This is a genomic window from Stenotrophomonas sp. MH181796, from assembly GCF_009659995.1.
Taxonomy (GTDB): domain Bacteria; phylum Pseudomonadota; class Gammaproteobacteria; order Xanthomonadales; family Xanthomonadaceae; genus Stenotrophomonas; species Stenotrophomonas riyadhensis.
Map to the genome: position 1 here is coordinate 227,488 of NZ_RAHU01000006.1, position 56,932 is coordinate 284,419.

Annotated in this window: 51 protein-coding genes, 1 other RNA gene and 1 riboswitch (2 of these 53 running past the window's edge); of the genes, 32 read left to right on the forward strand and 20 right to left on the reverse strand. The window is 66.8% G+C overall.

Annotated features, from left to right (window positions below; all coding sequences use genetic code 11):
* From gspD to pncB, 4 genes are all read left to right on the forward strand, one after another.
* Positions 1-1,390, forward strand: partial view of a type II secretion system secretin GspD gene (gene gspD, locus D5301_RS16190; protein WP_153856269.1) — the 3' portion only. 812 nt of this gene lie to the left of the window's left edge; 1,390 of the gene's 2,202 nt are visible here — the last part of the coding sequence; its start codon lies off the left edge, out of view; its stop codon occupies positions 1,388-1,390.
* 597 nt (positions 1,391-1,987) lie between these two features.
* Entirely contained in the window at positions 1,988-2,839 is an 852-nt protein-coding gene (locus D5301_RS16195; RefSeq protein ID WP_153856270.1) for a glycosyltransferase, read from the forward strand.
* Entirely contained in the window at positions 2,836-3,675 is an 840-nt protein-coding gene (locus tag D5301_RS16200) for a glycosyltransferase family 2 protein (RefSeq protein ID WP_110711015.1), read from the forward strand. Before D5301_RS16195 ends, D5301_RS16200 begins: the two co-directional genes overlap by 4 nt.
* 106 nt (positions 3,676-3,781) lie before the next feature.
* Positions 3,782-4,963, forward strand: coding sequence for a nicotinate phosphoribosyltransferase (gene pncB / locus D5301_RS16205; protein ID WP_110711016.1), 1,182 nt, complete (start codon positions 3,782-3,784; stop codon positions 4,961-4,963).
* Between the two features lie 16 nt (positions 4,964-4,979).
* Here the strand turns inward: pncB and D5301_RS16210 are convergent, their stop codons facing one another.
* The gene (locus D5301_RS16210) at positions 4,980-5,345 is read right to left on the reverse strand and encodes a hypothetical protein (protein WP_014645902.1); all 366 of its coding nucleotides are present in this window, start codon (positions 5,343-5,345) and stop codon (positions 4,980-4,982) included.
* A gap of 459 nt (positions 5,346-5,804) precedes the next feature.
* Between D5301_RS16210 and D5301_RS16215 the strand changes: the two genes are divergently transcribed.
* From D5301_RS16215 to D5301_RS16250, 8 genes are all read left to right on the forward strand, one after another.
* Entirely contained in the window at positions 5,805-6,344 is a 540-nt protein-coding gene (locus D5301_RS16215) for a fimbrial protein (protein ID WP_094000459.1), read from the forward strand.
* An 85-nt stretch (positions 6,345-6,429) separates the two neighbouring features.
* Positions 6,430-7,158: a fimbria/pilus periplasmic chaperone gene (locus tag D5301_RS16220; protein WP_153856271.1), complete on the forward strand. Its 729-nt coding sequence runs from the start codon at positions 6,430-6,432 to the stop codon at positions 7,156-7,158.
* Between the two features lie 92 nt (positions 7,159-7,250).
* A complete protein-coding gene (locus D5301_RS16225) occupies positions 7,251-9,815 on the forward strand; it encodes a fimbria/pilus outer membrane usher protein (RefSeq protein WP_153856367.1) in 2,565 nt (854 codons plus the stop codon).
* The gene (locus tag D5301_RS16230; RefSeq protein WP_153856272.1) at positions 9,806-10,843 is read left to right on the forward strand and encodes a fimbrial protein; all 1,038 of its coding nucleotides are present in this window, start codon (positions 9,806-9,808) and stop codon (positions 10,841-10,843) included. Before D5301_RS16225 ends, D5301_RS16230 begins: the two co-directional genes overlap by 10 nt.
* 266 nt (positions 10,844-11,109) lie before the next feature.
* Positions 11,110-12,294 (forward strand): UDP-N-acetylglucosamine 2-epimerase (non-hydrolyzing), encoded by a 1,185-nt coding sequence (wecB, locus tag D5301_RS16235; protein ID WP_153856273.1) that lies wholly within the window; start codon positions 11,110-11,112, stop codon positions 12,292-12,294.
* On the forward strand, positions 12,291-14,492 hold the full coding sequence (locus D5301_RS16240; protein WP_153856274.1) for a hypothetical protein: 2,202 nt from the start codon (positions 12,291-12,293) through the stop codon (positions 14,490-14,492). The genes wecB and D5301_RS16240 overlap by 4 nt, the downstream gene beginning before the upstream one ends.
* Positions 14,493-14,498: 6 nt before the next feature.
* On the forward strand, positions 14,499-16,646 hold the full coding sequence (locus D5301_RS16245) for a glycosyl transferase family protein (RefSeq protein ID WP_324187338.1): 2,148 nt from the start codon (positions 14,499-14,501) through the stop codon (positions 16,644-16,646).
* Complete coding sequence (locus D5301_RS16250) at positions 16,643-19,477, forward strand: hypothetical protein (protein ID WP_153856275.1); 2,835 nt, start codon at positions 16,643-16,645, stop codon at positions 19,475-19,477. Before D5301_RS16245 ends, D5301_RS16250 begins: the two co-directional genes overlap by 4 nt.
* On the opposite strand, the gene D5301_RS16255 is transcribed toward D5301_RS16250, so the two are convergent.
* The 3 genes from D5301_RS16255 to ettA all read right to left on the reverse strand — a co-directional run bounded on the left by D5301_RS16255 (position 19,471) and on the right by ettA (position 23,640).
* Complete coding sequence (locus D5301_RS16255) at positions 19,471-20,436, reverse strand: DUF4434 domain-containing protein (RefSeq protein ID WP_110711024.1); 966 nt, start codon at positions 20,434-20,436, stop codon at positions 19,471-19,473. The genes D5301_RS16250 and D5301_RS16255 overlap by 7 nt on opposite strands.
* Before the next feature lie 122 nt (positions 20,437-20,558).
* The gene (locus D5301_RS16260; RefSeq protein WP_005408048.1) at positions 20,559-21,875 is read right to left on the reverse strand and encodes an NCS2 family permease; all 1,317 of its coding nucleotides are present in this window, start codon (positions 21,873-21,875) and stop codon (positions 20,559-20,561) included.
* Between the two features lie 100 nt (positions 21,876-21,975).
* Complete coding sequence (ettA, locus tag D5301_RS16265; protein WP_014035954.1) at positions 21,976-23,640, reverse strand: energy-dependent translational throttle protein EttA; 1,665 nt, start codon at positions 23,638-23,640, stop codon at positions 21,976-21,978.
* Between the two features lie 253 nt (positions 23,641-23,893).
* Between ettA and D5301_RS16270 the strand changes: the two genes are divergently transcribed.
* The 6 genes from D5301_RS16270 to ribD all read left to right on the forward strand — a co-directional run bounded on the left by D5301_RS16270 (position 23,894) and on the right by ribD (position 28,718).
* Entirely contained in the window at positions 23,894-24,367 is a 474-nt protein-coding gene (locus tag D5301_RS16270; protein ID WP_110711025.1) for an RcnB family protein, read from the forward strand.
* Positions 24,368-24,555: 188 nt separating this feature from the next.
* Positions 24,556-25,809 (forward strand): serine hydroxymethyltransferase, encoded by a 1,254-nt coding sequence (glyA, locus tag D5301_RS16275; protein ID WP_010481990.1) that lies wholly within the window; start codon positions 24,556-24,558, stop codon positions 25,807-25,809.
* 124 nt (positions 25,810-25,933) lie between these two features.
* Complete coding sequence (locus D5301_RS16280; RefSeq protein ID WP_153856276.1) at positions 25,934-26,353, forward strand: hypothetical protein; 420 nt, start codon at positions 25,934-25,936, stop codon at positions 26,351-26,353.
* Between the two features lie 27 nt (positions 26,354-26,380).
* The gene (locus D5301_RS16285; protein ID WP_153856277.1) at positions 26,381-26,830 is read left to right on the forward strand and encodes a hypothetical protein; all 450 of its coding nucleotides are present in this window, start codon (positions 26,381-26,383) and stop codon (positions 26,828-26,830) included.
* A gap of 149 nt (positions 26,831-26,979) precedes the next feature.
* Positions 26,980-27,501, forward strand: a complete 522-nt coding sequence (nrdR, locus tag D5301_RS16290; protein ID WP_004143350.1) for a transcriptional regulator NrdR — start codon at positions 26,980-26,982, stop codon at positions 27,499-27,501.
* Positions 27,502-27,632: 131 nt separating this feature from the next.
* Positions 27,633-28,718, forward strand: a complete 1,086-nt coding sequence (gene ribD, locus D5301_RS16295; protein ID WP_153856278.1) for a bifunctional diaminohydroxyphosphoribosylaminopyrimidine deaminase/5-amino-6-(5-phosphoribosylamino)uracil reductase RibD — start codon at positions 27,633-27,635, stop codon at positions 28,716-28,718.
* A 35-nt stretch (positions 28,719-28,753) separates the two neighbouring features.
* Here ribD and D5301_RS16300 read toward each other — a convergent pair whose 3' ends face one another.
* The 9 genes from D5301_RS16300 to D5301_RS16340 all read right to left on the reverse strand — a co-directional run bounded on the left by D5301_RS16300 (position 28,754) and on the right by D5301_RS16340 (position 35,033).
* Positions 28,754-29,188 carry a hypothetical protein gene (locus tag D5301_RS16300; protein WP_228756432.1) on the reverse strand — a complete coding sequence of 145 codons (435 nt, stop codon included), beginning with the start codon at positions 29,186-29,188 and terminating at the stop codon, positions 28,754-28,756.
* 55 nt (positions 29,189-29,243) lie between these two features.
* On the reverse strand, positions 29,244-30,155 hold the full coding sequence (locus D5301_RS16305) for a hypothetical protein (RefSeq protein ID WP_110711028.1): 912 nt from the start codon (positions 30,153-30,155) through the stop codon (positions 29,244-29,246).
* Between the two features lie 128 nt (positions 30,156-30,283).
* Positions 30,284-31,168, reverse strand: coding sequence for a hypothetical protein (locus D5301_RS16310; RefSeq protein ID WP_153856279.1), 885 nt, complete (start codon positions 31,166-31,168; stop codon positions 30,284-30,286).
* Positions 31,169-31,316: 148 nt separating this feature from the next.
* A complete protein-coding gene (locus D5301_RS16315) occupies positions 31,317-32,078 on the reverse strand; it encodes an Imm52 family immunity protein (protein ID WP_153856280.1) in 762 nt (253 codons plus the stop codon).
* Positions 32,075-32,833: a Tox-REase-5 domain-containing protein gene (locus D5301_RS16320; RefSeq protein ID WP_153856281.1), complete on the reverse strand. Its 759-nt coding sequence runs from the start codon at positions 32,831-32,833 to the stop codon at positions 32,075-32,077. Before D5301_RS16320 ends, D5301_RS16315 begins: the two co-directional genes overlap by 4 nt.
* Positions 32,834-32,845: 12 nt before the next feature.
* On the reverse strand, positions 32,846-33,193 hold the full coding sequence (locus tag D5301_RS16325) for a hypothetical protein (protein ID WP_153856282.1): 348 nt from the start codon (positions 33,191-33,193) through the stop codon (positions 32,846-32,848).
* Positions 33,174-33,680, reverse strand: a complete 507-nt coding sequence (locus D5301_RS16330; protein WP_153856283.1) for a DUF4123 domain-containing protein — start codon at positions 33,678-33,680, stop codon at positions 33,174-33,176. Before D5301_RS16330 ends, D5301_RS16325 begins: the two co-directional genes overlap by 20 nt.
* A complete protein-coding gene (locus tag D5301_RS16335) occupies positions 33,677-34,156 on the reverse strand; it encodes a PAAR domain-containing protein (RefSeq protein WP_324187339.1) in 480 nt (159 codons plus the stop codon). The genes D5301_RS16330 and D5301_RS16335 overlap by 4 nt, the downstream gene beginning before the upstream one ends.
* Before the next feature lie 256 nt (positions 34,157-34,412).
* Entirely contained in the window at positions 34,413-35,033 is a 621-nt protein-coding gene (locus D5301_RS16340) for a hypothetical protein (protein WP_110711034.1), read from the reverse strand.
* A 307-nt stretch (positions 35,034-35,340) separates the two neighbouring features.
* A riboswitch (FMN riboswitch) is annotated at positions 35,341-35,486 on the forward strand.
* A 74-nt stretch (positions 35,487-35,560) separates the two neighbouring features.
* Here D5301_RS16340 and D5301_RS16345 point away from each other — a divergent pair.
* The 5 genes from D5301_RS16345 (at position 35,561) to thiL (ending at position 39,470) form a co-directional block, all read left to right on the forward strand.
* Positions 35,561-36,163: a riboflavin synthase gene (locus D5301_RS16345; protein WP_040008930.1), complete on the forward strand. Its 603-nt coding sequence runs from the start codon at positions 35,561-35,563 to the stop codon at positions 36,161-36,163.
* Positions 36,160-37,260, forward strand: a complete 1,101-nt coding sequence (ribB, locus tag D5301_RS16350) for a 3,4-dihydroxy-2-butanone-4-phosphate synthase (RefSeq protein WP_110711035.1) — start codon at positions 36,160-36,162, stop codon at positions 37,258-37,260. The genes D5301_RS16345 and ribB overlap by 4 nt, the downstream gene beginning before the upstream one ends.
* A gap of 183 nt (positions 37,261-37,443) precedes the next feature.
* The gene (gene ribH, locus D5301_RS16355; protein WP_005408061.1) at positions 37,444-37,911 is read left to right on the forward strand and encodes a 6,7-dimethyl-8-ribityllumazine synthase; all 468 of its coding nucleotides are present in this window, start codon (positions 37,444-37,446) and stop codon (positions 37,909-37,911) included.
* The gene (nusB, locus tag D5301_RS16360) at positions 37,908-38,387 is read left to right on the forward strand and encodes a transcription antitermination factor NusB (RefSeq protein ID WP_005408062.1); all 480 of its coding nucleotides are present in this window, start codon (positions 37,908-37,910) and stop codon (positions 38,385-38,387) included. Before ribH ends, nusB begins: the two co-directional genes overlap by 4 nt.
* A 120-nt stretch (positions 38,388-38,507) precedes the next feature.
* Entirely contained in the window at positions 38,508-39,470 is a 963-nt protein-coding gene (gene thiL / locus D5301_RS16365; RefSeq protein ID WP_153856284.1) for a thiamine-phosphate kinase, read from the forward strand.
* 831 nt (positions 39,471-40,301) lie between these two features.
* Here the strand turns inward: thiL and D5301_RS16370 are convergent.
* Positions 40,302-40,712, reverse strand: coding sequence for a hypothetical protein (locus D5301_RS16370; RefSeq protein WP_153856285.1), 411 nt, complete (start codon positions 40,710-40,712; stop codon positions 40,302-40,304).
* 548 nt (positions 40,713-41,260) lie between these two features.
* Between D5301_RS16370 and D5301_RS16375 the strand changes: the two genes are divergently transcribed.
* The gene (locus D5301_RS16375; protein WP_153856286.1) at positions 41,261-43,228 is read left to right on the forward strand and encodes an acyltransferase family protein; all 1,968 of its coding nucleotides are present in this window, start codon (positions 41,261-41,263) and stop codon (positions 43,226-43,228) included.
* Positions 43,229-43,328: 100 nt separating this feature from the next.
* On the opposite strand, the gene D5301_RS16380 is transcribed toward D5301_RS16375, so the two are convergent.
* The 4 genes from D5301_RS16380 to D5301_RS16395 all read right to left on the reverse strand — a co-directional run bounded on the left by D5301_RS16380 (position 43,329) and on the right by D5301_RS16395 (position 47,545).
* Positions 43,329-44,714, reverse strand: coding sequence for an FAD-linked oxidase C-terminal domain-containing protein (locus D5301_RS16380; protein ID WP_110711039.1), 1,386 nt, complete (start codon positions 44,712-44,714; stop codon positions 43,329-43,331).
* Positions 44,711-45,355, reverse strand: a complete 645-nt coding sequence (locus D5301_RS16385) for a metal-dependent hydrolase (RefSeq protein ID WP_153856287.1) — start codon at positions 45,353-45,355, stop codon at positions 44,711-44,713. The genes D5301_RS16380 and D5301_RS16385 overlap by 4 nt, the downstream gene beginning before the upstream one ends.
* A 110-nt stretch (positions 45,356-45,465) precedes the next feature.
* Positions 45,466-45,834, reverse strand: a complete 369-nt coding sequence (locus D5301_RS16390) for a YraN family protein (protein WP_324187340.1) — start codon at positions 45,832-45,834, stop codon at positions 45,466-45,468.
* Entirely contained in the window at positions 45,824-47,545 is a 1,722-nt protein-coding gene (locus D5301_RS16395; RefSeq protein ID WP_153856289.1) for a penicillin-binding protein activator, read from the reverse strand. The genes D5301_RS16390 and D5301_RS16395 overlap by 11 nt, the downstream gene beginning before the upstream one ends.
* An 81-nt stretch (positions 47,546-47,626) precedes the next feature.
* Here D5301_RS16395 and rsmI point away from each other — a divergent pair, with 81 nt between their 5' ends.
* On the forward strand, positions 47,627-48,445 hold the full coding sequence (rsmI, locus tag D5301_RS16400; RefSeq protein ID WP_005408070.1) for a 16S rRNA (cytidine(1402)-2'-O)-methyltransferase: 819 nt from the start codon (positions 47,627-47,629) through the stop codon (positions 48,443-48,445).
* Positions 48,446-48,603: 158 nt separating this feature from the next.
* Positions 48,604-48,955, forward strand: an RNA gene (gene rnpB / locus D5301_RS16405) — RNase P RNA component class A.
* A gap of 114 nt (positions 48,956-49,069) precedes the next feature.
* Here the strand turns inward: rnpB and D5301_RS16410 are convergent.
* Together D5301_RS16410 and D5301_RS16415 are read right to left on the reverse strand one after the other, a co-directional pair.
* Entirely contained in the window at positions 49,070-49,549 is a 480-nt protein-coding gene (locus tag D5301_RS16410; protein WP_153856290.1) for a DM13 domain-containing protein, read from the reverse strand.
* Positions 49,550-49,865: 316 nt separating this feature from the next.
* Positions 49,866-50,642 carry an NRDE family protein gene (locus D5301_RS16415; RefSeq protein ID WP_110711044.1) on the reverse strand — a complete coding sequence of 259 codons (777 nt, stop codon included), beginning with the start codon at positions 50,640-50,642 and terminating at the stop codon, positions 49,866-49,868.
* A gap of 323 nt (positions 50,643-50,965) precedes the next feature.
* Between D5301_RS16415 and mraZ the strand changes: the two genes are divergently transcribed.
* The 6 genes in view from mraZ to murF are tightly spaced (at most 14 nt apart) and all read left to right on the forward strand, a layout consistent with a single transcriptional unit that may run on beyond the window.
* Positions 50,966-51,412 carry a division/cell wall cluster transcriptional repressor MraZ gene (gene mraZ / locus D5301_RS16420; RefSeq protein ID WP_004143635.1) on the forward strand — a complete coding sequence of 149 codons (447 nt, stop codon included), beginning with the start codon at positions 50,966-50,968 and terminating at the stop codon, positions 51,410-51,412.
* 14 nt (positions 51,413-51,426) lie between these two features.
* Positions 51,427-52,395: a 16S rRNA (cytosine(1402)-N(4))-methyltransferase RsmH gene (rsmH, locus tag D5301_RS16425; RefSeq protein ID WP_049425020.1), complete on the forward strand. Its 969-nt coding sequence runs from the start codon at positions 51,427-51,429 to the stop codon at positions 52,393-52,395.
* Entirely contained in the window at positions 52,392-52,655 is a 264-nt protein-coding gene (gene ftsL / locus D5301_RS16430) for a cell division protein FtsL (protein ID WP_005412242.1), read from the forward strand. The genes rsmH and ftsL overlap by 4 nt, the downstream gene beginning before the upstream one ends.
* Positions 52,652-54,496 (forward strand): penicillin-binding protein 2, encoded by a 1,845-nt coding sequence (locus D5301_RS16435; protein WP_153856291.1) that lies wholly within the window; start codon positions 52,652-52,654, stop codon positions 54,494-54,496. Before ftsL ends, D5301_RS16435 begins: the two co-directional genes overlap by 4 nt.
* A complete protein-coding gene (locus D5301_RS16440; RefSeq protein ID WP_153856292.1) occupies positions 54,493-56,001 on the forward strand; it encodes a UDP-N-acetylmuramoyl-L-alanyl-D-glutamate--2,6-diaminopimelate ligase in 1,509 nt (502 codons plus the stop codon). Before D5301_RS16435 ends, D5301_RS16440 begins: the two co-directional genes overlap by 4 nt.
* Positions 55,998-56,932, forward strand: the 5' portion of a protein-coding gene (gene murF, locus D5301_RS16445; protein ID WP_153856293.1) for a UDP-N-acetylmuramoyl-tripeptide--D-alanyl-D-alanine ligase. The gene runs 460 nt beyond the window's last position; only the first 935 of its 1,395 coding nucleotides appear in the window; the start codon lies at positions 55,998-56,000; the stop codon falls past the right edge of the window. The genes D5301_RS16440 and murF overlap by 4 nt, the downstream gene beginning before the upstream one ends.

Sequence of the window (56,932 nt, forward strand, 5' to 3'; positions counted from 1 at the left end):
GTTCGGCGAGGAGAGCAAGACGCCCAGCGCCGGCATGTTCCGCTTCCTGCCGTTGGAAAATGCCAACGCGGTGCTGGTGATCACCCCGCAGGTGCGTTACCTGGACCAGATCCAGCAGTGGCTGGACCGTATTGATACGGCCGGTGGCAGTGCGCGCCTGTTCTCCTACGAGCTGCGCTACATCAAGGCACGTGACCTGGCCGAGCGCCTCAGCGAAGCGTTCGCCAGCAGTGGCAACCGCGGCGGCTCCAGCCCTGCATCGCTGGCACCGGGCGCGATGCCGTCGCAGCTGGGCAGCGACGGTGATCGTGGCATGGACAGCAACAACAGCAGCAATTTCGGTTCGACGTCGGGCAGTGGTTCCAGTGGCACCGGCAACGGCAGCATGAACCTGCCGCAGCGCCAGTCCGGCAATGTCAGCGTCAGCCTGGAAGTGGAAGGCGATCGCGTGGGCGTGTCGGCGGTGGAGGAAACCAACACCCTGCTGGTGCGTTCGACCCCGCAGGCCTGGCGTTCGATCCGCGAAGTGATCGAGAAGCTGGACGTGATGCCGCTGCAGGTGCATATCGAAGCGCAGGTGGCCGAGGTCGCACTGGAGGGGGACCTGAAGTACGGCGTGAACTGGTTCTTCGACAACGCGGTGGCCGGGCGGGCGCTGACCGGCGCATTGAGTGGCGTGACCCTGCCGGCGGCTGCCGGCGGCTCCTGGAGCAGCTTCGCCGGTGCCGCAACCGCCGGCGAAGGGCTGGGCTGGGCGTTCACCGGCCACAATGGCGCAGCGGTGGTAAGCGCGCTGGACAAGGTCACCGATGTACGCCTGCTGCAGACCCCCTCGGTGTTCGTGCGCAACAACGCCGAGGCCACGCTCAACGTAGGCGACAAGGTGCCGATCAACACCACCACGGTGAACACCGGTATCGGCGCCGGCACCTACAGCTCGGTGCAGTACATCGACACCGGCGTGATCCTGAAGGTGCGGCCGCGCGTGACCCGTGATGGCACCGTGTTCCTCGACATCGTGCAGGAAGTGAGCAGTGCCTCCAACGTGCCGGACAATTGCAATCCGACGGAGCGCAACTGCAACCCGCGTATTTCCACCAAGAAGCTGTCGACCGAAGCGGCGGTGCAGAGCGGGGACACCATCATGCTGGCCGGCCTGATCACCGACACGGCCACCGATGGCAGCAGCGGTATTCCTGGCCTGAGCCGGATTCCCGTGGTAGGTGCTCTGTTCGGGCAGAAGAGCCGCACCAGCCGTCGTTCGGAGGTGATCGTGCTGCTGACCCCGAGCATCGTGCGCAACGGGCAGGAAGCACGCACCCTGACCGACGAGTACAGCCAGCGCTTCCGCGCGATGGAACCGCTGAACCAGCCGCGCGCAAAGAAGTAAGGGGTTTACGGCCGGGCTGCGCCCGGCACCCGCAGAGGCTGGAGCAACAGCAACAGCAACAGCAACAGCGGGTTTCTGGGGGATGGCGGGGCGGTGTGGGTTGGCAGGACACGCCGTAAACCCGTCCCTGGGGGCTCGATGGCGCCATCCATGGCGCCAACGGTCCTGCCAACCCACACCGCCCCGCCTCTGACAGATTCCGTGTGCTGTTGGTAGGTGTCGACTTTGGTCGACACGCTGGATCCACACCATGCGTGGAAGACGCTCCATCGAAATCGAATATTTCGATATCTGTGAGATCTGAGCCGAGCATGGCTCGGCTCTACAGAAAGCAATGCCCGGCAGATCGCAGGCAACTGTCGAAGGCGGGGTGGGTCCGGTTGCGGGGGTGTCCGCGGCATGGATGCCGCGGCCAAGCCCCCATGGACGGGTTTACGGCGTCCCCCGCAACCGGACCCACCCCGCCATCCCCCAGGAACCCAGCTTTTGCTCCGGCTGTTGCTTCGGCTCTGGCTCTGGCCTCTGCGGGCGCCGGGTGCAACCCGGCCGATACCCTCCCAGTGCTAGGCTGTGGCTACCGACAACCACGGAGGCGGGATGGGGGCGATCGTGTTGTTGCCGCTGTGCGTGGACGATGCTGCACTGGATCGTTGCCTGGCTGCGCTGGATGCCGGCACCGCGCCGGGAACCGCGGTCTGGTTGGCCGACGACGCGCAGACCGGGCCGCGTGCGCAGGCGGTGGTGGAACACTGGTTGGCACATACGCCATTGCAGGCCGAGTACACCCGGCGCGCACGGCCGCTGGGCGAAGTCGCCCACCTCGATGAAATGCTGCGCGCCTGCGATGGCCTCGACGTGGCGGTGCTGGCACCGGACAGCATGCCGGCACCGGGCTGGCTGCAGCAGCTGCAGGATGCCTTTGCCCGCGACGCGGCCATCGCAACCGCAACCCCCTGGTGCAACGCCGGTGAAACCTCCGCCTGGCCGCGCTTGGGCGAAATCAATCCCGAGCCTGAAGATCCGGACCTGCTGGCGCACACCTGCGCGAGCTTGCCAACGCTGCACCCGGAGCTGCCGTCGGCGGTCACCCACGCGGTGCTGGTGCGTGGCAACGCGCGCCGTCGTGCCGGTGGCCTGGACGTGGACAGCTATGCCGGCTGGAACGCGGCGCTGGTCGACCTCAGCCTGCGCATGGCCGGATTGGGTTGGCGCAACGTGCTGTGCGAGACCGCTTTCGTCAGCCGGGCAGGGGAGGCGGTCAGCCGTGACGGCGATCTCGAAGCGCTGGCCGCGCGTTGGCCGGGCTGGGTGCCTCGGTTGGCGGACTTCCTGATGCACGACCCGCTGCACGGGCTGCGCGCCGACCTGCAGCAGCGCATGCGGCAGGCGATAATGCCGAAGGAACAGGGCGACCTGTTCGTCCCGTCCGCGCCGGAGCCACCCGTTTGAATGTTGCCATTGCCGCCATCGTCGTCACCTACCAGAGTGGCAGCACCATCGACGCCTGCCTCTCGCGCCTGCGCCAGGCGCAGGACGTGGCCGAGATCCGGGTGATCGACAATGGCTCGATGGATGGCACGCTGGACATCGTGCAGCGGCATGCCAGCCACGACCCCCGCGTGCGCTTCGTCGGCAATCCGGACAATCCCGGCTTTGCCGCCGCCAACAACCAGGGCGTGGCCGATTCGCACAGCCCGTGGCTGGCCTTCATCAACCCGGATCTGATGGTCGAGCCGGATACGTTGGCTGAACTGCGCCGCCGTGCCGAAGCCTTGGGCGACTGCCTGCTGGGTGTTGAGCAGCTGGACGAGCATGGCCATGCCGACGAGGCGGTACGCCGTCGTGATCCGGATTTCCTGTTGATGCTGCGTTCGCCCGGGAAGGGTTCGAAGCTGGCGGTGCCGCGTGAGCCGCACCAGGCGCTGCAGCGGGTGCCGGCCCTGTCCGGTGCGCTGCTGATGATGCCGCGCGCACTGTTCGAGCGCATCGGCGGCTGGGACGCGGGCTACCGCCTGCACGCCGAGGACCTGGACCTGTGCCGCCGCGCACGCGAGGCCGGCGCGGTGGTGGCGATCGCCAACGACCTGCATGTCACCCACGTGCGCGGTGTCTCCAGCCGTTCGCGGCCGTTCTTCGTTGAATGGCACAAGCACAAGGGCCTGTGGCGCTATTTCCAGAAGTTCGAGGCCAGGCAGCGCTCGCTGCCGGTGCGCGTGGCGGTGTGGGGCGCGATCTGGGCGCATGCCCTGATGCTGGTGCCGAGGCTGCTGCGCAGGTCGTTGTAGAGCCGAGCCCACGCTCGGCTCAGGCAACATCCAGCCGAGCGTGGGCTCGGCTCTACGGAAGGCGGGCGCGCCCACGGTTCACTCCGCCGGGCGCATAATCCGCCCCATGCCTATCATCCAGTCCCTGCTCGACACCGATCTGTACAAGTTCACCATGATGCAGGCGGTGCTCCACCAGCACCCCGGCGCCCAGGTGCAGTACCGGTTCAAGTGCCGCACCCCCGGCATCGACCTGGCCCGCTACATCGACCAGATCGACGAAGAGATCGACCACCTGTGCAGCCTGCGCTTCAGTGATGCGGAGCTGGATTACATGCGTGGCCTGCGCTTCGTGAAGCCGGACTTCGCCGATTTCCTCGGCCTGTTCCACCTCGACCGCAAGTACATCCAGCTGCGCGCCTCGAAGACCGTGCCCGGCGAGATCGAACTGGACATCACCGGTCCGTGGCTGCACACCATCCTGTTCGAAGTGCCGCTGCTGGCGATCATCAACGAAGTCTGGTTCCGCAACACCACCACGGCCGATTTCGCCGAGGGCGAGCGCCGCCTGCAGGCCAAGGCCGCGCTGCTGCGCGATACCCCCGGCTTCGAGCAATGCCGCATCGCCGACTATGGCAGCCGTCGACGCTACTCGCGTGACTGGCACGCCCGCCTGCTGCCGCTGCTGCGCGATGCGCTCGGCCCGCAGCTGGTCGGTACCAGCAACGTGCACTTCGCCCGCCTGTACGGCATGACCCCGCACGGCACCATGGCCCATGAGTACCTGCAGGCGTTCCAGGCACTGGGCCCGCGCCTGCGTGATTCGCAGGTGGCGGCACTGGAGTCGTGGGCGCGCGAGTATCGCGGCGATCTGGGCATCGCGCTGTCCGACGTGGTCGGCCTGGATGCGTTCCTGCGCGACTTCGACATGTACTTCTGCAAGCTGTTCGACGGCGTGCGCCATGATTCCGGCGATCCGTTCGACTGGGGTGACCGCATGCTTGCGCACTTCCAGCAGCGCCGCGTCGATCCGCGCAGCAAGGTGCTGGTGTTCAGCGACGGGCTCGACATCGCCAAGGTGATGCGCCTGTACGACTACTTCAGGGGGCGCTGCCAGGTCGCGTTCGGCGTCGGCACCCACCTGACCAATGATCTGGGCCCGACGCCGCTCAACATCGTCATCAAGATGGTCCGCTGCAACGGCCAGCCGGTGGCCAAGCTCAGCGATTCGCCGGGCAAGAGCATGTGCGACGATCCCGGCTATCTGGCCTATCTGCGCCAGGTGTTCGAGTTGCCGCAGCCGGAGTAATACCGGCCGGCAGGGCTTACAGGTAGTCGACCACGACCAGGTAAGCACCCTGCAGCGGCTGCTGCTTCGAAGCCTGCACGCTGTAGCGCTCGGAGAAGGCGATATCGCCGGCGCGCATCGCGCTGGCCGACACCGACAGCTTCTGGCCCTGACGCTTGCCATCGCGCAGCGTCGCGGCCTGGCCATCGGCCAGTGCCGTCACGGCCACCGTCGAGCCCTTGGCCGACGGCGGGCAGGCCGCCAGGCTCAGCTCACCCTGGGACAGGTTCGTCGTGCAGCCCGGCTCGGCGATACGGCCGCTGAAACGGATGCTGCCGCTGCTGGCCTGGGCCAGTGCACTGACGGACATCAGGGCCACACACAGCAGAATGGAATTCCTCATGACACGTTCTCTGGTTCGGTGTGTCCTAGTTAGCGACAGGTTCGATCCGTCTTTAATAGGACAAATCCGAATCTGCTAGGGCCATCACCAAGAAAGAGTGATGCGCATCAAATAAGGCGATTTCCACCTGAAAAAGGCCTGTTTTCGCGCATGCCGAACGCGCCGCTCAACCCGTCATCCAGGGCCGTTCGCGACCTGATCGCGTCGCCGTCAAATCCTCCATGCCCGTCGGGATCCCATTCTGCCTACCACGTCACATTTAATGCGTCAATGAATTGGCGTTCAGAAAAATAATGAGACTTTCATCACAGTTGCGCCTATACTTGCGTCACGGATTCAGGGGAAGGTATGTCCGAGTCCGGCCACAGGTGAGACGCAAGGATGGGTCTTGATAGCCCGGCAGTGCTCCTTGCTTCCTCCTCTACTTCTCATCTCTTCAGTAGGGTTAGGTAAAAGCGAATGCACAAGATCAATCTCATTGCCGCTCTGATGCTGGCCGCCGCTCCGCTGGCCGCCAACGCCGCCGACGGCACCATCACCTTCAATGGCAAGGTCACCGACAAGACCTGCACCATCTCGACCCCGGGCGGCAAGGACTTCGCCGTCAACCTGCCGACCGTGTCCAAGAACACTCTGGCCACCGCCGGTGCCGTTGCGGGCCGTACCCCGTTCGCCATCAACCTGACCAAGTGCAGCGCCGGCAACGTCGCGACCTACTTCGAGCCGGGTTCGACCGTCGACTTCAACAGCGGCCGCCTGGTCAACCAGTCCTCGGCCAACGCTGCCACCAACGTGCAGCTGCAGCTGCTGGGTTCGAACAACCAGTTCCTGCCGATCAAGGCTGCCGGCGCTGGCCTGGCCCAGACCAACTCGCAGTGGGTCACCGTCGGCACCGACGGCTCGGCCGATCTGAACTACTACGCTGAGTACTACGCCACTGCCGCCGCCACCCCGGGCGACGTCACCAGCAGCGTCAAGTACACGATCATCTACAACTGATCGTAGCCGTACCCGCACTGGCCGGCGTACGCGCCGGCCAGTGCTCCGCGGCCTCTGGCCACACCCCTCGAGCGTAGTACTTCCGATGAAAGCAATCTTTCCCCGGGCGCTGCTGCTGGCAGCGTTCACGCTGCCCTTCTGCCAGAACGCTCTGGCCGGCGTGGTGGTCAACGGCACGCGAGTGATCTATCCGGCGCAGGCGCGCGAAGTCACCGTGCAGGTCGACAACGTGGGCGAATCGCCGGCGCTGGTGCAGGCCTGGATCGACAGCGGCGACGCCAACCAGACCGCTGATACCAGCGATGCCCCGTTCGTACTGACGCCGCCCATCGCGCGCGTCGAGCCGGGCCGCAGCCAGGCGTTGCGCCTGATCTTCTCCGGCGCGCAGCTGCCGACCGACCGCGAGTCGGTGTTCTGGCTGAACGTGCTGGACGTGCCGCCGTCGCCCGACAACGCCGACAGCGGTGACCAGAATTACCTGCAGGTCGCGTTCCGTTCGCGGCTGAAGCTTTTCTACCGGCCGCAGGGCCTGAAGGGCGTCGCCAACGACGCGCCGGCAGCGCTGCGCTGGACCCGCACTGGCGACCGCCTGCGGGTGGAAAACCCGAGCCCCTTCCACGTCACGCTGGCTGAAGTGCATGCCGTGACCGGCAGCAGCGAGAAGACCGTCGAAGACAAGGGCGCGATGGTCGCGCCGAAGCAGAGCCTGGAGTTCACCGCACCGGCGGGCTCCGACCAGGTGCGCTTCATCACCATCAACGATTACGGCGGTCGGGTGGAACACAAGGTCCGCCTCGGCAGCACCGGGGGCTGAACGCGCCGCGCGGGACTTGGGCCTGCGCATCCCGCCACCGCCGCCGTGCGGCGAATTGAAGGAATGTCAGTGTGATCGGAAACAGATTGACATTGTCGATCCATCAGGCGATCTGCCTGCTGGTTGCTGGCGTGGCCTGCCCAGGATGGGCGCTGGCTGCCCCGGCCAATCTCGGCGAACAGGCGCTGATGGCGCAGAGCGGTGCGGCCAATGCGCGTGCACCCGAGTCGGCCCAGTTCAACTCCAGCTTCCTGTCCGGCCAGGCCAAGCAGGTCGATCTGGCGTCCTTCACCAATGGCAACCCGATGGTGGCCGGCACCTACCGCGTCGACGTCTACGTCAACGGTGGCTGGCAGGGCCGCCGCGACCTGCAGTTCAAGGCCGATGAGCAGGGCCGTGTCGACGCCTGCCTGCCGTTGCCGATGCTGGAAGAAATGGGCGTGGACAGCGAGGCCGTGCTGCTGCAGCAGGATCCGTCCGTGCCGACCGACAAGACCAGCTGCGTGCCGGTGCAGCGGCGCATGGCCAATGCCTACGGCATCTATGACAGCGGCAACCTGCGTTACGACCTCAGCATCCCGCAGGTGTTCCTGCGTCGTGAAGCGCGTGGCTACGTCAATCCTTCGCTGTGGGACCGCGGCATCAATGCCGGCTTCGTCGGCTACAGCTTCAACGCCATCGACAGCGACAGCCGCGTCGAGGGTGGCCAGCGCAACCGCAGTGCCTACCTCGGCCTCAACGCCGGCCTGAACCTGGGGGGCTGGCAGTTCCGCCACGATTCCAACCTGACCTGGTCCGAAGGCAACGGCCGCCACTGGCAGAGCATCGCCACTTACGCACAGCGCGGCATCCCGCAGGTGCGCGGCATGCTCACCATCGGTGAGGCCTACACCACCGGCGAACTGTTCGATTCGATCGGTTACCGCGGCGCCAGCCTGGCCAGCGATGACCGCATGCTGCCCGATTCGCTGCGCGGCTACGCGCCGGTCGTGCGCGGCATTGCCGAAACCAACGCACGCGTTGAAGTGCGCCAGAACCAGCAGCTGATCTATTCCTCCACCGTGTCGCCGGGCAGCTTCGTCATCGACGACCTGTACCCGACCGGCTACGGCGGCGACCTGGAAGTGAGCGTGATCGAGGCCGATGGCCGCCGCCGCGAATTCAAGGTGCCGTTCGGTTCGGTGCCGCAGATGCTGCGCGAAGGCGTGTCGCGCTACGCGCTGACCGCCGGCCAGGTGCGCAACAAGCTGCTGGCCGATGAGCCGTGGCTGGTGCAGGGCACCTACCAGCGCGGTATCGGCAACCAGCTGACCCTGTACGGCGGCACGGCGCTGAGCGATGGCTACCTGTCGCTGCTGTACGGTGTCGGCCTGTCCACGCCGGTCGGCGCCTTCGCCGCCGACGTCACTCATGCACGCACCTCGTTCGACCACTATGGCGACCACACCGGTGCCAGCGTGCGCTTGAGCTACAGCAACATGATCGGCGAGACCGGGACCAACCTGACCCTGGCCGCCTACCGTTATTCGACCGAGGGCTTCTACAGCCTGCAGGACGCGCTGTATGGCCGTGATTCGGACAAGCGCGGCATCGATCCGACCACCCGTGGCCGTCAACGCAGCCAGTTCCAGGTAACGCTGAACCAGCCGCTGGGCCGTCGCGGCGGCGCGCTGTACGTGACCGGCTCGGTGCGTGACTTCTACGACCGTTCCGGCACCTCCAAGCAGTACCAGGTGGGCTACAACAATGCCTGGCGTTCGGTGAACTACGGCTTCTCGGCGCTGCGCACCGAAGAGGGCGTGCTTGGCCGCTCCGACACCCAGTACCTGCTGTCGATGAGCGTGCCGCTGGGCCGTGGCACCCACCCGGTGTCGTTCAGCGCCGATCTCGGCGTGCGCGACCGCGGTGGCTACGACAACAGCCGCGTCGGCATCACCGGTTCGACCGGCGTCGACAACAACTTCAGCTACGGCGTGGCCCTGTCCGATTCCCGCGAGGGTGGCACCACCGCGGTCGGCAATGCCGAGTACCGCAGCCGCTACTCCGCGTTGAACGCCACCTACAGCCATTCGCGTGATTTCCGCCAGGCCTCGGTCGGTGCCAACGGCAGCGTGGTCGTGCATCCGGGCGGCTTCACCTTCACCCCGCAGCGTGGCGACACCATGGTGCTGGTCGAAGCACCGGGTGCGCGCGATGCGATCGTCAGCAACGCCCCGGGCCTGCGTGTCGATGGCCGCGGCTACGCCGTGGTGCCGTATGTGTCGCCCTATCGCCTCAACACCGTCACCCTCGACCCGCAGGGCATGGCCCACGACATCGAACTGGAAAGCACCAGCCAGTCGGTCGCGCCGTTCGCCGGTGCGATCAGCTACCTGCGCTTCGATACCCGCAAGGGCAACGCGCTGCTGATCCAGGTCCGCAACCCCGATGGCCGCACCATGCCGTTCGGTGCACAGGTCAAGGACGAGCAGGGCCAGCCGGTGGGCATGGTCAGCCAGGGTGGCCGCCTGTACGTGCGCAGTGACAAGAACCAGGGCAGCCTGCTGGTGGAGTGGGGCGCCGGCGCCGACCAGCGCTGCACCGTCGATTACCAGGTACCGGCAGGCGCCGATGCGTCCAAGACCGGCTTCATCCCGCTGGAGGCAGCATGCCGATGATTTCTTCCCGTGGCCGCAAGGCACTCGCCGGCCTCGCATTGTTGGGCGGTGTGTTGCTGGCACAGCAGGCCAGTGCGGCCTGCCGCATCCAGATCAACGGTTTCGTTGCGCAGGACGTCACCATGGACATGGGGCAGATCGTGATCCTGCCCAGCACGCCGGTCGGTGGCGTGATCAAGGAAATCAGCGAATCGATCAACCAGCGTGACCGGGTTGCCAGCTGTGACTACTGGTCCGGAGGCCGTTCGATCGGTGAGTACGTCAACGCCGCGCAGAAGCGCCCGGTGCCGGGCTTCTCGGATACGTATGAAACCGATGTTCCTGGCGTGGGCATCAAACTGTTCCGTGATTCGGGTTCGATCCAGGTCTATTACCCGCATCAGCTCACTTTCGGCGGCAATTCGACGGTTACGTTGATCGGCGGTCGCTTCCGCATCCAGCTGATCAAGACTGCCGCTCAGACCGGTTCCGGCGTGATCGCGCCGAATGGCCGCTTCACCACGTATTACTTCGACGGCGATGGCCCCGGGCGTCCCGTGCTGACCTCGACCTTCAAGGGCTCGGGCACCACCGTGGTCAGCCCGACCTGCGAAGTGCAGGCCGGCAGCCGCAACATTGCCGTCGATTTCGGCAGCGTGCCCAACACCACCTTCACCGGTGTCGGCTCCAAGGCCGTTGATCGTGACTTCGAGATCCGCCTGAACTGCCAGGGCAGCAATGTCGCGGCCTACCAGAGCAAGATCGGCATCCGCCTCGATGCCGACCAGGACAGCTCGAACATGCCGGGCGTACTGAAGCTCAGTGCGGCCAGCAACAGCGCCACCCGCATCGGCATCCAGATGGTCCAGCGCGATGGCAGCACCGAGCGCGAAGTGCGCTTCGGCCAGACCATCAACGTCGGCACCACCGCGCCGGGTACCAGCGTGATGGCACTGCCGCTGCGTGCACGCTATGTGCAGACCCAGGCCGGCACCGTCGGCGCCGGTGTCGCGAACGGCCAGGCCACGTTCACCATCCAGTACGAGTAAGGCGGCCGCAGGCCGCGCCACTGCTGCGTTCCACCGCAACGTCGTCCGTTCCACGGGCGGCGTTGACTGCGTCTTGATCCTGCAACGATGAAGATCGATGCCACGACGCGCATACAGTCGACTTAATGTGATGTATGTCGCGAATTTGGAGTTTCCTCATGAGATGACCGTCTCCTGCCTGCGGGTATTGGACGGGATCATCGAAAGGATCCAGACGTGGCTACAGCTGCCTGCCCCTCGTCGCACCGGCCTTCCGGAGCGCTGCCATGAAGGTCCTGTCGGTGTTCGGCACGCGGCCGGAAGCGATCAAGATGGGGCCGCTGGTACGGGCCCTGGCGGGGGCTGCGGACATCGAATCGGTGGTCTGCATCACCGGCCAGCACCGGGCGATGCTGGACCAGGTGATGTCGCTGTTCGAGATCAGCGCCGACCATGACCTGGATGTCATGGTGCCCAACCAGACCCTCAATGGGCTGTGCGCGAAGTTGTTCGAGCGGCTTGACGCGCTCTACACGCAGGTGCGCCCGGACCGGGTGCTGGTGCATGGCGATACCACCACGGCGATGACTGCGGCGCTGGCCGCGTTCCATCACCGCATCCCGATCGGCCACGTCGAGGCCGGCCTGCGCACCGGCGACATCAACCGGCCCTGGCCGGAGGAAATGAACCGGCGGGTGATCGATGTGGTCGGCCACCAGCTGTATGCGCCCACCCCCAGCTCGCGCGCCAACCTGGCCCGGGAGCATCTGGGCGGGCAGATCCTGGTCACCGGCAACACCGTCATCGATGCCCTGCAGCAGACCGTAGAGCGCCTGGATGCCGATCCGGCACTGCGAGCCCATGCCGATCAGCCCTTCCACATGCTTGACCCCGGCCGCCGGCTGCTGCTGGTCACCGGCCATCGCCGCGAGAGTTTCGGCCAGGGCTTCGAGGACATCTGCCGCGCGCTGGCCGAACTGGCACGGCGGCCGGACCTGCAGGTGCTGTACCCGGTGCACCTCAACCCGAACGTGCAGGGCCCGGTCAACGCCCACCTCGGCCACCTCGACAACGTGCACCTGGTGCCACCGCAGGATTACCTGCGCTTCGTGCGCCTGATGCAGCGTGCGGACGTCATCCTCACCGACTCCGGGGGCGTGCAGGAAGAAGCGCCCGCGCTGGCCAGACCCGTTCTGGTGATGCGCGACGTCACCGAGCGCCCGGAGGCGGTCGAGGCCGGTGTGGTGACGCTGGTCGGTACCACGCCCTCGCGCATCGTCGAGGGGGTCAATGCGGCACTGGCCCAGCCACCGCAGCCGACCCGCTTCGAGCCTGATGCCAGTCCCTACGGGGACGGCCGCGCCAGCGCCCGCATCGTCGCTGCCCTGCGCGGCACGCCGCTTCCCGAATTCTCGCCCGGTCTCCGCAGCGGCGGTGCCGCCCACCCCCATCCGCATGAAGTGACGCCATGACCCAGACCGGCCGCTCTCCCCTGTTTGTTTCCGCCGCCGCGTTCGTCCTGTCGGGCGTGGTCGGCACTGCCCATGCCGCCGACAACGTCGCCGGCCAGTTCGCCGAATGGAGCGGCGACAGCACGGTGAACCGGCAGATGACCCTGCGCGAACTTGGTTTCCGCCAACCGCTGGTGCTGAGCGGGCAGGAGAGCCAGCGCGAGGTCTACCTGCCGGTACCGGCCGGCGTCGCCACCCGCGATGCGCAACTGCAGCTGGACGGGCGCTATGTGCGCGGCCACGCCGGGCGCACCTCGGGCCTGTGGTCGGTCGATGGCGATCCGATCGCCGCGCGCTCGATCACCGACGCGCAGGGCGACGCCAGCCAGCTGCTGGCCATCGATGGCGAACCCCGGCAGAACGGTTTCGTGCGGGTCGGCGTCGGCTGGTGGTCGATCGTGTCCGACTACCAGTGTGCCGACCAGAGCGCACCGGCCAACGTGCTGCGGCTGTCGCCGGACTCGCGCTTCAGCTACCGCTTCGATGGGCGTGCCGTGGATACCGTGGCCAAGGCCTGGGGCGCGCTGCCACCGCAGGTGCGGCTGCTGGTGGATGGCAAGGCGCTGCAGGCGCCGGCCTACGACGCCGCCTGGCGCATCGGTACCGCGTTGCAGGTCGGCGGCAAGCAGGTGCAGGTGGTGGCGCTGCCCAAGGTCGGTGACAGCGTCGACCTGACCGGCATCAGCATCCCGGCCAGCCTGCAGGGCGTGCCGGCCTATGCCGCGCTGGTTGCCGGCGAGCGTACGCATGCGATCAAGGACCTGGCCGAAGTGGGGGCGCTGCTGTCGTTGCGTGACAGTGGGCCCTTGGCCGCTGACGTGATGATCGGCAGCGATGCGTTGCGGACCGGCGCACGCGCGGCACTGGACGCGCTGGCCGTACAGGTTGCCGCTACGGGTGCCGATGCGGGCACGGCCTTCAGTGCCTGGCGCAGTGCCGACATGGCTGGGCTGGAAAAGCCCGCGGCCAACGCCTCGGTCAGCGTGGTCGCTGTTGCCGGCCGCCCGACGCTGGTGGTCGACCCGGCGGCGGCGGGCAAGGTCGCCGGACTGTTCGCCGAACAGTGGCGCAGTTACGCGCTGGGCCGCAGCCTGCAGGTCAGCCAAGCGGGAACGCCGAAGCTCGACGGAGACCAGGTGCTGCTGAGCCGCCTCGGCAACATCGCCGGTACGATGGATGTGGTCACCCGCGCCGACCGCAGCGCGAGTTTCGACCTCGGCGCGCTGTCGGCCGATGGGCGCCTGCCCGAGGAAGTGGTGATCGATGTCTCGGCGGCACCCAACGCGGCCGGACAGGGTGCGGTGGCTACGATCCATTTCAACGATTACCTGCTGGGTGGCAAGGTGCTGTCGGCCAACGGCCAGCCGCAACGGCTGGTGGCCAAGGTGCCGGCCTACGCCCTGTCGGCGCGCAACGAGATCCGCGTCAGCTTCCTGCGCCAACCGGCACGCCCCTATTGCCACGATCCGGCCACCGGCTACCCCGTCTCGATCCTGCCCAGCAGCCACCTGACCCTGGCCAAGCGTTCGCTGGGCAGTGACTTCGTCGGTGCCAGCAGCCGGCTGTCGCGCGGCAACCAGGTGTTCGTGCCCGGCACCTGGCTGCAGGACGCGCCGACCTCACTGGGCAAGGTCATCGCCGTGGCCAGTGCAGTGAGCGCGTCGCCGGAGGCATCGGAACTGAAGGTGGTCGATGCCGGTGCGGCGGTCAGCCCGGGTGCGCCGTGGCTGGCGTTCGGCGTGGCGCCGTCCGGTGTCGATGTGGCCGGCCTGAAGGACGGTCATCTGCAGATCGGTGGCACGCCGCAGCCACTGCTAGATGTCAGCGGGCTGGATCGTGCTGCCGTGGTGCAGGTGGGGTCGTCCGGAGGCCAGCTGGGCGTTCTCTACAGCGACCTCGGTGCGCAGGCACCGTCGTTCGGCGCGCCGTTCCGGCTGCTGCGCGGCGATCTCGCCGTGCTCGACGGCAGTGATGCCGTGCGCGAATTCGACCGCCAGGATCCCTATGGCACGCGTATCGCGCAGGACGGCAATCCGCAATCGAAGTGGGAACGGCACATGGTCTGGTTGCTGCTGCTGGTCGGCGTGATCGTGTTCGCGCTGCTGGCCGCCCGCGTCACCCAGGTGCGCCGCCGCAAGTCCGCCAACACAGGGCACTGATCCGCCGTGGACGGTCTGTTCTGGAACATCCAGCTGGCCAACTACTACGCCGCCCTGGAAACCACGGCGGCGGCGGTGGCCGTGCTGATCCTGATCTCCAGCCTCGATGACCTGTTCATCGATGTCTGGTACTGGGTGCGTGAGAGCTGGCGCGCACTCACGATCAAGCGCCGCGAGGCCTACCGGCCACTGACCCAGGACGACCTGCTGCAGCGGCCGGAACAGCCGCTGGCGATCATGGTGCCGGCGTGGATGGAGTACGACGTCATCGCGCAGATGGTGGAGAACATGATCAACGTGCTCGACTACCGTGAGTACGTGGTGTTCGTCGGCACCTATCCCAACGACCAGCAGACCATCGACGAAGTGGAGCGCATGCGCCGCCGCTACAAGCGCCTGCGCCGCGTGGAAGTGCCGCATGATGGGCCTACCAGCAAGGCCGACTGCCTGAACTGGCTGATCCTGGCCATCTTCGATTACGAGAAGCGCCACGACATCGAGTTCGCCGGGGTGATCCTGCACGACAGCGAAGACGTGCTGCACCCGATGGAACTGCGCTTCTACAACTACCTGCTGCCGCGCAAGGACATGATCCAGCTGCCGGTCACCTCGCTGGACCGCGAGTGGTACGAGCTGGTGGCCGGCGTCTACATGGACGAGTTCGCCGAATGGCACGCCAAGGATCTGGTGGTGCGTGAAAGTGTTTCCGGCATGGTGCCGTCGGCGGGCGTCGGTACCTGCTTCTCGCGGCGCGCGCTGCTGGCGCTGAGCGCGCAGACCGACAACCAGCCCTTCAACACCGACAGCCTCACCGAGGATTACGACGTTGGTGCGCGGCTTGCGGCGATGGGCATGCAGTCGATCTTCGCGCGCTTCCCGGTGCAGTTCCGCGTGCGTCGCCCGTCATGGTTCGGCTGGGGCCCGGTACGCGAGCGCACCCAGCAGATGGCGCTGTGCGTGCGCGAGTACTTCCCCGACAACTTCCGCGCGTCGTACCGGCAGAAGGCGCGCTGGGTGCTGGGCATCGGCCTGCAGAGCTGGGAGTCGCTGGGCTGGCGTGGCTCGCTGGCCACCAAGTACCTGCTGGCGCGTGACCGCAAGGGCATCATCACCTCGTTCGTCAGCATCATCGCCTACCTCATCTTCCTGCAGCTGCTGCTGTTCTGGCTGCTGAAGATGACCGGGCTGTGGACGATGCAGTTCCCCAGCGTGTTCCAGGCCGGTACCTGGCAGATGAACGTGGCGCTGCTGACCACGGCGGCGCTGGCGACCCGGGTCGTGCAGCGCTTCTACTTCGTCAACCGGCTGTATGGCTGGGAGCATGCGCTGATGTCGATCCCGCGCATGGTGGTTGGCAACATGATCAATTTCATGGCCACCGCACGCGCATGGAAGGTGTTCCTGGCCTACCTGCTGTTCGGCAAGCGCATGGTCTGGGACAAGACCATGCACGACTTCCCGGATGCCGCGCAGCTGGTGCAGACCCGCAAGCAGCTCGGTGAGCTGTTGACCACCTGGCAGGCAGTGGAGCCCGAGCGGCTCCAGCAGGCGCTGGACCAGCAGCATGCCGGCCGGCAGCAGCCACTGGGCCGCATCCTGCTCACCCAGGGCTGGCTGGATGATGAAACGCTGGCCGAGGCGATTGCCTTCCAGGGCGACCTGCAACGCGCGGTAATCGATGTGGACTACCTGCGCGCGTGCCAGTTCCCGGTCAGTGCCGATGCCTGCGTGCAATGGCGCATGTTGCCGCTGCCACCGCGCGAGCAAGGCACCCTGCGGCTGGCGGTGGCCAGCCCATTGCCCGAAGAGGCGTTGGCACTGCTGAAGCAGGAAACCCGCAGCGAGCACATCGAACAGAACATTGCCCGCGAAAGCGAGATCAACGCGGGTCTGCGTCTGATCGGTGGCGACCGGCAGTGGCACCTGGACAACGTGCCCTTGCTGGGTGACCTGCTGGTGGAGATGCGCCTGATCGACCACGCGCGGTTCGAGATCGCACTGGACGACTACATGCCGCAGCGCGACGGCCGCATCGGCGATTACCTGGTGAAGCAGGGCATCACCACCGAAGAGGCTGTGGCCCAGGCCATGCAGGAGCAGCGCCGGCGTGCGGCCGCGCTGCAGTCACCGCCTCCCGGAGCCTTGCCGGCATGAAGACCACGCTGCTGTCCACCGTCATTGCCGTCGCGTTGGCCACGGCCAGCGTATCGGTACAGGCCCAGGCCGATGCGCAGCTGCCATTGTCTGGAGCTGCCTACCGTATCGCCGAACAAGCGTTTGCCGCGTATGAGCGTGGTGACTACCGCGCAGCCTACCAGCAGTCCAGCGAAGCGATCCGGCTGCGCCCGGACGTGGTGCGGCTGCGCCTGCTGCAGATCTATGCGTTGCAGAAACTGGGGCGAGGTGCCGAGGCGCAGCAGCAGGCGCGTCGTGCACTGGATGCGGGGTTGACGGATCCGGCGTTGCCGGCGCTGGCGGCTGCCACCGCTGCACGTGGCGCGGCGACTGGCGGCAAAGGTGCGCGCACGACATCCCCGTCGCGTCCGGTCGGCAGTGCCGCAGACCGCAGCAGGCAGCAGGCCTACGCGCTGGCCACCGAGGCATACGCGGCCTATGACGCCGGGCGGATGGGAGAGGCGGCCGGCAAGGCCGAACAGGCCTTCCGGCAGCAGCCGACGCAGGGTGCCTGGGCGTTGCTGTGGGTGGCGGCGCTGGAGGCACAACAGCAGCCCGAACAGGCCGACGCCGCCATCAGCACCGCGCTGCGGTTGGGCGCACCGAATGTCGAGGCGCTACGCGCGCGGCGCGTGGCACTGGACCGCCAACGCGCCCTGCTGCAGGCCCAGCAGGCCTATCAATCGCTGTCCGCAGGCGAGGATGCCGCCGCCATTGAGCAGGCCCACGCTGCCGTGGACCTGGCCCCCGACGTGGCTTCATACCGGTTGCTGCTGATCACCGCACAGCTGCAGGGCGATCAGCTGGCCGACGCTGAGCACAGTGCTGATCAGGCATTGCAGGTGGATGCCAACGACCTCAATGCACGGGTCATGCGCGGTTACCTGCACCAGCGCCAGGGCAATACCGCGCTCGCCAATGAGGACTTCGACACCGCACTCGCTGCGTCGGGGTCAACAACGCAGCAACGCAACGTGCGCCTGCTGGCGGTGGATGCGGCGCTGGCCAGTGCCGACCGCACGCGCGCCGCGGCGCTGCTGGCACCCTTGCAGTCGGCATTGCCAACCGATGCGGGCGATACACGCGCGCAGCAGCTGCTGCAGCAGGGCATCGAGCAACGCGCCCGGGCGATCCGCTCCAGTCGCGCGCTTCCCCGCATCAGCGCCCAGGCCTACCCGGCACCGTTCCAGCACTGCCAGTCTGGCGACACAGGCAATGTCTGCGAGCTGATGCCGGCCGACCTGCAGGGGGATGGCGGTGCCGCACAGCGCGCCTACGCTGCCTATGCGCGGCGGGACTACGCTGACGCCATCGATGAGGCACGGCAGGCGGTGCAGCACGCACCGGACGACGCGAACCTGCAAGGCCTGCTGACCACCACGCTGGCAGCGGGCAACCGTGCCCAGCAGGACGAAGCGCGGCGGCGGCTGGATACGGCGCTGGCACAGCACCCTGATGACGCAGGAGCACTGATGCAGCGCGGCTACCTCAACCAGAAGGCAAGGGACCCGGCACAGGCACTGGCCGACTTCCGTGCCGCCGAGGCCACCGGCAAGGCGCCGAAGAGCGTGGTGCTGGACCAGGCGTACGCGAGTGCGGCCAACGGCGATCATCCACAGGCGGTGACGCTGCTGCGTAGCGCCATTGATCGCGCCGATGCCGGTGAGCTGGCACTGGATGAGCACCAGCGCTACAACGTGCGCAATGCCATCGCCAATTACTCGCGCGAGTGGGGCGTGATCGCTTCGGCGGGTTTCCGTGGCGCGCGCCAGGCCGCAACCAATGTCGGCGGTGCGGCGATCAGCACGCCGGGCGATTCGGTGTTCAGCACGCTGGAGGCGTTCTGGCGGCCACCCGCGTTCAATGACCAGCATGGCACGCTGGAGCTCTACGCACGCCTGCTCAATACGCTGTACGACGAAGGCGGCACCTATGAATCGATCCGTGCGGTGGATCCGTGCACCGGCGAATCAACGCCGGATGCGCGTGCACGCGCCGAGCGCCTCAGTCATTCGCGCTCCACCACCGGCTGGCCGTCCACCATCGCCTCGTTCGGCCTGCGCTACGCATTTGGCCAGACCGGTCTGAGCGCCGGCATCGAGCGCCGCCAGTTCCTGGGCAGCGCAACCCGCCAGGGTGAGGTCTACCCCGCATCGGCGGCCGTGCAGTGCCGCCTGCAGCTGGGACTGAACCGGTCACTGGAAGCCAGCACGCTGGCGCGCTACCGCTTGGCCAGCGGTTCCGGCGGCTGGATGTCCTACCTGACCTACGGCTATTACCACGGCACCGATCTGCGCACCGATGTGAACCAGTGGTGGATGGTCAGTGGCTACGCGCAGGGGGGATATACCTGGGACGACAACGGTGCCACCTTCACCCTCGACGCGCTCGATGCCAACGGTACGCCGGTGCGGCGGATCGGCGATGCCAACGGGCGCCTGCATCGCGAACAGTGGTTCGCTGCCGGTGAACTGCGTGCCGGGCGAAGCTTCCGCTTCGGTGCAGGGCAGACCCAGTGGGTGGTCACGCCGTATGTGGTGGTGGGAGCGGACTGGCTCGACCAGCGCTCGCGCGTGCGCGACATCCGCTATCCGCTGTTCCCGGCGCAGTCGTTCGCGCTCAACGATACGCAGCGCAGCTGGTCACTTGGCGCAGGACCGGGCGTGGGCGTGCGCTACTGGTTCCGCGAGGACCACTACAACACGCCGCGCTCCTACCTGGACCTGACCGTGCAGTACCGCTTCGCGATCGGCGGCGGTGATACGCAGCGCGCCAAGGGCCTGTTCGCCACCGCCATCCTCTACTACTGAGGCAGGCCCCAGCGTCGTCGCAGCGCCGCGGCCTGCGGCGTGTCCTGGGTCAGCCATGGCTCCAGTGCATAGACCAGCACGTGCTGTGCGCCGCTGTCGCGTGCCCATGCCAACTGCCGCTGGATGCGTGCGGCATCGGCCGTTTCGCCCTTGAATCCGCTGCCGTCGGCGGGGCCGCCGGGCAGTTCGCGGAACAACTCAACGATCGCATCGAAGCCGATGCTGTGCGCGTGGAAATGATCGAGCAGCGGTTGCAACTGCTGCACGTTGCCAGCGCCGGCCACCCCCACGCCGTCCTGCACCATCGGTCGCACGGCCGCGTGCGCGAGTAGCGCCTGCCACAGCGTGACCAGGTTGCCATCGGTCTGCAGGCGGCTGAAGTAGCAGGACATCGCGCAGTCGCCGCCGCGTGCGCTGGCGGCCTGCACCAGCCCCTGCAGCCACTGCGCCAGCCATTGCTGGCGGGCCGGATCGGCCCAGTGGTACTGCTCCAGTTCGTAAGGCAGGTACCAGCCCCCGAAGGCCGGCTGCTGCGCCCAGGGCGCCTGTGCCAACCAGCGGCGTGCATGCGCCAGGCTGTCGGCCAGGAACGCCTGCAGCGTGGCGTCGTCTGCGCCGATGGCCTGCCACCAGCGTTGCTGGAAGGGCAGGCCGACACGGATGCGGATATCGTTCTCGCTGGCCGCGGTGAACAGCTGCTGCAGGCTGCCGTCGGGCAGTGACCAGTCGCCGTCGCTGCCACCGACGATGCCGGTCCACTGCAGCACCAGCTGCCGGCAGCCCAGCGTACGTGCAAGCTTCAAGGATCGCTGCCAGTCGGCCAGGCCCCATTGCAGGTGGCTGCGCCACGGCTGCAGGAAGGTGCCATCGACCTGCACCGGCAGCGAGCAGCCGGGCAGGGTAGCGAGCGTACCGGCCAACGGCGCCAGAACCGCCGCGCGCAGCAATCGACGGCGCAACGGCGAAGACGGATCCGTGGGAAGGACAGGCCGAACCATGCCCGCATCATCCCAGAGCACCGTGCGCAGCAGGTGAACCCCGCGTCCGGTAGTGCCGGCCGCTGGCCGGCATCACCTACCGCTTATTCCAACGCGTAGCGCAGGGTGAACAGCACCGCCACCAGCCACACCGCCGGATGCACTTCGCGCCAGCGGCCGGTACCAGCCTTCAGCGCCGCATACGCGATGAAGCCAAACGCCAGGCCGTTGGCAATCGAGTAGGTGAACGGCATCGCCAGCGCACACAGTGCCGCCGGCACCGATTCGGTCAGGTCGCTCCAGTCCACTTCCACCAGTTCGCGCAGCATCAGGCCGGCCACGAACAGCAGCGCCGGTGCGGTGGCATAGCTGGGCACCATCGCCGCCAATGGCGAGAACAGCAGCGCGGCCAGGAACAGCGCCGACACCACCAGCGCGGTCAGGCCGGTACGGCCGCCCACCTGCACGCCCGAGGCGCTTTCAGCGAAGGCGGTGGTGCTGCTGGTGCCCAGCATCGAACCCGCCACGATGGCGGTGCTGTCGGCCAGCAGGGCGCGGCCGAAACGCTTCTGCGCACCCGGCAGCTTCAGCAGGCCGGCGCGACCGACCACGCCGTACAGGGTGCCGGTGGCATCGAACACTTCCACCAGCACGAACACCAGCACCACCTGCAGCAGCACCGCGATCGGCGCGCCGCCGTCGTGGTGCAGCAGGCCCGGCAGGTCCAGCTGCAGGAAGGTCGGTGCCAGGCTCGGCGGCAGCGAGACCAGGCCCTGGTACTGCACGTCGCCCAGTGCCCAGCCGGCGCCGGTTACCGCCAGGATGCCGATCAGGATCGCACCGCGGATGCGGCGCGCTTCCAGCACCGCGATCAGCAGGAAACCCGCCAGCGCCAGCAGCGGCGGCGCGGTGTTCAACGGGCCCAGCGCCACCAGCGTGTCTTCATTGCCGACGATCACGCCGGACTTCTGCAGCGCGATGATCGCCAGGAACAGGCCGATGCCGGCCACGATGGCCGAGCGCAGCGACGAAGGAATGCCCGACACCAGCCATGCACGCACGCCAGTCAGCGACAGCACCAGGAACACCAGGCCGGAGATGAACACCGCGCCCAGTGCCTGCTGCCACGGCAGGCCGGCAGCGCCGACCACGGTGAAGGCGAAGAACGCGTTCAGGCCCATGCCGGGCGCCATGCCGACCGGGAAGTTGGCGGCCAGCGCCATCACCGCCGAACCCAGTGCAGCAGCCAGGCAGGTGGCCACGAACACCGCGCCCGCATCCATGCCGGTGGTGCCGAGAATCTCGGGATTGACGAAGACGATGTAGGACATCGTCAGGAAGGTGGTGACACCGGCCAGCAGCTCGGTGCGCACGGTGGTGCCGTGCTGCTGCAGCTGGAACAGGCGCTCGAACAGGGACATGGGGTCGCTCATGGGTAGATGCCGGCCGCTGGCCGGCATGCATGGTCGGTACACATTGCAAAAGGAGAAAGGCCGCGCGAGCGCGGCCTTTCCTCTTGCCTTACTTCAGCGCCTTGAAGCGCAGGCGCTTCGGCGCAGCGTCATCGCCCATGCGGCGGCGCTTGTCTTCTTCGTACTCGCGGTAGTTGCCCTGGAAGAACTCCACGTGCGAGTCGCCTTCGAACGCCAGGATGTGGGTCGCGATGCGATCCAGGAACCAGCGGTCATGCGAAATGACGAAGGTGTTGCCCGGGAACTCCAGCAGCGCATCTTCCAGCGCACGCAGGGTTTCGATGTCCAGGTCGTTGGACGGTTCGTCGAGCAGCAGCACGTTGCCACCCTGCAGCAGGGTCTTGGCCATGTGCAGGCGGCCACGCTCACCACCGGACAGCGAACCGACCATCTTCTGCTGGTCCTGGCCCTTGAAGTTGAAGCGGCCGATGTAGGCGCGCGACTGGATCTCGATGCCGTTGATGTTGAGGATGTCCAGGCCGCCAGCGATTTCCTGGAAGACGTTGTGGTTGCCTTCCAGCGCGTCGCGGCTCTGGTCCACGTAGGACAGCTTCACGGTCGGGCCGACCACGATCTCGCCGGTGTCCGGCTTTTCCTGGCCGGTGATCATCTTGAACAGGGTCGACTTACCGGCACCGTTCGGGCCGATGATGCCGACGATGGCGCCGGCCGGCACCAGGAAGTTCAGGTTGTCGAACAGCAGGCGGTCGCCGAACTTCTTGGAGACGTTCTTGAACTCCATCACCGCATTGCCCAGGCGCTCGCCCGGCGGGATGAAGATTTCATTGGTCTCGTTGCGCTTCTGGTAATCGACCGACTGCAGCTCTTCCAGGCGGGCCAGACGGGCCTTGCCCTTGGTGCGGCCGCCCTTGGCGTTCTGGCGCGACCACTCCAGTTCCTTCTGGATCGCCTTCTGGCGGGCCTTTTCCTGGTTGTCTTCCTGCTTCAGGCGCTCATCCTTCTGGGTCAGCCAGTCGGTGTAGTTGCCCTTCCACGGAATGCCGCGGCCGCGGTCCAGTTCCAGGATCCACTCGGCGGCGTTGTCCAGGAAGTAGCGATCATGGGTGACCGCCACCACGGTGCCGGTGTAGCGCGCCAGGAACTGTTCCAGCCATTCCACCGACTCGGCGTCGAGGTGGTTGGTCGGTTCGTCGAGCAGCAGCATGTCCGGCTTCTGCAGCAGCAGGCGGCACAGCGCCACGCGGCGCTTCTCACCACCGGACAGCTTGCCGACGATGGCATCCCACGGCGGCAGGCGCAGCGCATCGGCGGCCACGTCCAGCTGGTTTTCCAGGGTGTGCGCGTCGCCAGCGGCCAGGATCGCCTCCAGGCGTTCCTGCTCCTTGGCCAGCGCATCGAAGTCGGCACCTTCCTCGGCGTAGGCCAGGTACACCGCGTCCAGCGCGGCCTGGGCCTGCAGCACTTCGCCCACGCCTTCCTCGACCGCTTCACGCACGGTCTTGGTCGGGTCCAGCTCCGGTTCCTGCGCCAGGTAGCCGACCTTGATGCCCGGCTGCGGGCGGGCTTCGCCCTCGAAATCGGTGTCCACGCCGGCCATGATCTTCAGCACGGTGGACTTGCCGGCGCCGTTCAGGCCCAGCAGGCCGATCTTCGCGCCCGGGAAGAAGGACAGCGAGATGTCCTTGATGATCTGCCGCTTGGGCGGGACCACCTTGGACACGCGGTTCATGGTGTAGATGTATTGCGAGGACATGCGGTCTCCGTAGGCGCGGCCCTGCACCCGACCCGTCACGGGAACATCCCGTTGCGGCAGCGGGCACAGACTGAAATGGAATACCGCCAATTATAGCCGGAACCGGTTCCGGGCCGCGCCTGGAACGGGCTGCCGGGCTGGCCGCGGCCTGAATACCTCGTCACAGTCCTGCAGCGGGAAGCGTTTCCAGCCGGAAACGGTTCAGATCGGGTGCGCAATATGGGTTCACCACCCATCCATGCAGAGGTCTGACATGCGCATCAATCGAGTAATGGCCGGCGCCGTGGCCTCTGTGCTGGCGCTCGGCGCCGTGGCCCCGGCCTTCGCCGACAACGACCATCGCCGCGACCATGACCGCCGCGAGTGGCGCGAGGACCGCCGCGAGTGGCGCCAGGATCGCCGTGACTGGGAGCGCGACCGCCGCGAGGCCCGGCGCGACTACCGCCAGGATCGCCGCGAGTGGCACCGCGACCATGACCGCTACTACCGCCCGGCACCGCCGCGTGTGGTGTACCGCCCGGCCTATGGCCCGGGCTACGGCTGGAAGGTCGGCCATCGCTACCGCGACTACTACCGTGGCCCGGTCTATGTGGTGAACGACTACCCACGCTACCACCTGCGCCGCCCGCCCTACGGCCACCAGTGGATCCGCGATGACCGCGGCAACATGCTGCTGGTTGCCATCGCCACCGGTGTGATCGCCCAGTACGTGCTCAGCAGCCGCTGAGGATCGCAGTCGGGGTCGGATCCCTTTGCAGCGCAAAGGGCTCTGCCCCCGCAACGCCACTCGAAACCATACGGGGCCGGATTCCTTCGGGGATGCCGGCCCCGTCCGTTTCGGCCCCGGCAGGCCCGGTGCGGGGCTACAATCGGGGGCTGAGCCGTACCCCTTTTCCCTGCCTGCTGGAGTACCCGATGTTCCCGCGTGACGTCCGCATCGAATCCTACGATCCCGAACTGGCCAAGGCCATCGCCGCTGAAACCCAGCGCCAGGAAGACCACGTCGAGCTGATCGCCAGCGAGAACTACACCAGCCCGGCGGTGATGGAAGCGCAGGGCAGCCAGCTGACCAACAAGTACGCCGAAGGCTACCCGGGCAAGCGCTACTACGGTGGCTGCGAATACGTGGACATCGCCGAGCAGCTGGCGATCGACCGCTTGAAGCAGCTGTTCGGCGCCGACTACGCCAACGTGCAGCCGCACAGCGGCTCGCAGGCCAACCAGGCCGTGTACTTCGCCCTGCTGCAGCCGGGTGACACCATCCTCGGCATGAGCCTGGCCCACGGCGGCCACCTCACCCACGGTGCCAAGGTCAACGCCTCGGGCAAGCTGTTCAACGCCGTGCAGTATGGTGTGAACGACCAGGGCCTGATCGATTACGACGAAGTCGAGCGCCTGGCCCTGGAGCACAAGCCGAAGATGGTCGTGGCCGGCTTCTCGGCCTACTCGCAGGTGATCGACTGGGCGCGCTTCCGCGCCATCGCCGACAAGGTCGGTGCCTACCTGTTCGTCGACATGGCCCACGTCGCCGGCCTGGTCGCCGCTGGCGTCTACCCGAGCCCGCTGGAACACGCGCACGTGGTCACTTCCACCACCCACAAGACCCTGCGCGGCCCGCGCGGCGGCATCATCGTCGCCAAGGGCGCCGACGAAGACCTGGTCAAGAAGCTGCAGTCGATCGTGTTCCCGGGCATCCAGGGCGGTCCGCTGATGCACGTCATCGCCGGCAAGGCCGTGGCCTTCAAGGAAGCGCTGGAACCGGGCTTCAAGGCCTACCAGCAGCAGGTGGTGAAGAACGCCCAGGCGATGGCCAACACGCTGATCGCGCGCGGCTACAAGATCGTCTCCGGCGGCACCCAGAACCACCTGATGCTGGTCGACATGATCGGCAAGGACGTGTCCGGCAAGGACGCGGAAGCCGCGCTGGGCAAGGCCCACATCACCGTCAACAAGAACTCGGTGCCGAACGACCCGCGTTCGCCGTTCGTGACCTCGGGCCTGCGCCTGGGCACCCCGGCGGTGACCACCCGTGGTTACGTCGAACAGGACTGCGTGGACCTGGCCAACTGGATCGCCGACGTGCTCGACGCACCGAACGATGACGCCGTCATCGCCCGCGTGCGTGATGCCGTCAGCGCGCAGTGCCGCAAGTACCCGGTCTACGGCTGATCGCAGCAGGGGGCAGAGCCCTTTCCTGACGGAAAGGGATCCGACCCCGAAGCCCGGATCGAAGCAGGGGTCGGATCCCTTCCCGCAGGGAAGGGCTCTGACCCCGGTATCGGAGCAACCGCGCATGGATGAGCGCCACCTCAAGTACCTCTACACCGCGCTGGCGGTGCTGTTCGGCCTGCCCAGCCTGGCGATGGGCGGCGCGGCGGCGACGATGCTGCTGCTGATGGGGCTGGGCCAGTTCGGCCATGGCACCCTGGCCTCGGTGACGGTGATGCCGCTGTGGGGCCTGGCCGGCATTGCCGGCTGCCTGGCCTGGTTGTGGCTCAGCGCGGGTTTTCTGCTGCAGGGGCGTGCCGGGCTGCACGTGCACCGCCTCTGGTGGTGGATGCTGCTGGCGGGCGGTCTCGCCGCCTTGCCGCCGCTGGGTCTGGCGCTGTGGTGGGGCATCGCCGTGCACGGCGAAGGCATCGGCTTGTTGCTGTTGGGCCCATCGATGCTGGTGCCGGCTGCGATGCTGGTGTGGATCAAACGCCGCGCATGATGCGGCCCAGGGAAGGAAACCGAACGCATGGATGAGCGTCTGCACAAACGCTGGATGGCCATTGCCGGCCTGTTGGTGGGCCTGCCCACGGTGGCCGCCGGAGGCACGGGTGCCGTGCTGGGTCTGATGGTCGTATGGGATGGCAAGTACCTGACGGGCGACGAGCACAGGATCCTGCTGTTGTGGTCGTCGGCCGGGATCATCGGCCTGCTGTCGTGGTTGTGGCTGAGCGGCCTGTTCCTGTGGCGCGGTGTTACCGGCCTGCGCCAATCGCCGGTTGTCGCCTGGATAGGCCTGGCGCTGGGAAGCCTGGCCGCGCTGGGCGTGGTCGCCGCCACGCTGTACTTCACCTTCAAGCGCGGGGAGATCTCGACCCTGGCCTTCCTCGGGTTCGGCCCGCCGCTGCTGGTGATGGCAGGGCATCTGGCGTGGCTGCGTTGGGCGCGCGCGGCCTCGGCGCCGCCGGCACCCGGTTGAACGCGCAGCGCTGACCGCGCTGGAGGCTCTGTTCGGCCGAAATGCAGGCACTTCCGCGCAGACAGCATTTGCTGCGGGGCCCTTTCTCAGGTACCTTTGCGACGCTGCCATGACCGTGGCAATAGGTACTTTCCTGAGCCAGGCGTTCCATGCACTGCCCCTTCTGCCAACATGCCGATACCCGGGTCATCGACTCGCGCGTCTCCGAAGACGGCGCGACGATCCGTCGTCGGCGTGAATGCGAAGCCTGTGGCGAGCGCTTCAGCACCATGGAAACGGTGGAGTTGAAACTGCCTGCCATCGTCAAGAGCGATGGCACCCGCGAGGCATTCGACCAGCGCAAGGTCCGCGCCGGCTTCGACCGCGCGCTGCAGAAGCGTGCGGTGGCCGAAGACAAGATCGAGGCGGCGGTACGCGCCGTGGTCCACCAGCTGCGCATCAGCGGCGAGCGCGAAGTGCCCTCGATCAAGGTCGGCGAGTTCGTCATGAACGAACTGCGCAAGCTTGACCATGTCGGCTACGTGCGCTTCGCGTCGGTCTACCGCAGCTTCGAGGACGTCGCCGATTTCCGCGAGGAGATCGAGAAGCTGGAGCGCGACCTGCCGTCCAGTACCGAACAGCTGCAGCTGCTGGGCGACGTGATCGCCCTGACCAAGAAGAAGAAGGGCTGAAGCTCTGGTAGGTGCCAACCTTGGTTGGCACAGATATCTGCTCCGGTGGGTGCCAACCTTGGTTGGCACAGTGGCGCCCATCCACGCATGGCGTGGATCTACACCGCCACCAACGGCGCTACCATGGCCGCATGACCGCCCCGTTCTCCGTTCTCGACCACCTGCACATCGCCAACGCACTGCGTCTGGCCGAGCGTGCCGCCTACACCACCCGCCCCAACCCGATGGTCGGCTGCGTGATCGCCCACGGCGAACGCGTGGTCGGGCAGGGCTGGCACCAGCGTGCCGGTGGACCGCACGCCGAAGTGTTCGCGCTGCGCGAGGCCGGAAGCGAGGCGCGCGGTGCCACCGCCTACGTCACCCTGGAACCGTGCGCGCACTACGGGCGCACACCGCCGTGTGCGCTGGCCTTGATCGAAGCGGGTGTGTCGCGCGTCGTTGCCGCGATGCGCGATCCGTTCCCGAAGGTCGATGGGGGTGGCTTCGATCTGCTGCGCAATGCCGGCATCGAAGTCGCTGAAGGGCTGATGGCGACGCAGGCACGTGAGCTCAACAAGGGCTTCCTGTCGCGTGTGGAGCGCAACCGGCCGTGGCTGCGGGTGAAGCTGGCGGCCAGCCTCGACGGTCGCACCGCGATGGCCGATGGTAGCTCCAAGTGGATCACCGGCCCGGCCGCGCGCGAAGACGTGCAGCACTGGCGCGCGCGCGCAGGTGCGATCCTGACCGGTGCCGATACCGTGCTGGCCGACGACCCGATGCTGACCGTGCGCCTGGCCGATACCGAGGTGATGCCGCCACTGCGCGTAGTGCTGGATTCGCGCCTGCGCTCACTGGAGTGCAGCCGTGTGCGCGAGGGTGGGGCACCGACGCTGTACCTGCACGATGCTGCAGTGAGTGCACCGGATGCGGCCGACGCAGAATTTGCCAGCGTGCCCAGTGTTGACGGCCGTCTCGATCTTGGCGCGGTGCTGGCACTGCTGGCCGAGCGCGGCATCAACGAAGTGCATACCGAAGCCGGCGCGACGCTGGCCGGTACCTTGCTGCGCGGCGGCTGGGTGGACGAACTGCTGCTGTATCAGGCGCCCACGCTGCTGGGCGACAACGGCCGCCCGCTGCTGGCCGGCCTCGGCATCGATGCCATGGACCAGCAGCGTCGCCTGCGTGTGGTGGACCAGCGCCAGGTTGGTGAGGACATCAGGCTGCTGCTGCGCCCGTGAGGGAATGACGCGGAACAGGGGCGACGCCCTAGTCGTCAGGCATCTTCGTCGTCTTCTTCGCCGACTGGGCACTGGCCTTTCCACTGCTGCTTCCACAGCGCATGCAGGTTGCGGCAGTACGCGCCCAGTGCCTCGCCCGGCAGTTTCTTCGCCTTCAATCGCAGCTGGTGACGGGTAAAGCCGTCGTCGTACTCATGGGGCAACACCAACACGGCACACTGATCGTGATACATCAGGAATGCGTGGCAGTCGTCGTCTTCGCTCATCCACGCATCCAGCTGCCTGTCGCTCAGCAGGGTTGACTCGAAGGCAACCGCTGGGATGACCGAGAAGGTCGTAATCCTGGACTTGGGAGCTTTGGCTTGCCCGCACGCCACAAGCGCCAGCAGCGCCATCAGCATGACCGTGGTCGACGTCGTGCGGTGTTTCATGCGGTTGCCCCGATGGAAGAGGGCAACAGCATTGACCATGCGGGCCGCACAGGGCCATGCAACGGTTCTGAAAGTGCGTGCAGGTGGCCACAGCCTACCGGCACTCAGGGGTCCAAAGTGCCTGCATTCTTGGGCGGAAGGCCACGCATTGCTGTAGCAGCTCCGCCTCGGGAATCTGCTGTCGTTGCTTGCTCAGGGTACTGGCCAGTTCACTCACTCCCTTGAGTTCCTGCGGCGCAATGCGCGCCATGCAGCGACGATGCCGCTGCACAAGATCGTCGCACTCCATGATGCCGGTCATCTGCGCAAGGGCGTCATAGGTACCGGTGCGATACAGGCCCCGCGGATGCGCGATGAGCGCTTCGATCAGGGCTTCATAGACGTCAGTTTCGACGCGGGCGTGTGAGAAATCATCGTTCGGATGTTTCGATTCTTCGCTGTGCCAATCGGGCTCCTGAGTGGTCGATACCACGCGCGTGGTGCCACCGATCTCGTGGAAGGGGCCGTCGCGCAACGTCGCGATGTAGGCTCCCCAGAAGCGCTGCTCGCTTTGCTCACCGCCATCGAAGACCGTGGCCTCGGACAGATACCGAAGACGCTCGACATCGCCCACGCGGCAGGTAAAGTGCACGTCGGCAACCTGCATGCCTCCGGTCAGGCTGTACCATTCCTCGCTTCGGTGCGGCTGGCACCGGGTGTTGGCCAGAACCTGCAGCGCCCAGGCAAGATGCGGTAAATCCACGCCATCGATCGGATCGGCATGACGCTCGATGTTTCTCGTCCAGGTCGCCAGCAACACCGCCATTGGCGGAGCATCGACGGGCACATCGGTTGCACCCGTTTGGCCGGCCATGCGCTGCTGGACAAGCATCCGCAGTGCGAGGTCGTTGCGTTCCTGTATTGCCTGAAGATGGTGGGAAACGACGTCTTCCGGTGTCCTGGCGCGGGCAGTTACCGAAGGCAGGTGCATACCCAAGGCCAGCAGGTAGAAAAGAAGACGGTGCATGGTGATTCCATCCAGACGGGGCGGAGAGAATGCTCCCCGCCCCGTGGCCTGTCCATGCAACTAGTCCGAACGTGCGGTCTGGGTTCCGCCGGACATCGCTGATTCCGTAGCGTTCAGTTCCTACGTTCTCACGCGCACTCGTCGGTCCACATCATCTCCGCGATCGGGCGCAGTGCCTTGCACTCCTGCGTCATCTCATCGGCCGATTGCACCTGGGCCTTGGCCTTCAGTTCCTCGGCCATGGCGTCCACGCCGCTGATCTGGTCCGGTGCGATCTTCGCCACGCAGGCGCGATGCTGCTGCAGCAGCAGGTCGCAGCCCGGTACGCCGGTCACCTTCGGCGCGTTGGCCGCCTGCGCGTCCTGCATCCAGTCTTCGAACGGTGCCAGCGCGCCGGCCACGGTGCCCACCAGGTCATCGAAGTTGCCGCTGTACCAGTAGCCGTTGTCCTTGGCCGGGTACAGGGTGAAGGTGCCGCTGACCGGCGCGCGCGCGCCACTCTGCAGCGCCTGGGTATAGGCATCGGTGAACTGCTTGCGCGAGGCCGGGCTGGCATCGGCGGCCAGGCTGGCGGCGAACAGCGGGCGAACCTTGCCGAGGTCGGGCACCTGGCAGCTGAAGCTGATGCGCGCCAGCTTCTGGTCTTCAACGTATTCGTTGTCTTCGATCACGCTCTTGGTCGCGCGGCACTTCGAATCACGCAGCGCCTTGGCATACAGCGCTTCGGTGGTCGCAGCGTCGACCTTGGCGCCGGTGCTGGCCAGCACGGTCTGCCAGGGTTCGGCCAATGCCTTGGCCAGCGCACCCGGGTTCGGGGTCACAGCGTCCTGGCCTTCGAATGCCGGCTTCAGTGCGTCGTTGAGCGTGCGCGTGGCGGCCGCGTCGTCTTCCAGCAGCACGCGTGCGTACAGATCGAAAGCCTGCTCGGGCGTCAGTTGGGCTGGTGCAGCGCTGGCGAACAGCGGTGCGCACAGCAGGGCACTGCCCAGAAGGGTACGGAGGGGGGTCTTCATGACGTGGGTTCCTGTTCCAGAGGCGGGCAAGCCTAGCGCACTTTGCGTGCAGTCAGTACGCATCCATCCGGGCTTGGCAGAAGCGAATGGAGTCCGCTCATTCTTAAGGGGATCGCCGGAAATGCCAGGCACCCCTACTGCCGCCGTCTCACTCAAGCAGCGACGTGTCGGTGACATCCAGCAGCCCCGCATTGGCCATGCGCAGTTCCACCTGATGCGCGCGCTTGATGTGGTCGGGATTGTGCAGGTCGAACGGTTCGTCCACGGCCACGATGATCGCACCTCTGCCTTTCACCACTTCCATCTTGGCCGCCTCCGGAATGAACCTGTGCGGCACCAGCACAGGGACGAAGCCCATCCAGCCCAGCCAACGGCGGTGAGGGAACAGCCTGTGGTTGAGGTAGTAGGTCTGGTAGCCCTTGCCTTCAGGCTTCGGTCCAACGGCATCCGTTGAGACGAATTCGACGTCGACTGTTTGAGCTATCGCGGCAATGCACCTGCGGACGATGACGGACGCCTCGGATTCACCGAATGCTTCGATCGGTGCATCGATTTCCATCGTCAACTGGCCAAACCAAGGCCAGTAATTGATCGAGGTGCATCCTGTCGCCTTCCATTCCCTATGCGTCCTCGCTGTGGTCAGGTTTGCGCCTGCGCCCGCAGCAGAGGGAGCTGTGGGGTACTCATCACCGTCCTGCCGTGCGTTGAACGCAAGCATCTCGATGAACCTTGTTCTGTCGGTGAATGGGATCGGGCCCTTCCCGCGCGAGTGCTCCACCCAGCCATTGAACAGCGCACTCACCTCCAGTAGCGCTTGAAGTAGCGGCTCCAGATCGCGATAGACGGTAGAGGCATCAACGATTCTCTCAGGGATAGTGCAGTGGATCTTGCATCTGTACATGATCGTCATGGCGTATGCCTGAGATGAATGGAGTGGCTGGCAAGAATTTGCTGGGCTGCCATGAAGCACTCGACTTCAAGGAAGTGCCATTCGAGCTTTGCGGGTCTGCCCAGCGCTGCAACGTGGCACAGGTGTGCTTTGAACCGCTTCGCCCAGCTGTCTAGGATCGACGGACGCCTGCCGCCAAGTGCAGCCCAAGGGTGGAGATTTCCAATTGCGGAGAAAAACTGCTTGTAGTGCCCCTTCGCTTCCACCACCGTGCATCGGCTCCGCCAGAAGCCATCAAAGCGGATGCCGCCGTGGTTCCACTCGGTAACGGTGATCTCGTTTTTGCCCTTGCCGGTCGTCAGTCTCAGGCGAGCGCGGTCCAGTCCGGTGCCGCCATAGGTGTAGGCGAACACTTCCGGGCCCGCCAGGTGATTGGCAATGCGCAGCTGGTAGTCGAAGTTGCGGTACTGTTTGAACGGAATCGTGTAGTTGGCGGGCACCAGGAAGCCCCGCGCCAGCCTGCAGGCATTGCAGTCGTTCTGGTTACTGGTCTGCGCGCAGTCTGTTTCGCTGGCTTCCACGCGCGGTTCAACCTTGGAATCGGCGCCGACGCCTGCGGCTTCCTTGATGCCGCGCCAGATCTGGCCAAGCGTAGGGCCACCGGCCGTGTCTCCCGGGATTCCGCCAGGCGCGTGCCCGGGAACATCCTGTGTAGGGTCCCAGCCACCCGGAATCGTCACCGGTGGCAGCGGTAGAGGTAGTGGAATGGCACCCATGGTCAGCTCCTTTCAGTCGGACAGAAAGCGCGAGGCGAGCAGTGCCAGCAGATCGGCGGCCGTTGCGTTGGCGTGGGTGGTTCGCCGGAACCACGCCACGGTCAGCGCGTGATCGCGCAGTCCAGGTGCCCAGGCCACGTCGGCCTTCACCCAGCGCACTATCGTGGGCAGATGGGTGATGTGCAGTGAGGTCACTGCATGGCGGTAGCTTGTACGCACTGCCTGCAGGAGCGCTGCATCGTTCAGATGCGCGGTTTCGCCGGGAAATCCGCTACGTGTCTCGTCAGCGAGCGGGCTGCAGAATGTAGCCGCGTCGGGCAGACGGAGCATCGCGTACTGCTCAGTGCTCAATGTCAGCATCGTCTACCTCCTGCTGCTCCAGTTCGCTGCGGGTCAGCCCCCATGTCTGACCGCCCACGGTGATCTGCCACAAGTTGATCGGCCCGGAGAGCTGCCGCAGTTGTTGCATCGTCAGTACGTCGCGGTAGCGCAGCCATGCGCGTGGATCGTAGTAGCGCATCAGCGCGAGTGATCCATCGGGAAGGGCGATGTCGAGCTGTGCATGCAGATGGAGGAACACCTCCTCGAACGGTACGTCCGAGAGCAGACAGGTGGTTCCCGCAGGCTGGTGGCCGAGCTGCCGCAACCAATGATGCATGGGCTGTTCAATGGCACCCCGCGGCAGTTCGAGCAGATACGGTGACGCGTGCAGGAGGTTTCCTTCGGGTTGTCCTGCGAACAGTGAGCGATGCATCAGTGCGCTGTGCGTCGCATGGTGATGCAGCGCTGCTTCGCGATCTTCATCCGGCGCACAGTCCAGCAGCGCATAGGCGTAGTGGCCGATCATGCGCGCGCCAGCAGTGGGGCAGCACTGGCGGCCGCAGCCCGCAAGCATTCCAGGCAGACCGGGGGTCTGGAAGCAGATGCCTGGGCAGGCTCCCTCTGGGGATGTTCATCATCGGCAGTGGCATCGGTGACAAACACCAATCGCTGCTGGGTCGAGATCAGCTGGCAGCCACAGGCGAGGTGGTGCCCGTGCAGTGCAACGGGATGTCCGTCGATGAGCAGGGTAGGTTCACCCTGCACGATCAGAAAGATGCCCTGGTGCAGTGGGCAGCTCGCCCGGTCGCCTTCGCGTGCGACCGCTTTGCCCTCGATATCGGTATACGGCGATCCTGTGATGACGCGCCCGTTGCTGTGGGTTGTGTCGCCTACGACGATCCAATGTCTTTTCATGACGCGATGCGGGTTACCTTGCCTGGGCCGAACATGCCGGGCCATGCGGGCATCAGACAAGGTCATCGATTCGCCGTGATGTCGCATACGGTTTGCGTGGGTGGCCTCAACGGTGCTGCCAACGTCGCTAACCCGCCGGGATCATTGACGTCTTTCGCAAATGCCCGTCGTGGCGGACCGGATTGCCTTTCGTACTCGTCCTAGAGCCACCCGGCGCAGTGAGCGTGCCGGGTTGCAGAAAACGACACGTACTCCGCCACAGTGCAGCGCGCTGCTGTAGGGACAAAAAAAACGGGCCCCTTGCGGGGCCCGTTCGATCGCACGACGAGGAGCGATCGTTGGATCAGAAGCTGGCGCGGACGCCGGCCGAGTACTGGGTGACGTCGCGGTAGCCGGAGATCTCGCCCACCAGGCCCCAGGTCCGGGTGAAGTTGATCTGGCCGCCGACGGTGCCCACCCAGGTGCCCTTGAAGTGGTTGCCGCCATCCATGTAGCCGGCCTTGGCCCAGGCTTCGGTCATGGCCGACGGCTTGCCGCGGATGCCCATGGTGACGCGGCCCAGATTGGTGTGATCCTTCTGGCTGAAACGCAGGCCGTCGAAACGGACGGTGGCTTCGGCGTTCTGGCGCACCCACGCGGCATCGGCGGTGAAGTCCAGGCGGTCGGTCCACGGCATGTGGTAGCCGATGCCGAGCTCCGGCTGGTTCAGTTCCAGCTTCAGCGAATCATTGCCGTAGTGATTGGTCTTGCTGGTGCGCGACCAGCCACCGAACACATAGACCTGTTCGGCGATGGCCACCGAGCCACGCAGGTAGCCGCCGTCGACCTTGGGGTCGTCCAGTGCGTTGTCGTCAACCTTGACCTGCGTCCAGCCGCCTTCAACGTAGGTGTAGCTCAGGGCTTCAGCCGAAGCCGTGAACGGGGCGGCGGCCAGCAGGGCGGCCACGATCAGGATCTTGCGCATGGGAATTCCTGTGAATTTCAGTCCTTTGGCGGGCCTGCCCAGCGGGCTGCCCGTGGCGACCTCATGTCGTCCAGCGCAGGATTTTAATGAAAGTTTTACAAATTACGAGCGACGGCCGTCACAGGTTGGGGCAGGCCAGGGTTGGGGGTCGGATCCGTTTCCCATCGGGAAACGGCTCTGACCCCTGCGCTGCTGTGCCACCGGTCCATGGGGTCAGAGCCCTTTCCTGCGGAAAGGGATCCGACCCCGGTCACCCACCCCGTTCAGCCCGGGCTGGTACACTAACCACGCCGGTTCGCCGGTACACAAACGTCTTCAGGGCGGGGTGCAATTCCCCACCGGCGGTAGGTGCGCAAGCACGAGCCCGCGAGCGCCCCGGCCCATGGCCGGGGGTCAGCAGATCCGGTCCAATGCCGGAGCCGACGGTCATAGTCCGGATGAAAGAAGACGGTGCCACAGGGCTCATGCCCTGCGTGCGCCTGTTTGCCTTGCGGCGTTTTTCGCTCACTTTTCGCGGAGAACGTTTCTTGTTTACTGGAATCATCGAAGGCGTCGGCCGTCTGGCCGCACGCGAATCCATCGGCGGCGATGTCCGCTTCACCTTCAATGTCGGGAATCTGCCGTTCGACAACGTGCAGATGGGCGAGAGCATTGCCATCAACGGCGTCTGCCTCACCGTCATCGCATTCGACGCCAGCAGCTTCCAGGCCGATGCCTCCACCGAGACCCTGGGCCTGACCACGCTGGGCCAGCTGGACGAGGGCGCGGTCATCAACCTGGAGCGCGCCATGCGCCCGACCGACCGCCTCGGCGGCCATCTGGTCAGCGGCCACGTCGACGGCCTCGGCCAGGTGCTGTCCATCCACGAAGACGCGCGTGCCCAGCGCTGGCGTTTCGCCGCGCCGGCCTCGCTGCGCCGCTACATCGCCAAGAAGGGCTCGATCTGCGTGGACGGCGTCAGCCTCACCGTCAACGAAGTGGACGACGAAGGCTTCGAAGTCGCCCTGATCCCGCACACGGTGGCCAACACCGCCTTCTCCGCCTCGGGCGTGGGCAGTGCGGTCAATCTTGAAATCGACCTGGTCGCCCGTTACGTCGAACGCCTGCTGGGCGAAGGAGCACGCGCATGAATTTCGCCCCCATTCCGGAAATCCTGGAAGACATCCGCCTGGGTCGCATGGTCGTTATCGTCGATGACGAGGACCGCGAGAACGAAGGCGACCTGATCATGGCCGCCGAGCTGGTCAAGGCCAGCGACATCAACTTCATGGTCACCCATGGCCGTGGCCTGGTGTGCCTGCCGCTGACCCGCACCCGCGCCGCCGATCTCGGCCTGGCGCCGATGGTGCAGGCCAATACCGCGCAGTTCCAGACCAATTTCACGGTCAGCATCGAGGCCGCCGAGGGCGTCACCACCGGCATCTCGGCGCATGACCGCGCCCATACCATCCGCACCGCGGTGAAGCCCAACGCCAAGCCGTCGGACCTGCACCAGCCGGGCCACATCTTCCCGCTGATCGCCCAGCCGGGCGGCGTGCTGACCCGCGCCGGCCACACCGAGGCGGCCGTGGACATGGCCATGCTGGCCGGGCTGGAACCGGCCGGCGTGCTTGTGGAGATCCTGAACCCGGATGGCAGCATGGCGCGCCGCCCGGAGCTGGAAGTGTTCGCCCGCGAGCACGGCCTGAAGATGGGCTCCATCGCCGACCTGATCGCCTACCGCCTGGCCACCGAAAAGACCGTCGAGCGCGTGGACGAGCGCGAGATCGACACCGAATTCGGCCCGTTCAAGCTGGTCACTTACCGCGATCGCATCGCCCACGACCTGCACTTCGCGCTGGTCCGTGGCACCCCGGACGCGGAAACGCCGACCCTGGTCCGCGTGCAGGTGGAAAACCCGCTGGCCGACCTGCTGCACTGGCGCCGTGACGACTTCGGCGTGGCCGCCACCGATGCCCTGCGTGCCATCGATGCCGAAGGCGCGGGCGTAATGGTGGTGCTGTCGGCCCCGCGCGATGGCGAAGCCCTGCTGGCCCGCCTGCGCCAGCAGCCGGCGCCGGTGGTGCCGGGCAAGGACAAGGACGTGGGCCAGTGGCGCCGCAACGGTGCCGGTGCGCAGATCCTGTCCGACCTGGGCCTGGGCAAGCTGCGCGTGCTGGGCACCCCGCGCCGCCAGATCGGCCTGGCCGGGTACGGCCTGGAAGTGGTGGAGACGGTGACCCTGTAATGGGTAGTGCCGGCCGCTGGCCGGCAACCGCATCCCCGGGATTGCCGGCCGGCGGCCGGCACTACCACACCTCCGCCAACGGTGGGTGCCGACCATGGGTCGGCACGCCCCCGGCCGCCGCCGATCACGGCCGGGGCCCATCCACGCTAGAATTACCCCCTTATCGAGTCCCCCAAGCCGCATATGAGCCACTTCGAAGGCGATCTTCGCACTCCCGAATCGGCGCGCTTCGCCATCCTGGCCAGCCGCTGGAACGCCCGCATCACCGACACGCTGGTCGCTGGTGCCCGCCAGAGCCTGGCTGGCAACGGCATCACCGAAGCCAACATCGACGTGATCCGCGTGCCGGGTGCCTGGGAACTGCCGCTGGTGGCCGCGCGCCTGGCCGCCGCCCATGAACACGCCGCCATCCTCACCCTGGGCTGTGTGATCCGTGGCGATACCCGCCACTATGAACACGTGGCCGACCGCTGTGCCGAGGGCCTGATGCGCGTGCAGCTGGACTTCGGCGTGCCGGTGCTGAACGGCGTGCTGGCGGTGGAACGCGTTGAAGACGCCGAGGCCCGCGCAGGCGGCAGCCACGGCAACAAGGGCGAGGAAGTCGCACTCGCCGCATTGGAAATGGTCAATCTTCTGGAGCAGCTGCCATGAACAAGAACACCCAGGGCAAGCCCTCCGGTAAACCCGTCCGCCGCGATGGCGTCGATCCGGTGCTGCGCTCGCGCGCCCGCCGTCGTGCCGTGCAGGCCATCTACGCCTGGCAGATCTCCGGCGGCAACGCCCAGTCGCTGATCGCTCAGTTCGCCCACGAGCAGGCCCGCGAAATCGCCGACCTGGCGTACTTCGAAGCACTGCTGCACGGCGTGCTCGACAACCGCCGCGACATCGACGAAGCGCTCGGCCCGTACCTGGACCGTGGCATCGAGGAAGTGGACGCGATCGAACGCGCGGTGCTGCGCCTGGCCGCCTACGAGCTGCGCTACCGCCTGGACGTGCCGTACCGTGTGGTGATCAACGAAGCCATCGAATCGGCCAAGCGCTTCGGTTCCGAGCACGGCCATACCTACGTCAACGGCGTGCTGGATCGTGCCGCCGTGGAATGGCGCAAGGTCGAATCGGGTCACTGACCCACCTGTGGTAGTGCCGGCCGCTGGCCGGCAGCTGCAGGGATCCTGAGGTTGCCGGCCAGCGGCCGGCACTACCGCCCACCGCGCCCTGCGCGGCACGTACAACAGCGGGAGCGCCCCATGTCCCTGGCCGAATTCGCCCTCATTGACCGCATCCGCGCCCGCACCCTCGAGCGCGACGACATCCTGCTTGGCATCGGCGACGACGCTGCGCTGCTGCAGCCGCGTGCCAATGAGCAACTGGTGGTCACCGCCGACACGCTCAACAGCGGCGTGCACTTCCCGGTGGAAACCCCGGCCTTCGACATCGGCTGGAAGACCCTGGCGGTCAACCTGTCGGACCTGGCTGCGATGGGCGCGCGCCCGGCGTGGTGCACGTTGGCGTTGTCGCTGCCGGAAGCCACTGAAGACTGGATCGATGCCTTCGCCGATGGCTTCTTCGCCCTGGCCGACCAGCACGACATCGCGCTGATCGGTGGCGACACCACGCGTGGCCCGCTGTCGCTGTCGGTCACAGCGATGGGCCAGGTTGGGCGTGGGCAGGCCCTGCGTCGCGACCGCGCGCAGGTGGGCGATGATATCTGGGTGAGCGGCACGCTCGGCGATGCCGCCGGTGCGCTGCGCCTGTGGCAACAAGCTGCGCTGAGCATCGCCACCGCCACGCTGCTGGCCGACTACGAAAGCCTGCGCCTGCGTCTGCTGCGGCCGACGCCGCGTGTGACCCTGGGCCTGCGCCTGCGTGCGTTCGCGCACGCGGCAGTGGATGTATCCGATGGCCTGCTGGCCGATCTGGGTCACATCGCCACGCGCAGCAACGTGGCCGCGCATGTGGATGCCGATTCGCTTCCGATCTCGCACGCGCTGCGTGAACTGCTCGGCCGCGATGGCGCGCGCGACTGCGCACTGCGCGGTGGTGACGACTACGAGCTGTGCTTCACCGCCGCCGCCGACCAGCGCGATGCGCTGCACTACCTGGCCGAATCGCTGGACGTGCCGCTCACCCGAATCGGCCGCATCGCCGAAGGGCGGGGCGTACACGTGGATGGCGAAGCCGCCGACGGCGGTTACCAGCACTTCGCGTAGCCGCAGCGGTACTGCTCTGGTGGGTGCCAACCTTGGTTGGCACGAGTGTGTCGACCAAGGTCGACACCTACCAAAGCGGGGGTGCATCGGTATTGCCCTGGCAGATGCCAACCTTGGTTGGCACGAGTGTGTCGACCAAGGTCGACACCTACCGAAGCAGGGGCGCATCGGTACTGCCCTGGTGGGTGCCAACCTTGGTTGGCACGAGTGTGTCGACCAAGGTCGACACCTACCGAAGCGGGGGCGCATCGGTATTGCCCTGGCAGATGCCAACCTTGGTTGGCACGAGTGTGTCGACCAAGGTCGACACCTACCGAAGCAGGGGCGCATCGGTACTGCCCTGGTGGGTGCCAACCTTGGTTGGCACGAGTGTGTCGACCAAGGTCGACACCTACCGAAGCGGGGGCGCATCGGTATTGCCCTGGCAGATGCCAACCTTGGTTGGCACGAGTGTGTCGACCAAGGTCGACACCTACCGAAGCAGGGGCGCATCGGTACTGCCCTGGTGGGTGCCAACCTTGGTTGGCACGAGTGTGTCGACCAAGGTCGACACCTACCGAAGCAGGGGCGCATCGGCATTGCTTTGGTGGGTGCCAACCTTGGTTGGCACGAGTGTGTCGACCAAGGTCGACACCTACCAAAGCGGGGGCGCATCGGTATTGTTCTGGTAGGTGCCAACCTTGGTTGGCACGAATGTATCGACCAAGGTCGGCACCTACCAAAGCAGGGGCGCATCGGCATTGCCCTGGTGGGTGCCAACCTTGGTTGGCACGAGTGTGTCGACCAAGGTCGACACCTACCGAGGTGGAGGTGCACCGGCATCGCCCGGCGCTACGCCGCGTGCAACTGCACATCCACATACTCGGCCAGGCCACGACAGGCCAGCAGCAATCCCTCGCGCACGTCGTCACCCACCTGCTGGTCATCAGCGCCATCCACGCGCACGCGTTCGGTCGCGTGCAGCAGTTCCAGCAGCACGGTCAGCCCGGCATTGGCGCGGTTGGCACGCGCCATGGCCATGCGGTGTCCCGATGTACGGTCCTTCTCTGGCCAGGGCTGGCCGTCGGCGGCCTCGACCTGGCGGATGCGCTGCAGGCATGCCAACAGTGCGGTGCTGGAGGGCGCACCGCTGCCGTGCGCAGCGCTGAGTGTGGTTTCCAGTGCGCGGGCGATGGCTTCGGGCAGATCGTTGGCAGCCTCGCCGAGAGTGGCGAACAGGTACGGGTAGTGTGTGGCAGTCATGGCGGCTTCCTTGTGCTGGCGACGAAGAAGCCACCCCGCTTAACAGCGAGGGTGGCGGACGGTGCGTGGTTGCAATACCGGTGGAATATCTGCAAGACGCCGGCGGGCACGAGGCCCCCACGTACCGCCCGCCATAGGTGCGCGGGCAGAATGCCTGCCGGCGCCACCCACAGGGGATGAGCGACGCCGGCAGACAAGCGTAACCAACAGATACTCCAAACGGGATTGCAAGCCCGTGCCACCCGTTGTCGGTGGCGCTACATGATTTGCATGAAGCGCCAATGCTGCCAATGAGAATTGTTGGAAAGCTGGAAAGTGCTGCAGACGCGTGGCGCGCGCCTCAGCGTGGCAATCGCGACATTCCTGTAGAGCCGAGCCCACGCTCGGCGCATCGCGATCTGCACGAAGAGCAGCCGAGCATGGCTCGGCTCTACTCTGGCTCACAGGCTGGATCGAACCTAAACACATACCTGCTCTGTCGCGATCGTCCATTGAATGACTGCGGGGTGGCTGGTGATGCTGCCGGATCGCTCACTTCCGCATCCCACATGTCCGCGCCCGAACGTTCCCACAACGCCGCCATCGATGGCCTGCGTGCCCTGGCGGTGCTGGCCGTCGTCGTCTTCCACACCAACGCAACGTGGCTGCCCGGTGGCTTCACCGGCGTTGACCTGTTCTTCGTGGTATCCGGCTTCGTGATCAGCCAGTCGCTGGCCTCGCGCACCCATGCGTCGCTGGGCGCGATGCTGCTCGACTTCTACCGCCGCCGCGTGCTGCGCCTGTTGCCGGCATTGCTGGTGATGCTGATGGCCACCTTCGTGCTGTCGGCGTTGTTCATTCCCCGCGCGTGGCGCAACGAGCAGTTCGACCAGACCGGCTGGGCCGCGCTGGTCGGCTTCAGCAACATCGTGCTGGCCGGGCAGCAGGACGACTATTTCTCACCCGGCGCCGAACTCAACCCGTTCCTGCATACGTGGACGCTGGGTGTAGAAGAGCAGTTCTATCTGCTCTTCCCGCTGCTGTTCTTCGTGTGGCTGCGTGGGCGTGAGCGCTGGCCGTGGTCGCGTTGGCTGTTGCCGGTGCTCACCGTGCTGTCGCTGGTGTGGGCCGGCTGGCAGGCGCAGGCAGCACCGGCGGCAGCGTTCTATCTGCTGCCGGCGCGGTTCTGGGAGCTGGCCGCGGGCGCGCTGCTGTACCAGTGGATGCGTACGCGTACGCCGCGCCAGAAAGGGGATGCGGTTGCCGTGGCCGGTCTGGCGCTGCTGGCCACGGGTGTGGTGATTGCCCCCCAGCTGGCGATGCCAGTTCCAGGCGTACTGGCCACCGTGGCCGGCACGTTGATGCTGCTGGCGAGTGTGTCGGTGCCGGGGACATCGCGCATCGGCCACGCATTGGGGTGCGCGCCGCTGGCGTATCTGGGCCGGCTGTCCTATTCGCTGTACCTGTGGCACTGGCCGTTGCTGGTGCTGCTGCGCTGGACCTACGGCCTGCACGGCGCCGCGCTGTGGCTGTATCCGGTGCTGCTGCTGGCGATATCCGCCGGGTCTTATCACTTCATCGAGCGTCCGCTGCGCAGCGCCGTACCGCTGCTGCGCCTGGCGCCGGCCAAGGTGCTGGCGATGGCGCTGCCAGTGGTGGCGCTATGCGGCGCAGGAGCGTGGGCTACGGTGGAATACCACGAGCAGATCTCGCTCAGCGTTACCCGCGATGGCTATGCATGGCAGGCGCGCCGCTATCCCGCTTGGCGGCCGCTGGAACCGGTGAGTGCGCCGGCGCTTGAAGGGCGGCGCCTGTTCGTAGTGGGCGATTCGCACGCGGCGGCCTACCGCACGATGACCAGCATGGTCGCGCGGCAGACCGGCATGGAGGTGCGCCAGCAGGATCGCGGCGGCTGCAGCTTCGTCAATCTGTTGCGGGCGAGCCCGGCCGATTGCCAGGACTTCATTGAAGACGCGCTGTCGAACATCGAGCACGAGGCGCGTCCGGGCGACATCGTGTTGCTGGCGGCCCTGCGTATGCCGGAGCTGCGTGGGTTCGATTGGCAGCAGCAGGACGCACAGCAGATCTATCAGCAACTACTGGCCGAGCGTACCCCGGCCCACGCGGAGGCTGCGCGTGATGAGGCTGATCGGGTACTGGGGCGTTTGCAGCGGTTGGGAGTACAGGTGGTCATTGATGCACCGCTGCCGTTGTTCAAGGCCGGTGCGTATCGGTGCTCGGATTGGTTCAACCGCCGCAATCCTGCCTGTGCCGGTGGCCTGAGCGTGCCGCGTGCCGATCTGGAAAGGCTGCGTGCGCCGCAGATGGCGTTGCTGGCTGAGCTGGCGGCGCGCTATCCATCGCTCACGGTGTGGGACCCGCTGCCACTGCTGTGCGGACCGCAGACCTGTTCGGCGGTGGAAGAGGGTGAACCGCTGTTCTTCGACAACGATCACCTGAGCGGGCATGGCAACCGCGTGCTGCTGCCCAGCTTCCGGCAGACCTTGATCGATATCGCGAGCGACAAGCCGGTGTAGAGCCGAGCCCACGCTCGGCTGGTCTGCGTTCCGCAAGCGGGAAGTCCGCGCTTCGCGCGGTGAGCCGAGCATGGCTCGGCTCTACAGTCAGGTGCGCGGTCTATGCCGGCGGCAGCACCTTGCCCGGATTGAGGATGCCGTCCGGGTCCAGTGCGGCCTTGATGGCGCGCATCGTCGCCAGCGTTTCCGCAGTGAACGCCTGCGCCATGAAATCGCGCTTGGCCAGGCCAATGCCGTGCTCACCTGACAGCGTTCCACCCAGCGCCAGCGTCAGTTCGAAGATCTTCGGCAGCGCGGCATGCGCGCGCGCGTTCTCGTCGGCATCGTCCGGGTGATAGAGGATGTTGACGTGCAGGTTGCCGTTGCCGGCATGGCCGAAGGTGACGATGGTCAGCGCGTAGTCGCGTGCCAGTGCCTGCACGCCGGCCACCAGTTCCGGAATGCGCGACACCGGGACCACCACATCCTCATTGATCTTGCCCGGTGCAACGCTGCGCAGCGCGGGCGACAGCGCCTTGCGTGCGGCCCACAGCTGGTCGCGTGCACGGCCTTCCATCGCCACGTCCAGTTCGATCATGCCGTCACCCTCGGCAGCGCTGGCCAGTGCCTGCAGCAGGTAGGGCAGGGTGTCGTGGTCACCATCGGCTTCAACCAGCAGCATCGCGCCAGCCTCCGGTACGTCGGCACCATTCAGCCGCAGCAACTCCAGGCTGCGCGCATCCATGAACTCCAGGCGGGTCGGTACCACCGGTTGCGACATCAATCGCGATACGGCGGCCGCGGCGGCATCGGCATCGCGGTACAGCACGCGCAGCCCGGCCTGGCTGACCGGCAACGGGGTCAGTTTGAGCGTGGCTTCCACGATCAATGCCAGCGTACCTTCGCTGCCCACCAGCAGGTGGGTGAGGTCGTAGCCGGTGGCGTCCTTGGTGTAGGCGCCACCGCAGCGGATCACGTCACCGGTGCCGGTCACCGCCACCAGCCCCAGCACGTTATCGCGGCTGGTGCCGTACTTCACTGCGCGCGGGCCACCGGCATTGCAGGCAAGATTGCCACCGATGCTGCAGATCTCGGCGCTGGAAGGGTCCGGTGCCCAGAACAGGCCATGCGGGGCCAGCGCCTGCTGCAGGGTGCCGTTGAGCACGCCGGGTTGCACGACCGCGCAACGGTCACCGGCGCGGATCTCGACGATGCGGTCCATGCGGGTGAACGACAGCACGATACTGCCGGGCAGCGGCACCGCCGCGCCGGTGGTGCCGGTACCAGCGCCACGTGCGACCAGTGCCACGCCATGCGCGCGGCAGGCACGCACCAGCGCCTGTACCTGTTCGATGTCGGCTGGCAGCGCCACCGCCGCCGGGCGCTGGTGGCGCCATGAGTTGTCCTGGGCGTTCGCCTCCAGCGTGTTGTCATCCATGCGCCAGCCCTCCGCGCCCAGCAGGGCGGACAGTTCGGCAACCAGGGGGGCGGGCAGGGCAGGACTCATGACGGATCTCGTGGGGCAGCAGGAGCGGGTTGGATCAGTTTCCAGGCAACAACGACGGTAGCCAGCGGCAGCCACACCCAGCGCAGTTCAGAGAGCAGGGTGGACACGCCGCGCGCGCTGAAGAACTGTGGCGCGAAGGGTGAAACGCGGATGGGTCGCCACGGCGCGAAGAAGCGCTGCTCACTCCATGGCCAGGCCAGGGCGACACCGAGGCCGCCGGAGGTCATCGCATCCAGCAACGGATGGCTGGCGGCGCAGACGAAGACGAACACCGCCGTTTGTAGGGTCGATGCCACCGTTGACCCTGCCTTGGTAGGTGCCAACCTTGGTTGGCACAGAACCGCCGACCAAGGTCGGCGACTACCGGAACTGCGGTGTGCCGACCAAGGTCGGCCGCTACCAAAGAACGCCAACACCGCGGCCAATGCCGCCAGCACGCCGGCAAACAGCAACGAATGACTGGCGCCGCGATGGCCGAAGGCATCGGCGTAGGGAATGTGCAGGGCAAAGGCCAGCACGTCGGCATCGGGCAGCATCGCAGCGATCACACCGGCAGCAAGCAGGCGTGGTGGGATGCGGCCACGATCAGCGGCGCACCAGAGCGCCAACGGCACAGCGGCATGGGTGATGATCGACGGCATCAGTCACGCACCGTGGTCGTGCCGGCCAGGCTGCGCTCTGGTAGGTGCCAACCTTGGTTGGCACAGAAGCGCCGACCAAGGTCGGCCTCTACCAGAGCGGACGGAAACCATCAGCAGTCATCCAGCCGGAACGCATCACGCAGCCACCGCAGCTGCGGCGGCTCGCCCGTGGCCTCCACCACATCAAAACGGCAGGGTGCATTGGCCAGCGCCGGGTTGTCCTGCAGGAACAGCTGCGCGGCATGCGCCAGACGCCGGCACTTGCGCGCATCCACCGAGGCGGCGCCACCACCGAAATCGGAGCGCGCGCGATAGCGCACTTCCACGAACACCACGGTGCCGGCATCGTCCATCACCAGGTCCAGTTCACCGCCGCGGTAACGCACGTTGCGCGCATGCGGCTGCAGTCCGGCCTGTTGCAGGTGCTGCTCGGCGGCGGCTTCCACCGCCGAGCCACGTTGGCTGCGCTCAGCGACCACCGACGATCGGCATCGGCCGGCCGCCATTGAAGGTGGACCACGCCGGCTGGCGCAGGATGTTGCCGTTGCTGTCCAGGAACAGGGTGCCGGTGGCACCGTCCAGGCCGCCTTCGTTGGACAGCTTGTCCAGGTAGGCGGTGATCTTCCAGGCATCGGCGCCGAAGGCGAACAGGCGGCCGGCCGCACCGCGAGCGCTGGGCAGGGTGCTGGCCACCTGGCTGGCCGACGGCAGGCCGGACACGCTGCGCACGTTCCAGGCTTCGTTCGGGTAGACGATGCCGTCCAGGGCCACGTCCTCTTCCACCTTGCCGCTGCCGACGGTCAGCTGCGAGGTACCGACGCGGGTGGCACCACCGGCACCGGCCAGCGCCAGCTGCGGCGCCAGCAGTCGCGCCTGCGGGGCGCGCACGGCGAGGAACACGGCATCGACCTGGCCGGCATTGCGCATCTGCGCGCCGACATCGCCCACGGCATCGCTGACGTTGAACGTGGCCGCGACCTGGCCGCCGCGCTGCGCGAAGCGCTGGGCGAAGGCGGCAGCGGAACGGCGGCCGGTGTCGTCATTGCTGCTGATCACCAGTGCGCGGTTGCGTTCGCGTCCACGCAGGTACTCGGCGGCGACGATGCCGTCGTCTTCCGGTGCCAGCGAGAAACCGGCGCTGCCGGCCGGCGGTGCATCCTTGCCGCGGTTCAGCGCCAGCACCGGTACCTGCAGCTGCTGGCGGCCGTACACGGCGTCCACTTCGTCGCGGCCCAGCGGGCCGACCACGAAGTCGGCACCGGAGGCGACGGCCTTGTCGTAGGCGGCGAGGGCACCGGCCGGGGTGCCGGCGGTGTCGATGAAGTTGATCTCCGGGCGACGGCGGGTCTCGCCGTAGTACGCGGCCAGCAGGCCGTCACGGACCGGCTGCGCGGCGGTGGCCAGGCGGCCGCTGAGTGGCAGCAGCACGGCCAGCTTGGCCGGCGGTCGGTAGCCGTCGCTCATCGCCGGCGGTCGCTTGCTGGTGTCGAACTGGGCTGCGCCATCGCGGTCGAACGGGCGCGGCAGCGGCAGGCCACGGGCGATCAGCGCACGGCCGGCGAAGTTGTACAGCGGATCGTTGGCCGGCAATGCGGCGGCACGGCTGCGCAGGCTGGCATCGTCAAGGGTGCCGAGCAGGCCGGAGATTGCAGCCTGGTTTTCACTGCGCGCGCTGCCGGTCAGCCCGGCATGGGCGCGGGCCCGCTCGTTGGCGGCGCCGAAGGCGTCGCCGGTGGCCTGCAGGGCCTGGGCGCGGGCCAGCAGCCAGCGTGTGCGCAGGCTGGCTGCAACACTGTCGGCATGGTCCTTCAGCAGTGCCAGTGCCTGCGCCGGCTGCTTGTCGGCCAGCGCCAGCTCGGCGCCGGTCAGCTGGTAGCGCTGCAGGCTGGCACCGGACAGCTGGCGGGCGGTGAGCTGGCCCAGCAGGCTGCGTGCGCGCGCACTGTCACCGGCCAGGTGCCAGGCCCAGGCGGCATCGGCCAGCGCATTGCTGCGGGCACCGCCGCGCAGGGTGGCGGCCAGGCCTTCCAGCTGCAGTGCGGCGTCGCGCGGCTTGCCCTGTTCGATCAGCGCCAGCGCCTGGCTCTGGGCCGGCGAATCGGGCGTGCTGGTCAGGCTGGTGGTGGCACAGCCGGCCAGCAGCATCAGCGACAACGACAGGGCGGAGATCCGTGCGGCGGGCTTGTTCATGATCGGGTCCATGCGATGAGGGCAGCGGCCTTGGCCGGGTACACGCTACGATTCTACCCTTGCCCCGTGAGTACCGCTGAAATGAGTGTGCCAACCCTGTACGTCGTCGCCACCCCGATCGGCAACCTGGCCGATCTGAGCCCGCGCGCGCAGGAGGTGCTGCGTTCGGTGGCGGCCATCTGTGCCGAAGACACCCGCCGCAGTGGCCAGCTGCTGTCCCATTTCGGCATCCAGCAGCCGCTGGTGGCCCTGCACGAACACAATGAGGAGGCGCTGTCACAGCGCCTGGTCTCGCGCCTGCAGGCTGGCGAATCGCTGGCGCTGGTCAGCGATGCCGGCACCCCGCTGGTCAGCGATCCTGGTTTCCGGCTGGTGCGTGCCGCGCGCGCGGCCGGCATCAAGGTCAGCCCGATTCCCGGTGCCTGTGCCGCCATCGCCGCGCTGAGCGTGGCCGGCCTGCCCAGCGACCGCTTCAGCTTCGAGGGCTTCCTGCCGGCCAAGGCCAGCGGCCGCCGCGACCGCTTGCAGGCATTGGCCGGCGAAGTGCGCACGATGGTGTTCTATGAATCCTCGCACCGCATCGCCGAGTCGCTGGCCGACATGGCGGCAATCTTCGGCGGCGAACGACCGGCGGTGCTGGCCCGCGAGCTGACCAAGCTGTTCGAGACCGTGCTTGATGGTGACCTGGCCGGTCTGCTGGCGAAGGTGGAAGCCGACGAGAACCAGCGCAAGGGCGAGTTCGTGGTGATGGTGCAGGGCGCGGGTGATGACGAAGAAGCGCAACTGGCGCATGGCCGCCGCGTCTATGCCAAGCTGAGCGAGCATCTGCCGCCGTCGACTGCCGCCAAGCTGGCTGCCGAGCTGACTGGCGCACCGCGCAAGGCGTTGTACGGCAGTTGATGGATCGTGCGGACCAACGTCCGCGCCCACCAAAGCGGTGCGGGTTTCGCCGGCGCTGTCCGGCGAATCGGAAGATCCACGCCATGCGTGGATGGCTGAACCTGACGCCGCGATCAGCACGGCAGGAAGGGCGTGCGTAGGCTAGAATGTGCGCTGGCGGAGCCGGCCAGACAGTCGCGTCATCCCTTCGGGGGTGCCGAGGAAAGTCCGGGCTCCATAGGGCAAGGTGCCAGGTAACGCCTGGGCGGCGCAAGCCGACGGAAAGTGCAACAGAAAGATACCGCCTACGTCTTCTTCGGAAGGCCGGTAAGGGTGAAATGGTGCGGTAAGAGCGCACCGCGAGTCTGGCAACAGACCGGCACGGCAAACCCCACCTGGAGCAAGACCAAATAGGGATCCTTTGGCGCGGCCCGCGTTGGATCCGGGTAGGTTGCTTGAGCGTTGCGGTGACGTAACGCCTAGAGGAATGACTGTCCACGACAGAACCCGGCTTATCGGCCGGCTCCGCCTCCTTCTTCTATATGCGTGAACCGCGCATCGGTAGTGCCGGCCGCTGGCCGGCAGCTTCGTGATTGCGGGGTCGGATCCCTTTCCGGAGGAAAGGGATCCGACCCCATGCCTCGGTCAGCCCGGCGTACGGTACTGCCCTGCGGAGATGAACTGCGAGAAGCGCTCGCACCACACCACCACCGTGGTGTAGTCGTCCACGTCCACGGTGTCGGGCACATCCACCAGGAAACGGTTGAAGGTCTTCACTTCACCAATGCGCTGCGCCTGTGCCTTGATCTTCAGGAAATCGGCTTTGTTGTCGACGAAGTCGCGGACCAGATAGACCTTGTAGTCGGGGCCCGGGCCCATCTTGCCGTCGAAGGCGATCTGGCGCGGGCTGACGCTGACCTTGCCTTCGGCCCAGTGCACCGCATCGCTGCCCTTGAGGTCGCGACGGAAGGTGGTGCGGTAGGTGGCATCAGTCATGGCGGCCTGCACCTGCGCGACCGGCGGGTCATCGGGGGCGATCAGGATCGGCAGCAGATAGACGCCCAGGCCGAAGCCAAGGCCGAGGGTGAGCAGATGGGTGGCAAGCAGGATGAGGATGCGGCGCATGGGGCCTCCTTGTGGGTGTGGATCGCGCGGCATGGCGCCGGGCAAGACCACCCTGGAAGGTTGCGGGCGACATTTATAGACACAGTGCCGGATGCGAAAGGGGCACAGTGGGCGGACGGTGGTGCCGGAGCCCCTGTGGTACGGGCGGATCGCGGTTGCGGTTGGAAGCTGAATGACGTTTCGCGCCCGGTGCGATGACGACTACCGTCGCGTGGATCACGACAACGCGACGCCCGGTAGTGCCGACCGCCGGCCGGCCGCTTCATGGCGCATCCGAAGATCCAGAGGTTGCCGGCCAGCGGCCGGCACGACCGGGTCAGAAAATGACGTGGCTCTGTCCGCTGGGTACACCCTGCGGGCCGAAGCGGCGCTCGTGGATCTCGCCGTGGCCATCGGCGTCGATCAGCAGCACGGTGCTGGCACGGGTGCCGTAGTCGTCGCCGCGGATGAAGGCCGGGCTCAGCCAGCGTTCGCGCTCCAGGCCGATGCCGGTGTCGGGCAGGTCGCTGTCGGCGGGGCGGTGTTCGTCGGCCAGCGCGTTCCAGAGTGGGGTCAGATCCCTTTCCCCTTGGGAAAGGGATCTGACCCCGTCTTCCTTCAACCAGGCTTCAAGCGCGGCCATCAGCCGCCGGGTCTTCGGCCAGGGTGCGTCCAGTGCGCCGTTGGACATGCCATGTACCCCGGGTCCCAGGCTTTGGCGCTCGGCGGGATGGTTGCCCAGGTACTCAAGGCTGTCGCTATCGGCCAGCAGGAGGTTGAACGGGGCGTAGGCGCCGGCCACGGTCGCCAACCGGTCGATATGCACGGCGGCGGGGTCGCGGCCGCGCAGGAAGTCGGCGACCAGCGCGCCCCGTGAAGGGCCGGTCTGCGCGGCCAGCGGATCACGCACATTGGTGACCACCGCCATCCGGCCCGTGGCACCGACGCCGGCCCAGCCACCGCCGGAGCGCAGGTCGCGCCCCCCGATGACGGAGGTCTCATCTTGCCAGGGGGCCAGCGCCGCCGTCGGGCGGGCGTGGAACTCATCACGGTTGCCGGTCATCACCAGCCGCCAGCGCGGGTGGTGCATCCAGCCAAGAGCGAGCAGGCACATGGCCTCATTGTGCACGGTTTGCGCAGTCCGGCGTCGTTTCCGGCGCGTTCCGGATGAATGCGCGGCCGATGTTTCACGCCCTCTCCACGCCCCTGAACTTCCGTTCAATCTCAAAAATTGAGACGGATCAGCAACTTGTGGATAAGCCTTGAACAATTCTCTAAAGGTTGTTGCAAGCCATTGATGCGGCTGGCGATTTCCCTGCGGAAAAGTTGTTGACAACCCTCGGGCCGCTGCTAAGGTGGGCATCAGAGGGAAATCCGGGTGTTTTGTGGGTTTTCGTGGTTCAATGTTTCACCGGGCGAAGGATAGGTGCACGCGTCGTGTTCCAGGGCGAGACGGCCATCACAGTTGACGATAAAGGGCGCATGGCGGTTCCCACCGCTTACCGCGACCTCGTCGCGCGCGCCAGCAACAACCGTCTCGTGCTGACCTACAACCCGTTCGAAGCCGGCTGCCTGTGGCTGTATGCAGAGTCGGAATGGGAGCGGGTCCGCGACGACGTGATGTCCAAGCCCAACACCCAGCGCGTCGTGCGCCTGTTGCAGCAGAAGCTGGTCGGCTCGGCCGCCCATCTGGAGCTGGACGGCAACGGTCGCATCAGCATCCCCGCCAGCCACCGCGGTGCGGTGGGCATTGAGAAGAAGGCGGTATTGCTCGGTATGGGCGACAAGTTCGAATTGTGGAGCGAGCAGGCGCATCGGGCCCTGATCCAGCAGACGTTGTCTGACGAGGATCTGGGTGATGGGTTGCTCGACCTGAAGTTGTGAGCCGGGGTGCCCGGATGCGCCCAGAAGCGCAGGCCGGTCACCTTCCGGTGTCGCAGTCGCCGGCGGTGCACCTGCCGGTCCTGTACACCCAGGTCCTTGAAGGCCTGAGGGTGATCGAAAACGGACGTTATCTGGATGGCACGTTCGGTCGTGGCGGTCATGCACGTGGCGTGCTCACCCAGCTCGGTCCCGAGGGGCGCCTGCTGGTCATGGACAAGGATCCGGAAGCCATCGCCGTAGCCGAGCGCGATTTCGCGCCGGACCCGCGCGTGTCCATCTTCCGTGGCAGCTTCGCCCAGCTGCTGCAGTGGGATGCGACGGCTGAAGGCCTGGACGGCGTCCTGTTCGACCTGGGCGTGTCGTCGCCGCAGCTGGACGTGGCCGAACGAGGCTTCAGCTTCGGCAAGGACGGCCCGCTGGACATGCGCATGGATCCGGACAACGGTGAAAGCGCCGCACAGTGGATCAACCGCGTTGAAGAGCGCGAGATTGCCGATGTGCTGTGGACCTATGGCGAAGAGCGCCAGAGCCGCCGTATCGCGCGCGCCATCGTGGCCCGCCGCGAGAAGCAGCCGTTCTCCCGTACCGCCGAGCTGGCCGAGCTGATCGCCTCGGTGATGCCGCGCGGCAAGGACAAGATCCATCCGGCCACGCGCAGCTTCCAGGCCATCCGCATCCACATCAACCGCGAGCTGGCCGATCTGGAAGCCGGCCTCGATGCGGCCGTGGAACGGCTCAAGCCCGGTGGCCGCCTGGCGATCATCAGCTTCCACTCGCTGGAAGACCGCATCGTCAAGCAGTACATGAACCGCCTGGCCAAGGCCCCGCCGGCCAACCGCCGCCTGCCCGAGGCGGAGGTGTTCGTGCCGACGCTGGACCTGATCGGCGGTGCCATCAAGGCCACCGACGAAGAGCTGGCTGCCAACCCGCGCGCCCGCAGCGCCGTGCTGCGTGTGGCCCAGAAGCGGGAGGCCGATGCATGAGCCGGCTGCTGCTGATCATCCTGTTGGCCTCGACCGTGGCCTCGGCGATCGGCGTCGTGTTCGTGCGTCACCGTCACCGGCAGACGTTCATCGAGCTGTCGCGCGCTGAGCGCAAGCGCGATGACATCAATCTGGAATTCGGCCGCCTGCAGCTGGAACAGGCAACGCTGGCCGAAGCCAACCGTGTCGATCGCATCGCCCGCGAGAAGCTCGGCATGAAGTTCCCCGAGGCCGCCGACATCGTGGTGGTGCGCCCATGAGCAAGGCCGGCCGCAACCGCCCGCGCAACGCCTTCAACCTGCGCCAGCGCCTGCGCTGGGTGGCGTTGGCGCTCGGCCTGTGTTCGGTGTCGCTGGTCGGCCGCGCGGCCTACGTGCAGATCATCAACAGCGACTTCTACCAGCGCCAGGGCGAGGCCCGCTACCTGCGCGAGCTGCCGATCAAGACCTCGCGCGGCATGATCACCGACCGCAACGGCGAGCCACTGGCGGTGTCGACCCCGGTCGCCTCGATCTGGGTCAACCCGCAGGACCTGCTGCGTTCGCCCGAGCGGATTCCCGAGCTGGCCCAGGCGGTCGGCATGTCGGTGGATGAGCTGAGCAGCCGCCTGTCGCAGAAGTCGGACAAGGAATTCATGTACCTGCGCCGCCGGATCAATCCGGACGAGGCAGAGAAGGTGGTCGCGCTGAAGATTCCGGGCGTGGCCGCGCAGCGCGAGTTCCGCCGCTTCTACCCGCAGGGTGAGGCGATGGCGCATGTGCTGGGCTTTACCAACATCGACGACCGCGGCCAGGAAGGCCTGGAACTGGCGTTCGACGAATGGCTGCGCGGCAAGGCCGGCGCCAAGCGGGTGATCCGCAACCGCAAGGGCGAGACGGTCGAGAGCGATCTGCTGCGCGCCGCCGAGCCGGGCAAGGACCTGACCCTCAGCATCGACCGCCGCATCCAGTACCTGGCCTTCAAGGAACTGCGCAACGCGCTGGTGGCCAACAAGGCGGCTGGCGGTTCGATGGTGATCATGGACGTGACCACCGGCGAGATCCTGGCCATGGTCAACCTGCCGACCTACAACCCGAATTCGCTGACCGGCGCGCTGCCCGATGCGCGCCGCAACCGTGCAGTGACCGACCTGGTCGAGCCGGGTTCGACGATGAAGCCGTTGACCATCGCCACCGCGCTGCAGGCCGGTGCGGTGACCAAGGACACCATCATCGATACCAACCCGGGTTACATGACCCTGGGCCGCTTCACCATCCGCGACGTGCCGCGCAACAACGGCGTGCTGAACGTGACCGGCGTGATCACCCGCAGTTCGAACGTGGGCGCGGCCAAGGTCGCGGCGAAGATGCCGGACCAGGTGTTCTACGACGGCGTGCGTCGCTTCGGCTACGGCTCGGTGCCGCACAGCGGCTTCCCGGGTGAATCCGGCGGCGTCGTACTGCGCCCGGCACGCTGGTCGGGCACCACCAAGACCACCATGTCCTACGGCTACGGCCTGAACGTCACCCCTCTGCAGATCGCTACTGCCTATTCGGCGTTGGCCAATGGCGGCAAGTTGATCGCGCCGACCTTCGTCAAGGGCCAGCGCAACGAAGGCCAGCAGATCATCGATGAGAACGTCGCCAAACAGGTGGTGGCGATGATGGAAACCGTGGTCACCCAGGGCGGCGCCAAGCAGGCAGCGGTGCTGGGTTACCGCGTGGCCGGCAAGACCGGTACCGCGCGCAAGGCCGGCCCCGGCGGTTACGAGCGTGGCCATTACAACGCGCTGTTCGCCGGCGTGGTGCCAGCCACCAACCCGCGCTTCGCCACCGTCATCGTCATCAACGACCCGCAGGCCGGCAAGTTCTACGGCGGCCTGGTGTCGGCGCCGGTCTACCACAACGTGATGGAAGGCACCCTGCGCCTGATGGACGTGCCGCTGGACGACCTGCAGTCGTGGCTGGCCGCACAGCAGTCCGGCAAGGTCGGTCACTCGGCCTCGATCCTGCCCGCGCCGCCGGCCGAAGCCGCGCTGCCGGTGGATGCCGCCGCTGAATTCGATGCTGCGCTGCCCAGCGCGCAAGCCCAGACGCCGCCCGCTACGGGAGGCACGCAATGAGTCCTTCGATGTTGCTTTCGCAGTTGCTTCCGGATGTGGCCCTGGCGGGCCACGATCCCGTTCTGACCGGCCTGGTGCTGGACAGCCGCGCCGTGCGCCCCGGCAATGCCTTCGTCGCCATCGCCGGTTTCGGCGCGCATGGCCTGGGCTTTGTCGAGCAGGCCCGTGCGGCCGGCGCCGGCGCCATCCTGTTCGAACCGCCGGCACCGGCCGAACTGCCGGCACCGGACGATGCGATCGCCGTGCCGGGCCTGCGCGCGCGCATGGGTGCGATGGCCGACCAGTTCCATGGCGCACCGTCGCGGGCGATGGCGATGGTGGGTGTGACCGGCACCAACGGCAAGACTTCCACCGTGCAGCTGCTGGCCCAGGCCTGGCACCTGCTCGGAACGCCCAGTGGCAGTATCGGCACGTTGGGCGCCGGACTTTACGGTGCAGTTGAGCCGACCGGTTTCACTACGCCGCTGGTGCTGCAGATGCATGCGTTGCTGGCACAGCTGCGCGACGCCGGTGCGCGCGCGGTGGCGATGGAAGTCAGCTCGCACGCGCTGGACCAGGGCCGCGTGGATGCCGTGCACTATGACGTGGCGGTGTTCACCAATCTCACCCGCGACCATCTGGACTACCACGGCGACATGGCCAGCTACGGCGCGGCCAAGGCGCGGCTGTTCCATCGTCCGGGCCTGAAGGCCGCGGTGATCAATCTTGACGACGCGTTCGGTCGCCAGCTGTTCGCCGGCCTGCCGGCGGGCGTGCAGCCGATCGGCCTGAGCTCGCGCGGTGCCACCGACGCCAGCGTGCGCGCCGAGGCGCTGCAGCTGGACGGCCGTGGCATTGCCTTCGAACTGGTCATCGACGGCCAGCGCGCGGCGGTGCAGTCGCCGCTGCTGGGCCGCTTCAACGTGGACAACCTGCTGGCCGTGGCCGGCACCCTGCACGCGCAGGGCCAGCCGCTGCCGCGCATTGCCGAGGTGCTGTCGGCGCTGCAGCCGATCCGTGGCCGCATGAACCGCCTGGGCGGCGAAGACGGCCTGCCGACCGTGGTGGTCGACTACGCGCATACCCCGGATGCGCTGGAACAGGCGCTGGACAGCCTGCATGGCCACCTGCACGGTGCGCTGTTCTGCGTGTTCGGCTGCGGTGGCGAGCGCGATACCGGCAAGCGCCCGCAGATGGCGGCGATTGCCGAGCGCCTGGCCAACCAGGTCATCGTCACCGACGACAATCCGCGTGGCGAAGATGGCGACGTGATCGTGGCCGACATCCTGGCCGGCTTCACCGATGCCTCCGCCGTGACCGTGCAGCGCAGCCGCGCGCGTGCGATCGGCCTGGCGGTGAAGCGTGCCGGTGCCGGCGACATCATCCTGATCGCCGGCAAGGGCCACGAGCCGTACCAGGAAGTGAACGGCGTGCGCCATGACTTCGACGACACCGAAGTGGCTGCCGCTGCGTTGGCCGCCAAGGCCGGTGTGCTCAGCGCGCAGGCCGGGGAGGGCACCGCATGAAGCGCACCCTGCTTTCGCTGATCGCACACTGGGCCGGCGGCGAGATCCACGGCGACGACGTGGCCATCGATGCGGTCAGCAATGACACCCGCAGCCTCGGCCCGGGCAGCCTGTATGTGGCGCTGCGCGGCGAGCGTTTCGATGGCCATGACTTTGCCGCCGACGCGCAGGCGCGCGGTGCCAGCGCGCTGCTGGTCGAGCGCCTGCTGCCGATCGAACTGCCGCAGGTGCTGGTGGCCGACAGCGAACTGGCGCTGGCGAAGATCGCCACCGGCATGCAGCGCGACCGCGATACCGAGGTGTTCGCGATCACCGGCAGCAATGGCAAGACCAGCGTGAAGAGCCTGCTGCTGTCGATCCTGCAGCAGGTGGCCCAGCACGTGCACAAGGTGGTCTACGCCAACCCGGGCAACCGCAACAACGAGATCGGCCTGCCGCTGGCAGTGATCGATGCTCCCGAAGATGCCGACTACGCCGTCTACGAGATGGGCGCGGGCAAGCCGGGCGACATCGCCTACCTGACCGACATCGCCCGCCCGCGCTATGCGCTGGTCAACAACATCGCCCCGGCGCACCTGGAACGCATGGGCAGCCTGCTCGGCGTGGCAGTGACCAAGGGCGCGATCTATGCCGCTCTGCCGGCCGATGGCGTGGCGGTGATCAACGTCGACGATGCCTACGGCCGCTGGTTTGAACAGCATTTCGTCGGCACGCCGGCGCGCAGCCGTGTGCTGCGCTATGGCCTGGAACACTCGGCGGACGTGACCGCACGCGACATCCGCGCCGGCGCGCAGGGCAGCCAGTTCACCCTGGTCGCACCGACCGGCGAAGCCCGCGTGGTGCTGGGCCTGCCGGGTCGCCACAACGTCAGCAATGCGCTGGCCGCTGCCAGCCTGGCGCTGGCGGCTGGTGTCGATCTGGCGCTGATTGC

Excerpts from the sequence above, each read along its gene's own strand:
- D5301_RS16195 (WP_153856270.1), top strand. The coding sequence starts at position 1,988 with ATGGGGGCGATCGTGTTGTTGCCGCTGTGCGTGGACGATGCTGCACTG.
- ftsL (WP_005412242.1), top strand. The coding sequence starts at position 52,392 with ATGAGCCGGCTGCTGCTGATCATCCTGTTGGCCTCGACCGTGGCCTCG.
- D5301_RS16320 (WP_153856281.1), bottom strand. The coding sequence starts at position 32,833 with ATGGGTGCCATTCCACTACCTCTACCGCTGCCACCGGTGACGATTCCG.
- D5301_RS16335 (WP_324187339.1), bottom strand. The coding sequence starts at position 34,156 with ATGCGACATCACGGCGAATCGATGACCTTGTCTGATGCCCGCATGGCC.
- D5301_RS16435 (WP_153856291.1), top strand. The coding sequence starts at position 52,652 with ATGAGCAAGGCCGGCCGCAACCGCCCGCGCAACGCCTTCAACCTGCGC.
- thiL (WP_153856284.1), top strand. The coding sequence starts at position 38,508 with ATGTCCCTGGCCGAATTCGCCCTCATTGACCGCATCCGCGCCCGCACC.
- D5301_RS16215 (WP_094000459.1), top strand. The coding sequence starts at position 5,805 with ATGCACAAGATCAATCTCATTGCCGCTCTGATGCTGGCCGCCGCTCCG.
- D5301_RS16330 (WP_153856283.1), bottom strand. The coding sequence starts at position 33,680 with ATGATCGGCCACTACGCCTATGCGCTGCTGGACTGTGCGCCGGATGAA.
- D5301_RS16310 (WP_153856279.1), bottom strand. The coding sequence starts at position 31,168 with ATGAAGACCCCCCTCCGTACCCTTCTGGGCAGTGCCCTGCTGTGCGCA.
- D5301_RS16385 (WP_153856287.1), bottom strand. The coding sequence starts at position 45,355 with ATGCCGTCGATCATCACCCATGCCGCTGTGCCGTTGGCGCTCTGGTGC.
- D5301_RS16325 (WP_153856282.1), bottom strand. The coding sequence starts at position 33,193 with ATGCTGACATTGAGCACTGAGCAGTACGCGATGCTCCGTCTGCCCGAC.
- nrdR (WP_004143350.1), top strand. The coding sequence starts at position 26,980 with ATGCACTGCCCCTTCTGCCAACATGCCGATACCCGGGTCATCGACTCG.
- D5301_RS16410 (WP_153856290.1), bottom strand. The coding sequence starts at position 49,549 with ATGCGCCGCATCCTCATCCTGCTTGCCACCCATCTGCTCACCCTCGGC.
- D5301_RS16415 (WP_110711044.1), bottom strand. The coding sequence starts at position 50,642 with ATGTGCCTGCTCGCTCTTGGCTGGATGCACCACCCGCGCTGGCGGCTG.
- pncB (WP_110711016.1), top strand. The coding sequence starts at position 3,782 with ATGCCTATCATCCAGTCCCTGCTCGACACCGATCTGTACAAGTTCACC.
- D5301_RS16315 (WP_153856280.1), bottom strand. The coding sequence starts at position 32,078 with ATGACGATCATGTACAGATGCAAGATCCACTGCACTATCCCTGAGAGA.
- glyA (WP_010481990.1), top strand. The coding sequence starts at position 24,556 with ATGTTCCCGCGTGACGTCCGCATCGAATCCTACGATCCCGAACTGGCC.
- D5301_RS16440 (WP_153856292.1), top strand. The coding sequence starts at position 54,493 with ATGAGTCCTTCGATGTTGCTTTCGCAGTTGCTTCCGGATGTGGCCCTG.
- rsmH (WP_049425020.1), top strand. The coding sequence starts at position 51,427 with ATGCGCCCAGAAGCGCAGGCCGGTCACCTTCCGGTGTCGCAGTCGCCG.
- D5301_RS16285 (WP_153856277.1), top strand. The coding sequence starts at position 26,381 with ATGGATGAGCGTCTGCACAAACGCTGGATGGCCATTGCCGGCCTGTTG.
- D5301_RS16260 (WP_005408048.1), bottom strand. The coding sequence starts at position 21,875 with ATGTCCCTGTTCGAGCGCCTGTTCCAGCTGCAGCAGCACGGCACCACC.
- D5301_RS16370 (WP_153856285.1), bottom strand. The coding sequence starts at position 40,712 with ATGACTGCCACACACTACCCGTACCTGTTCGCCACTCTCGGCGAGGCT.
- D5301_RS16220 (WP_153856271.1), top strand. The coding sequence starts at position 6,430 with ATGAAAGCAATCTTTCCCCGGGCGCTGCTGCTGGCAGCGTTCACGCTG.
- nusB (WP_005408062.1), top strand. The coding sequence starts at position 37,908 with ATGAACAAGAACACCCAGGGCAAGCCCTCCGGTAAACCCGTCCGCCGC.
- ribB (WP_110711035.1), top strand. The coding sequence starts at position 36,160 with ATGAATTTCGCCCCCATTCCGGAAATCCTGGAAGACATCCGCCTGGGT.
- ettA (WP_014035954.1), bottom strand. The coding sequence starts at position 23,640 with ATGTCCTCGCAATACATCTACACCATGAACCGCGTGTCCAAGGTGGTC.
- D5301_RS16210 (WP_014645902.1), bottom strand. The coding sequence starts at position 5,345 with ATGAGGAATTCCATTCTGCTGTGTGTGGCCCTGATGTCCGTCAGTGCA.
- ribD (WP_153856278.1), top strand. The coding sequence starts at position 27,633 with ATGACCGCCCCGTTCTCCGTTCTCGACCACCTGCACATCGCCAACGCA.
- D5301_RS16375 (WP_153856286.1), top strand. The coding sequence starts at position 41,261 with ATGTCCGCGCCCGAACGTTCCCACAACGCCGCCATCGATGGCCTGCGT.
- D5301_RS16300 (WP_228756432.1), bottom strand. The coding sequence starts at position 29,188 with ATGGTCAATGCTGTTGCCCTCTTCCATCGGGGCAACCGCATGAAACAC.
- D5301_RS16305 (WP_110711028.1), bottom strand. The coding sequence starts at position 30,155 with ATGCACCGTCTTCTTTTCTACCTGCTGGCCTTGGGTATGCACCTGCCT.
- D5301_RS16270 (WP_110711025.1), top strand. The coding sequence starts at position 23,894 with ATGCGCATCAATCGAGTAATGGCCGGCGCCGTGGCCTCTGTGCTGGCG.
- D5301_RS16250 (WP_153856275.1), top strand. The coding sequence starts at position 16,643 with ATGAAGACCACGCTGCTGTCCACCGTCATTGCCGTCGCGTTGGCCACG.
- D5301_RS16240 (WP_153856274.1), top strand. The coding sequence starts at position 12,291 with ATGACCCAGACCGGCCGCTCTCCCCTGTTTGTTTCCGCCGCCGCGTTC.
- D5301_RS16395 (WP_153856289.1), bottom strand. The coding sequence starts at position 47,545 with ATGAACAAGCCCGCCGCACGGATCTCCGCCCTGTCGTTGTCGCTGATG.
- D5301_RS16230 (WP_153856272.1), top strand. The coding sequence starts at position 9,806 with ATGCCGATGATTTCTTCCCGTGGCCGCAAGGCACTCGCCGGCCTCGCA.
- D5301_RS16280 (WP_153856276.1), top strand. The coding sequence starts at position 25,934 with ATGGATGAGCGCCACCTCAAGTACCTCTACACCGCGCTGGCGGTGCTG.
- D5301_RS16340 (WP_110711034.1), bottom strand. The coding sequence starts at position 35,033 with ATGCGCAAGATCCTGATCGTGGCCGCCCTGCTGGCCGCCGCCCCGTTC.
- rsmI (WP_005408070.1), top strand. The coding sequence starts at position 47,627 with ATGAGTGTGCCAACCCTGTACGTCGTCGCCACCCCGATCGGCAACCTG.
- ribH (WP_005408061.1), top strand. The coding sequence starts at position 37,444 with ATGAGCCACTTCGAAGGCGATCTTCGCACTCCCGAATCGGCGCGCTTC.
- wecB (WP_153856273.1), top strand. The coding sequence starts at position 11,110 with ATGAAGGTCCTGTCGGTGTTCGGCACGCGGCCGGAAGCGATCAAGATG.
- D5301_RS16380 (WP_110711039.1), bottom strand. The coding sequence starts at position 44,714 with ATGAGTCCTGCCCTGCCCGCCCCCCTGGTTGCCGAACTGTCCGCCCTG.